At 61.7% G+C, this 56,082-nt stretch carries 53 protein-coding genes, 2 tRNA genes and 1 pseudogene (2 of these 56 only partly in view); 37 read left to right on the top strand and 19 right to left on the bottom strand.

The genetic code is table 11. The features are described 5' to 3' along the window. Positions 1-372: pseudogene (locus ACYRGX_RS07910) on the top strand (tyrosine-type recombinase/integrase); its annotated part reaches 80 nt to the left of the window's first position; the annotation flags it as partial. A 75-nt stretch (positions 373-447) separates the two neighbouring features. On the opposite strand, the gene ACYRGX_RS07915 reads toward ACYRGX_RS07910, so the two are convergent. Further along, positions 448-533: transfer RNA gene (locus tag ACYRGX_RS07915), tRNA-OTHER, on the bottom strand. Positions 534-645: 112 nt separating this feature from the next. Between ACYRGX_RS07915 and ACYRGX_RS07920 the strand changes: the two genes are divergently transcribed. Together ACYRGX_RS07920 and ACYRGX_RS07925 are read left to right on the top strand one after the other, a co-directional pair. Then, positions 646-924, top strand: coding sequence for a type II toxin-antitoxin system RelE/ParE family toxin (locus ACYRGX_RS07920; protein WP_473056057.1), 279 nt, complete (start codon positions 646-648; stop codon positions 922-924). Continuing rightward, positions 924-1,211 (top strand): HigA family addiction module antitoxin, encoded by a 288-nt coding sequence (locus ACYRGX_RS07925; protein ID WP_473056058.1) that lies wholly within the window; start codon positions 924-926, stop codon positions 1,209-1,211. Before ACYRGX_RS07920 ends, ACYRGX_RS07925 begins: the two co-directional genes overlap by 1 nt. An 89-nt stretch (positions 1,212-1,300) precedes the next feature. Here ACYRGX_RS07925 and ACYRGX_RS07930 read toward each other — a convergent pair whose 3' ends face one another. Then, positions 1,301-2,227, bottom strand: a complete 927-nt coding sequence (locus ACYRGX_RS07930; RefSeq protein WP_473056059.1) for a DUF6414 family protein — start codon at positions 2,225-2,227, stop codon at positions 1,301-1,303. A gap of 634 nt (positions 2,228-2,861) precedes the next feature. Next, positions 2,862-3,137, bottom strand: coding sequence for a DNA-binding protein (locus ACYRGX_RS07935; RefSeq protein ID WP_473056060.1), 276 nt, complete (start codon positions 3,135-3,137; stop codon positions 2,862-2,864). A 146-nt stretch (positions 3,138-3,283) separates the two neighbouring features. Between ACYRGX_RS07935 and ACYRGX_RS07940 the strand changes: the two genes are divergently transcribed. From ACYRGX_RS07940 to ACYRGX_RS07960, 5 genes are all read left to right on the top strand, one after another. Beyond that, a complete protein-coding gene (locus ACYRGX_RS07940) occupies positions 3,284-3,565 on the top strand; it encodes a MerR family transcriptional regulator (protein WP_473056061.1) in 282 nt (93 codons plus the stop codon). Beyond that, complete coding sequence (locus ACYRGX_RS07945; RefSeq protein WP_473056062.1) at positions 3,558-3,815, top strand: hypothetical protein; 258 nt, start codon at positions 3,558-3,560, stop codon at positions 3,813-3,815. The genes ACYRGX_RS07940 and ACYRGX_RS07945 overlap by 8 nt, the downstream gene beginning before the upstream one ends. Further along, positions 3,808-4,197 (top strand): hypothetical protein, encoded by a 390-nt coding sequence (locus tag ACYRGX_RS07950; RefSeq protein ID WP_473056063.1) that lies wholly within the window; start codon positions 3,808-3,810, stop codon positions 4,195-4,197. Before ACYRGX_RS07945 ends, ACYRGX_RS07950 begins: the two co-directional genes overlap by 8 nt. 522 nt (positions 4,198-4,719) lie before the next feature. Beyond that, positions 4,720-6,003: a hypothetical protein gene (locus ACYRGX_RS07955; protein WP_473056064.1), complete on the top strand. Its 1,284-nt coding sequence runs from the start codon at positions 4,720-4,722 to the stop codon at positions 6,001-6,003. Beyond that, on the top strand, positions 5,985-7,016 hold the full coding sequence (locus ACYRGX_RS07960; RefSeq protein WP_473056065.1) for a phage integrase: 1,032 nt from the start codon (positions 5,985-5,987) through the stop codon (positions 7,014-7,016). The genes ACYRGX_RS07955 and ACYRGX_RS07960 overlap by 19 nt, the downstream gene beginning before the upstream one ends. Before the next feature lie 24 nt (positions 7,017-7,040). Here ACYRGX_RS07960 and ACYRGX_RS07965 read toward each other — a convergent pair. Then, positions 7,041-7,117, bottom strand: a tRNA-Met gene (locus tag ACYRGX_RS07965). Positions 7,118-7,293: 176 nt separating this feature from the next. Here ACYRGX_RS07965 and gspK point away from each other — a divergent pair. After that, positions 7,294-8,307 (top strand): type II secretion system minor pseudopilin GspK, encoded by a 1,014-nt coding sequence (gene gspK / locus ACYRGX_RS07970; RefSeq protein WP_473056066.1) that lies wholly within the window; start codon positions 7,294-7,296, stop codon positions 8,305-8,307. A gap of 88 nt (positions 8,308-8,395) precedes the next feature. Here the strand turns inward: gspK and ACYRGX_RS07975 are convergent, their stop codons facing one another. After that, positions 8,396-10,423, bottom strand: a complete 2,028-nt coding sequence (locus ACYRGX_RS07975) for a PhoX family protein (RefSeq protein ID WP_473056067.1) — start codon at positions 10,421-10,423, stop codon at positions 8,396-8,398. A gap of 208 nt (positions 10,424-10,631) precedes the next feature. Here ACYRGX_RS07975 and ACYRGX_RS07980 point away from each other — a divergent pair, with 208 nt between their 5' ends. The 12 genes from ACYRGX_RS07980 to gspN all read left to right on the top strand — a co-directional run bounded on the left by ACYRGX_RS07980 (position 10,632) and on the right by gspN (position 21,816). Beyond that, a complete protein-coding gene (locus ACYRGX_RS07980; RefSeq protein ID WP_473056068.1) occupies positions 10,632-12,278 on the top strand; it encodes a bifunctional UDP-sugar hydrolase/5'-nucleotidase in 1,647 nt (548 codons plus the stop codon). Continuing rightward, entirely contained in the window at positions 12,275-13,054 is a 780-nt protein-coding gene (locus ACYRGX_RS07985; protein WP_473056069.1) for a hypothetical protein, read from the top strand. Before ACYRGX_RS07980 ends, ACYRGX_RS07985 begins: the two co-directional genes overlap by 4 nt. After that, the gene (gspD, locus tag ACYRGX_RS07990; protein ID WP_473056070.1) at positions 13,051-15,033 is read left to right on the top strand and encodes a type II secretion system secretin GspD; all 1,983 of its coding nucleotides are present in this window, start codon (positions 13,051-13,053) and stop codon (positions 15,031-15,033) included. Before ACYRGX_RS07985 ends, gspD begins: the two co-directional genes overlap by 4 nt. Before the next feature lie 5 nt (positions 15,034-15,038). Then, the gene (locus tag ACYRGX_RS07995; RefSeq protein ID WP_473056654.1) at positions 15,039-16,487 is read left to right on the top strand and encodes a GspE/PulE family protein; all 1,449 of its coding nucleotides are present in this window, start codon (positions 15,039-15,041) and stop codon (positions 16,485-16,487) included. A gap of 18 nt (positions 16,488-16,505) precedes the next feature. Continuing rightward, positions 16,506-17,702 (top strand): type II secretion system inner membrane protein GspF, encoded by a 1,197-nt coding sequence (gspF, locus tag ACYRGX_RS08000; protein WP_473056071.1) that lies wholly within the window; start codon positions 16,506-16,508, stop codon positions 17,700-17,702. A gap of 123 nt (positions 17,703-17,825) precedes the next feature. After that, positions 17,826-18,254 (top strand): type II secretion system major pseudopilin GspG, encoded by a 429-nt coding sequence (gspG, locus tag ACYRGX_RS08005; protein ID WP_473056072.1) that lies wholly within the window; start codon positions 17,826-17,828, stop codon positions 18,252-18,254. Continuing rightward, positions 18,255-18,698: a prepilin-type N-terminal cleavage/methylation domain-containing protein gene (locus ACYRGX_RS08010; RefSeq protein WP_473056073.1), complete on the top strand. Its 444-nt coding sequence runs from the start codon at positions 18,255-18,257 to the stop codon at positions 18,696-18,698. Then, the gene (locus tag ACYRGX_RS08015; protein WP_473056074.1) at positions 18,695-19,048 is read left to right on the top strand and encodes a prepilin-type N-terminal cleavage/methylation domain-containing protein; all 354 of its coding nucleotides are present in this window, start codon (positions 18,695-18,697) and stop codon (positions 19,046-19,048) included. Before ACYRGX_RS08010 ends, ACYRGX_RS08015 begins: the two co-directional genes overlap by 4 nt. Then, positions 19,045-19,629 (top strand): prepilin-type N-terminal cleavage/methylation domain-containing protein, encoded by a 585-nt coding sequence (locus ACYRGX_RS08020; protein ID WP_473056075.1) that lies wholly within the window; start codon positions 19,045-19,047, stop codon positions 19,627-19,629. Before ACYRGX_RS08015 ends, ACYRGX_RS08020 begins: the two co-directional genes overlap by 4 nt. Further along, a complete protein-coding gene (locus ACYRGX_RS08025) occupies positions 19,626-20,678 on the top strand; it encodes a hypothetical protein (protein ID WP_473056076.1) in 1,053 nt (350 codons plus the stop codon). The genes ACYRGX_RS08020 and ACYRGX_RS08025 overlap by 4 nt, the downstream gene beginning before the upstream one ends. Before the next feature lie 11 nt (positions 20,679-20,689). Continuing rightward, on the top strand, positions 20,690-21,127 hold the full coding sequence (locus ACYRGX_RS08030) for a hypothetical protein (protein WP_473056077.1): 438 nt from the start codon (positions 20,690-20,692) through the stop codon (positions 21,125-21,127). Next, the gene (gene gspN, locus ACYRGX_RS08035; protein WP_473056078.1) at positions 21,124-21,816 is read left to right on the top strand and encodes a type II secretion system protein N; all 693 of its coding nucleotides are present in this window, start codon (positions 21,124-21,126) and stop codon (positions 21,814-21,816) included. The genes ACYRGX_RS08030 and gspN overlap by 4 nt, the downstream gene beginning before the upstream one ends. A gap of 45 nt (positions 21,817-21,861) precedes the next feature. Here the strand turns inward: gspN and zigA are convergent, their stop codons facing one another. Then, positions 21,862-23,067 carry a zinc metallochaperone GTPase ZigA gene (zigA, locus tag ACYRGX_RS08040; protein ID WP_473056079.1) on the bottom strand — a complete coding sequence of 402 codons (1,206 nt, stop codon included), beginning with the start codon at positions 23,065-23,067 and terminating at the stop codon, positions 21,862-21,864. A gap of 132 nt (positions 23,068-23,199) precedes the next feature. Between zigA and folE2 the strand changes: the two genes are divergently transcribed. Further along, positions 23,200-24,090: a GTP cyclohydrolase FolE2 gene (gene folE2 / locus ACYRGX_RS08045; RefSeq protein WP_473056080.1), complete on the top strand. Its 891-nt coding sequence runs from the start codon at positions 23,200-23,202 to the stop codon at positions 24,088-24,090. A gap of 51 nt (positions 24,091-24,141) precedes the next feature. Here the strand turns inward: folE2 and ACYRGX_RS08050 are convergent, their stop codons facing one another. Further along, entirely contained in the window at positions 24,142-25,341 is a 1,200-nt protein-coding gene (locus tag ACYRGX_RS08050; RefSeq protein WP_473056081.1) for an acetyltransferase domain-containing protein, read from the bottom strand. Between the two features lie 251 nt (positions 25,342-25,592). Between ACYRGX_RS08050 and ACYRGX_RS08055 the strand changes: the two genes are divergently transcribed. From ACYRGX_RS08055 to ACYRGX_RS08065, 3 genes are all read left to right on the top strand, one after another. After that, the gene (locus ACYRGX_RS08055; RefSeq protein WP_473056082.1) at positions 25,593-27,650 is read left to right on the top strand and encodes a TonB-dependent receptor; all 2,058 of its coding nucleotides are present in this window, start codon (positions 25,593-25,595) and stop codon (positions 27,648-27,650) included. A 118-nt stretch (positions 27,651-27,768) separates the two neighbouring features. Next, the gene (gene metE / locus ACYRGX_RS08060; RefSeq protein ID WP_473056083.1) at positions 27,769-30,057 is read left to right on the top strand and encodes a 5-methyltetrahydropteroyltriglutamate--homocysteine S-methyltransferase; all 2,289 of its coding nucleotides are present in this window, start codon (positions 27,769-27,771) and stop codon (positions 30,055-30,057) included. 128 nt (positions 30,058-30,185) lie between these two features. Next, positions 30,186-32,381: an OsmC domain/YcaO domain-containing protein gene (locus ACYRGX_RS08065; protein ID WP_473056084.1), complete on the top strand. Its 2,196-nt coding sequence runs from the start codon at positions 30,186-30,188 to the stop codon at positions 32,379-32,381. Between the two features lie 193 nt (positions 32,382-32,574). Here the strand turns inward: ACYRGX_RS08065 and ACYRGX_RS08070 are convergent, their stop codons facing one another. Further along, entirely contained in the window at positions 32,575-33,252 is a 678-nt protein-coding gene (locus tag ACYRGX_RS08070) for a hypothetical protein (protein ID WP_181005340.1), read from the bottom strand. A 205-nt stretch (positions 33,253-33,457) separates the two neighbouring features. Between ACYRGX_RS08070 and ACYRGX_RS08075 the strand changes: the two genes are divergently transcribed. From ACYRGX_RS08075 to ACYRGX_RS08085, 3 genes are all read left to right on the top strand, one after another. Then, positions 33,458-34,819: a hypothetical protein gene (locus ACYRGX_RS08075; protein ID WP_103463266.1), complete on the top strand. Its 1,362-nt coding sequence runs from the start codon at positions 33,458-33,460 to the stop codon at positions 34,817-34,819. 60 nt (positions 34,820-34,879) lie between these two features. Continuing rightward, a complete protein-coding gene (locus ACYRGX_RS08080; protein WP_103463265.1) occupies positions 34,880-35,110 on the top strand; it encodes a helix-turn-helix transcriptional regulator in 231 nt (76 codons plus the stop codon). A 328-nt stretch (positions 35,111-35,438) separates the two neighbouring features. After that, a complete protein-coding gene (locus tag ACYRGX_RS08085) occupies positions 35,439-36,407 on the top strand; it encodes a YagK/YfjJ domain-containing protein (RefSeq protein ID WP_103463264.1) in 969 nt (322 codons plus the stop codon). A 511-nt stretch (positions 36,408-36,918) separates the two neighbouring features. On the opposite strand, the gene ACYRGX_RS08090 is transcribed toward ACYRGX_RS08085, so the two are convergent. Beyond that, the gene (locus ACYRGX_RS08090) at positions 36,919-37,539 is read right to left on the bottom strand and encodes a glutathione S-transferase family protein (protein WP_010487132.1); all 621 of its coding nucleotides are present in this window, start codon (positions 37,537-37,539) and stop codon (positions 36,919-36,921) included. A 391-nt stretch (positions 37,540-37,930) separates the two neighbouring features. Here ACYRGX_RS08090 and ACYRGX_RS08095 point away from each other — a divergent pair, with 391 nt between their 5' ends. From ACYRGX_RS08095 to ACYRGX_RS08135, 9 genes are all read left to right on the top strand, one after another. Next, positions 37,931-38,524: a TetR/AcrR family transcriptional regulator gene (locus tag ACYRGX_RS08095; protein ID WP_010953412.1), complete on the top strand. Its 594-nt coding sequence runs from the start codon at positions 37,931-37,933 to the stop codon at positions 38,522-38,524. Between the two features lie 112 nt (positions 38,525-38,636). Then, the gene (locus tag ACYRGX_RS08100; RefSeq protein ID WP_010487136.1) at positions 38,637-39,671 is read left to right on the top strand and encodes an NADP-dependent oxidoreductase; all 1,035 of its coding nucleotides are present in this window, start codon (positions 38,637-38,639) and stop codon (positions 39,669-39,671) included. A 120-nt stretch (positions 39,672-39,791) separates the two neighbouring features. After that, a complete protein-coding gene (locus ACYRGX_RS08105) occupies positions 39,792-40,034 on the top strand; it encodes a hypothetical protein (protein ID WP_100857915.1) in 243 nt (80 codons plus the stop codon). A gap of 99 nt (positions 40,035-40,133) precedes the next feature. Beyond that, the gene (locus ACYRGX_RS08110) at positions 40,134-40,595 is read left to right on the top strand and encodes a (2Fe-2S)-binding protein (protein ID WP_010487142.1); all 462 of its coding nucleotides are present in this window, start codon (positions 40,134-40,136) and stop codon (positions 40,593-40,595) included. A gap of 1 nt (position 40,596) precedes the next feature. After that, the gene (locus ACYRGX_RS08115) at positions 40,597-42,789 is read left to right on the top strand and encodes a xanthine dehydrogenase family protein molybdopterin-binding subunit (protein WP_103463263.1); all 2,193 of its coding nucleotides are present in this window, start codon (positions 40,597-40,599) and stop codon (positions 42,787-42,789) included. Positions 42,790-42,799: 10 nt separating this feature from the next. Beyond that, positions 42,800-44,020, top strand: a complete 1,221-nt coding sequence (locus ACYRGX_RS08120; protein ID WP_010487144.1) for a cytochrome c — start codon at positions 42,800-42,802, stop codon at positions 44,018-44,020. A 13-nt stretch (positions 44,021-44,033) separates the two neighbouring features. Continuing rightward, the gene (locus ACYRGX_RS08125) at positions 44,034-45,242 is read left to right on the top strand and encodes an XdhC family protein (RefSeq protein ID WP_103463262.1); all 1,209 of its coding nucleotides are present in this window, start codon (positions 44,034-44,036) and stop codon (positions 45,240-45,242) included. A 28-nt stretch (positions 45,243-45,270) separates the two neighbouring features. Next, the gene (locus tag ACYRGX_RS08130) at positions 45,271-45,609 is read left to right on the top strand and encodes a putative quinol monooxygenase (protein ID WP_037010846.1); all 339 of its coding nucleotides are present in this window, start codon (positions 45,271-45,273) and stop codon (positions 45,607-45,609) included. Further along, on the top strand, positions 45,606-46,574 hold the full coding sequence (locus ACYRGX_RS08135; protein WP_103463261.1) for a GTP 3',8-cyclase MoaA: 969 nt from the start codon (positions 45,606-45,608) through the stop codon (positions 46,572-46,574). Before ACYRGX_RS08130 ends, ACYRGX_RS08135 begins: the two co-directional genes overlap by 4 nt. Here the strand turns inward: ACYRGX_RS08135 and ACYRGX_RS08140 are convergent. From ACYRGX_RS08140 to ACYRGX_RS08185, 10 genes are all read right to left on the bottom strand, one after another. Then, the gene (locus ACYRGX_RS08140) at positions 46,552-47,151 is read right to left on the bottom strand and encodes a nucleotidyltransferase family protein (RefSeq protein ID WP_024765057.1); all 600 of its coding nucleotides are present in this window, start codon (positions 47,149-47,151) and stop codon (positions 46,552-46,554) included. The genes ACYRGX_RS08135 and ACYRGX_RS08140 overlap by 23 nt on opposite strands. Before the next feature lie 283 nt (positions 47,152-47,434). Beyond that, positions 47,435-47,740, bottom strand: coding sequence for an ArsR/SmtB family transcription factor (locus ACYRGX_RS08145; protein WP_010487150.1), 306 nt, complete (start codon positions 47,738-47,740; stop codon positions 47,435-47,437). Between the two features lie 138 nt (positions 47,741-47,878). Then, on the bottom strand, positions 47,879-48,862 hold the full coding sequence (locus tag ACYRGX_RS08150) for an LLM class oxidoreductase (RefSeq protein ID WP_103463260.1): 984 nt from the start codon (positions 48,860-48,862) through the stop codon (positions 47,879-47,881). A 66-nt stretch (positions 48,863-48,928) separates the two neighbouring features. Continuing rightward, entirely contained in the window at positions 48,929-50,053 is a 1,125-nt protein-coding gene (locus ACYRGX_RS08155) for an alkene reductase (protein ID WP_010953422.1), read from the bottom strand. A 62-nt stretch (positions 50,054-50,115) separates the two neighbouring features. Then, entirely contained in the window at positions 50,116-51,615 is a 1,500-nt protein-coding gene (locus ACYRGX_RS08160) for an aldehyde dehydrogenase family protein (RefSeq protein ID WP_024765054.1), read from the bottom strand. Between the two features lie 251 nt (positions 51,616-51,866). Continuing rightward, positions 51,867-53,258 (bottom strand): NAD-dependent succinate-semialdehyde dehydrogenase, encoded by a 1,392-nt coding sequence (locus tag ACYRGX_RS08165; RefSeq protein ID WP_010487163.1) that lies wholly within the window; start codon positions 53,256-53,258, stop codon positions 51,867-51,869. Positions 53,259-53,336: 78 nt separating this feature from the next. Next, entirely contained in the window at positions 53,337-54,437 is a 1,101-nt protein-coding gene (locus ACYRGX_RS08170) for an NADH:flavin oxidoreductase/NADH oxidase (RefSeq protein ID WP_010953424.1), read from the bottom strand. 366 nt (positions 54,438-54,803) lie between these two features. Further along, positions 54,804-55,628, bottom strand: coding sequence for an NADPH-dependent oxidoreductase (locus ACYRGX_RS08175; RefSeq protein WP_010487167.1), 825 nt, complete (start codon positions 55,626-55,628; stop codon positions 54,804-54,806). Between the two features lie 69 nt (positions 55,629-55,697). Continuing rightward, the gene (locus tag ACYRGX_RS08180) at positions 55,698-56,000 is read right to left on the bottom strand and encodes a DUF1330 domain-containing protein (protein WP_010487168.1); all 303 of its coding nucleotides are present in this window, start codon (positions 55,998-56,000) and stop codon (positions 55,698-55,700) included. Between the two features lie 9 nt (positions 56,001-56,009). Continuing rightward, positions 56,010-56,082 carry the 3' portion of a type 1 glutamine amidotransferase domain-containing protein gene (locus ACYRGX_RS08185; protein WP_024765053.1) on the bottom strand. The gene runs 605 nt beyond the window's last position, so only the last 73 of its 678 coding nucleotides appear in the window; its start codon lies beyond the right edge, outside the window; the stop codon is at positions 56,010-56,012.

Raw genomic sequence — 56,082 nt, forward strand, 5'->3', positions numbered from 1 at the left:
CCATGGCCAGGTGAGGGATGGCTAGGTACGTTTCGTGCGGACCAAGAACGGCAATAGCCGGTCGGTGCCGATCCCGCCAGAACTGCAACGGCTGATGCTCGAGCGGGGTTATCCAGGGGGAGGGCGGTTGTTCAGTTCGTACCGATCAGCCTTCCGCAAGGCCTACGAACGCACCCGCCTGCACAACTGACGCATATCCTTCGCCACACGTTCGCCAGCCACTACATGATGCAGGGCGGCGACATCCTGATCTTGCAGCGCTTCCTGGGGCATGGCGATATCAAGATGACGATGCGCTATTCCCACTTGTCGCCTGACCGTTTGGCCAGTGCGTTGAGCCTGTCGCCATTGGCTCAACTGAACGTTGCCTAGGCCACGTTTGGGCTATTTTTAGGCTACGGCCCAAAACAAAAAAGGGGTTAGCCGAAGCTAACCCCTTGAAAAGAGTGGTGGCTACGCAGGGACTTGAACCCCGGACCCCAGCATTATGAAAAAGCGCCACCTGACGTGGTAGACGCTGAAAGTCAGTAGCCATGCGGCTTTGCGTAGGGGCTCCTTGGGGTATTTCTTCATACGCATGGCACTTCATCCCCTTGGGGGACATCTCACCTTGTTGCGTGTTGCGCAACATGCTAGGCTGCGCCAATGATCAAATCTTTCCAGCACAAAGGGCTTCGCAAGCTCTTCGAAACGGGTAGCACGGCTGGAGTGCAGCCCGCCCATGCCAAGCGGCTACGAATGCAGCTAACAGCCCTGGATACGGCCATGACGGTCGATGACATGGATATCCCCGGCTTCCGCCTGCACCCGCTCAAGGGCGAAATGCGTGGGCGCTGGTCGATCATGGTGAACGGCAACTGGCGGCTGACGTTCGAGTTTCGCGACGGAAACGCTTATGTCCTGGACTATGAGGATTACCACTGATGAACATGCACAATCCCCCGCACCCCGGTGAGTTCATCACCGATATCTATCTGGAGCCGAACGGCATCAGCGGGCGTGAGCTGGCCGAAAAGCTGGGCGTAGCGCCCTCGACCCTGAGCCGTGTGCTCAAGGGCACCAGCCGCGTGACGCCGGAAATGGCCTTGCGCTTGTCTGTTGCCCTCGGTCGTTCCCCCGAAAGCTGGCTAGCAATGCAGGATGCTTACGACCTATGGAATGCCCGCCAGCATGTGGACTTGCAGCAGGTTGGAAGGCTTGCGTTTGCCTGAGGGATATCGGCTCCGGCCTTTAAATAAATCCGTCCCCTTTTCTCGGTTGGTTTTTGCCTGGCTAGCTCATGTATTCTTGCTTTTAGTGCTCATAGTTCAACATACACGGCTAGTGGATCGATAATTAGTTCGTTTGAGCGCCTAAGCCTCCAGCTATTTTCCATGGCTGAAAGTGCGTGAAGATTCAAAGTGAAAGCTTCTCTCATTGAGTGCTCTTCCGTTATGACCTCTTCGTGTTCTGGTGTGCTTGTTTCTCCTACTTGGGTGATAACTCCGAGCATGACGAATTCCACTTCTGTGAGTCTCGAATATTTTCTGACCAAGGTTTCTATTGGTTCCCGAAGGCAATCGCGATCCATGTCTGCGCTAACTTTGAATTCTGGGAATTCCATGGCAAACTCTAGTGTGTCGCTGAAGCTGATCTTGATTAGATTTGCTAGATGTCGTTGGTATAGTTTGGAGTTTTCATCTTGACCAAAAGTTTTGGGGTCGGAAAGCTTCTTAAGTAAGGTGCTGAGCTGAGATATTTCCGACTTCTTGGCGGTGTTTCCCTGTAGTTCGCTTATTTTGCTTATTGTTGATTCTCGTTCGTCATTTGTGGTGACGATTCCAAGTGCTTGAGATAGGGCGTCCATGCTTTCAAGTGTCTTGTGGAAAGCTAGAAAATCGACAAGCTTTGCTTTTCCTTTTACTCTTATTATTTGGCTATGCTTTAATTCATTTTCTATTATGCTGAAAGGTGTTGAGTTGTTTATTTCGGAGTATTTTCCTAGCTCTTTTAGACGCTCCTCGAAGATGGAGTACGCATAGTCATGTAGGAATTTTTTTTCATAGCTTGCGGCAGTTTTCTCGATGATTTCTGCCATTATTCGTCCGCTTGCGACCGGGCCTCTTTGTTGCATTTCTTCGGTGGCGGCGCTTTTCTTTTCTTCAAGAATATATTCTGTAATTCCTTCCATTAGTTGAGATGAAAGGGAGTACATCTTGAATTGGTCAAGGTAGATGAAGCTTTTCACGGTCAGATTTCCTTTTCATGAAGTCCGTATAGTATCTCTTCCGCGTGTCTATAAATGTCCAGGCGGAAAAAATTACCCCGATTATTATAGAGATCAAGCAAATTGAAACTATAAACGCTGTCATCTTATAGTCTCCGGGATGTTTTTCCTCGATGCTGTGTTCATTCTGTCATAGAAGGCGAAGCATAGAAGTAAGGATGTGATGGATAGTCCGATTGATGAGTATAGTAGGGCTTTTGTGTTTATTTGCTTTGATATTTCTGCTAATAATAGCAAGACGTACAGGCTGGAGTAGATTAGCATGAATAGAGCTGAAACTCCCATCATGTGGTGTTTCCACTCTATATCTGTTAGGTCATGGTATTTTATTTCATTAAATATTGAAACTTGAAGGACAATTCCGAAGGCGATAAAGTCTGATGTTGAAATGCAGTGTATGCTTTGGCTTTGCTCGCCGGAGACGACAAAAAGGCTGACAAGTAATCGTAGTATTATCGGCGTCATGCCAAAAATCACAGTGTAAATTAGCCAGCGCAATTTGTTGTCTGTGAGCTTTAACATTATCTAGTTCCAGAATCCTTTTATATGGATCAGGCCGAAGTTCTGTTGAACCATCGCCGGGCCACTTCCGCTGTTATTTGCTGCCCGCTTCTTGTCCTTCCAATTTTCGGTCTGCTTCGGCGTAGGTTGGGCTGATTTGGCCTGCCTCTGGCGCTACTTTTCCCGTCACGAGCCATAGCGCGAATTCAGGCGTGATCGCCAGGATGCCTTCGATATCATCCTCGTTGACCCTGCGCTTGCTCCCCCTCAGGGCATACCACTTCTCACGGTCGATGCCCGTCAGCTCCTCGAGCTTTTTAGCGGTGAGGCCCTGGGCGTCCCAGATGGCTATAAGCCGTTCTCTTATCATTCGATAAAATTCTATTTACCTGGCAAATAGTGCTACTGACTATGTGCGTGCGCTGATATGGTGGTATCATGTGATTGGTAATAAATACTAGTCACTAAACACCCTTCAACCACAGTCTATGAGCATTTCAGAGGCAGGGATAGGCGATGAGTACTCAGCACCTGAACGAACCTCCCTTCGACGTGAGCTTCGACCTTGACGGCAAGCGGGTGATTTACCTCGACTGCCGCAACGCCCTCACGTGCAGCAAGGAAACCTACGCGGCTATGAATGGTGTCTCCATCGATACCGTCATTGCCTGGATGCAGAGCGGCACCATCCCCAGCGTGAAGATGGGCCGACCTCGCTTGGTCAATCTCGCGCAGATACGCGCCGATCTGGCCAAGGGAAAAACCATCTTCGCGCAGGGAGACTACAGCGATGACTAAGGCAAAGGACGTACGCGCCAATGGCAACGTCGTACCGTTGGGCACCTCCATCAACTACGACCTGTGCAGCATCATCACCTTCGCCACGGCCTGCGGTATTCCCGTGGATGAAGTCGTCGAATGGGTAGCGGACGGCACCTTGCCCAGCGTCAAGCTGCATGACTTCCGCATGGTGAATGTCGGCCTGCTGCGCCGTGACCTGCTCACTGGCAAGCCATCCTTCCAGGCGGGGGACTATAACGATGACTGAGCCAGCCCCGATCCTGGATGCCTCCAACGCTTTCGACTACCTGGGCCAGACCGTACTGGCGGAACTAGCCGTCGATGAAGAGCCTTACACCTACTGGGTGGCCCTGCATATCGTCGGCGTGGTGCTGCCCATGCTGGGTGTTTATGACGAGTCCTACTTCCTGGCTCTGCATATGAACACCGATCAGAAGTACCCCGACGAATTCTTCTTCTCGGACATTCGTACGATTCGGGCGATGCGGTACCGCGACCGGCACGGTTCCGGCAACGTACTGGGCCGTATCGCCCACCCTATGCGCGACAGGTCAGGGGCCGCGCTCCCGGCTCATCGTGACGTTGTTCCCGTCGCGATGAACGGAAGCACGGGCGAAGCGCACCCTTGACCCTGCACGAACATGAACAGCCTAACCGTCGGAGCGTGGGGCAGCTCTTCCGCCCCGCGCTCCCGAGCCCTCGGCGGCAAGAGCGGGATAACAAGGGCAGAGCCCTTGGTTTTAACCGTTCCTACTAGTTCGCTCGTTGCCCACCTGTTCCTCGCCGCGCTGCTCGCGCAGCTTCTGCTCTGGCTCACGCCCTGGACTGCCGGTTTCGCCAGCCCGCCACCGGGCAAGCCCTCCTTGATCTTTCCGTTCACGCCGCCGCCCTGCGAAGAACGAACGCCCCTCGACGAGATAGACCCGACCCGAATCGATCGCAAAGAAACGCGCTGCCCGAAGCCGTCTGCACTTCACGCACGGCGGCACGCCGCGCGCGAAGCGCTGACGGCGGCGGGCGGAAGGAGCGCGCGAGCGAGCGGCTCGGTACAGAGCGCAGCCGCGCGCGACGACCCGCGCGCTGACGTCCCTGTAACACGTCAGATAACAACCCCTTGAAGTGATCGCATCTTTTCAATAACGGGAAATTCCATGGACGCACCTAAAGACTTCTTCCGCGTGGACAACGAAACGGGCCGTGAGTCGGTCAGCGGCCGGCTGTTCCTGGACATTGGCAAGACGGGCTTCGTCGATCTGTCGGCTGTCCGTCTGCTGCGGTGCGGCGTGGACACCGTGCGGCAGCTTTACCGGGGCCTGCTGAGACCCGGTATCCTCGAGCTGTTCGACAAGCCGGGCACCGTCGTGGACTTTGCCGATGGTCGCTGGCACTCAGGCAGGGTCAGCCGTGATTCCGGCTACCAGTACAAGCTCCAGAACGCCGACCTCGGCTACGTGCTGCTGGTGAAGAACTTCAACGCCAAGGCCGACAGCATCGGCCCGCACCTCAAGATCGAAGTATCCCCGCACGCCATCGACGCCCTGTCGCCGGAACGCCTCCAGGCGCGCCTGGATTACTACGCTTCCCAGGTGTTGAGCCATGTCGAGGTGAACCAATGCGCGGTCCATCTGGCCCTGGACCTGCAAGGCTGGACGCCGCCGGATGATCTGGTCGCTCGCATGCATTGCCGAGCGCGTTCTCATCGAGATATCAGCGGTATCAACGAACTGCATTGGGACATGAAGAGCAGCGTCTATGGCCGCGGCGAGACCTCCATGTTCGGTTCGGCCAGTGGCGTGCAGCTCTGCATCTACAACAAGACCGAACAGGCCAGGGCTACCGACAAGCTCGACTACTGGGAAAGCGTCTGGCGCCGCCGTGATAGCTTCGACGAAGGCGACCCCGACAACTACGACCGCGATGCGGACGTGTGGCGCATCGAGCTGCGCTATCACCACTCGATCATCCAGCAGTTCGCCAGCGGCTCGGTGAGCCTGCACAGCGGGGTCATCATCGATACCCGCACCTATGAGGCCCTGGCGCCCCACCTCGACGGCCTTTGGCGCTATGGCTTACGGCAGTTCAAGCTGATGGCGCGCCCCGGCTACTACGCACCCATCTGGACGCTGATCCGCGACGACGTGCGCGTCGATCTGCCAGTGGAGTCGCTGCTCGATGACACGGAATACAAGCGCTACTACAAGACCTCTCGAGGCTTCTCCGGCAAGAACGTGGAATTGTTCCTGGGAAACTTCGTGAGCCTGCTCGCACGGGAGCGAGTGGGCGCTAGGCGAGCGATGCACCGCCTCAAGGACTGGGAATGCTGGCCGGTGATCCGCGACCACTACGCCGCCAAAGGCATGGATGAAGACGGGCTCTACAAGCACCTGAAAGGCTTGCTCGAGGAACGTAGCGTGCGATGGGGAAGGGCGGTGTGATCAACAAAGGCACCCATGGCTGGGACGTGGACTTTTGGCTGGATAAGTCTGCCGGTATCCGCAAGCGTAAACGTGGCTTCCGTACCAAGAGCGAGGCCGAACGCTGGATGGCCGACATGCGTCGGGAGTATCGCCATCGAGGGCGAGACCCTGGTGAACACCTGGATGATCTGGTGGACCTCTGGCACGAACTGCACGGCGCCACCCTGAAAGACCCTTATCGCTACAGCCGTACCAAGGCCATCGTCGCTGCCTTGGGCAATCCCATCGCCTCGAGCTTCACTGCCCTGGACTTCGGGCGTTACCGCACGCAACGCCTCAAGGACTGCACGCCGGCTACTGTCAACCATGAGCATCGCTACCTGAAAGCCGTGTTCAACGAGCTGATCCGTCTGGGCGTCTGGCATGAGGCAAACCCACTGGCGAACCTGCGGCAGCTCAGGGTCGATGAAACCGAGCGGGCATTCTTGAGCCTCGAGGAGTGTCGCCTGCTGCTGCGGGAATGCGAAGCCTCGACGAACAGCCACACGCTGCCGGTGGCGCAGATTTGCCTCGCGACGGGGGCTCGATGGGATGAGGCGGAAAGTCTGAGCCATGGCCAGGTGCGGGATGGTCAGGTGCGTTTCGTGCGGACCAAGAACGGCAAGAGCCGGTCGGTGCCGATCCCGCCAGAACTGGAACGGCTGATGCTCGAGCGGGGTTATCCAGGGGGAGGGCGGTTGTTCAGCTCTTGCCGATCAGCCTTCCGCAAGGCCTACGAACGCACCGGCCTGCACACCCCTGGACAGCTGACGCATATCCTTCGCCACACGTTCGCCAGCCACTACATGATGCAGGGTGGCAACATCCTGACCTTGCAACGCATCCTGGGGCATGGGGATATCAAGATGACGATGCGGTATTCGCATCTGGCGCCGGACCATTTCGCCACTGCATTGACCCATTCGCCCCTGGCATTGCTGGGACAAGATAGGGACAGTCAGGGGACAGCGCCCAAAACAAAAAGGGGTTAGCCGAAGCTAACCCCTTGAAAAGATTGGTGGCTACGCAGGGACTTGAACCCCGGACCCCAGCATTATGAATGCCGTGCTCTAACCAGCTGAGCTACGTAGCCACACGAGGCGTCGCATTATTCGCAAGGTGGGCGGGGGTGTCAACCCCTTTTCGCGAGATTTTCTGGCGTGCTTTCAATCGCTTAGCGGTCAGGGCCGCGCTCGTTCGAGCGCGCTGGCGCCATCGTCCTGCAACCTGGTTGTGCTGCACTGGCGGGGAGCATGACCGGGGTAGGCGATGAGAGCACAACGAGGCGTGGCGCTGCTGATGGCGCTGTGGGCACTGGCATTGGTGGGTGTGTTGCTGCCGGGACTGCTGGAGGCTGGACGGCAGCAATTGCTGGTGGCGCAGCTGCAGCGCGACGAGCGCGTGGCGTTGCAGCTGATGCGGGGTGGCGAGCTGTTCGTGGCGCAGGCGCTGAAGAGCAGGGCGGCGCGCACTCAGGCGCCCTTCTGGCAGGCGATGCGTGGGGAGCTCATCTCGCAGACCTTACCGGAGGGGGAGGTGCATCTGCAGTTGCGCGATCTGCGCAGCTGTTTCAACGTCAATGCGCTGGCCGGGCCGGATGCCGAGCTGGCGCTGGAGCAGCTCACTCATTTACTACGCGCGGCGGAGCCTGTACCTGGCGAGCCTCCGGCGGAGGTGCTCGCCCAGCGCATTGCGGATTGGGTGGATGACGACAGTCTGCGCCGTGCGGAGGGGATGGAGTCCCTCGACGCGCTGCGCGCGACGCCGCCGGCGCTGGTGGCGGATCGGCCGATGGCGGATATCGGTGAGCTGGACCTGCTGCAGCCGCCGCGGCGCGGGCGCCTGTGGTTGTACCCGCAGCTCTGTGCGCTGCCGGATGTGTCCGCCTGGCGTTTGAATCTCAACGCGCTGGACGCGCGGCACCTGCCGCTGCTCGATGCGCTGTTCACCGGGCGTGTATCCCGCGCGGTGCTGGAGCGACTGATCCGTGCGCGCCCGGCGCTGGGCTATACCGATGAGGCTCAGTTGCGTTCGCTGGTGGGCAGCGGGGCGAGTGATGAGGAGTACGCGTTGATGACCCACCGGCTGTTACTCAACAGCGACCGCTTCGTACTGGGGATCGAGGTCGTGGTGGACGGCCGCCGCTATCGGCGGGTGCGGCAGTTGGCGGCGGCGGGAGTGAGCTACTGGAATCCGGCGGTGCCGGTGCAGCGGGTGCGACTTTTGTCGCGCGAGGGAGCCAGTCTGTGGACTCCGCAGGAGGGCGTGCAGAGTCTTTATTGAGCGCAGGTAGCGCATCGGAGGGAAAAGGTTTTCGAATAAAAAAGAGTCCGCCCGGCCTGGACCGAGCGGACTCTTTTCAATGCAGGGGTCAGACGCCGATGGCGCCGCCGTCGGTGCGCTGGATGACCACGGTGCTGGCGCGGGGGCGCACGGTTCCGCTGGTCACTTCGGTGGCGTCGATGCTGTCGTAGGACGGCCAGTTACCCGGATGCTGGATGTTCACGAACATCGAGGTCAGGTCCGGGGTGAAGGTGATCCCGGTGACTTCGCAGCCGTTGGGGCCGACCAGGAAGCGACGTAGCAGGTCCTGATTGTCGGCGCTGATGACGGTCGGATTGCCGTCGGCATCGACGATCTGCGCCGGAACTACGGCGAGCAACTGGTCGTTGGTATAGGCGGCGACCTCGTTGCCGCTGTTGTCCGTTTCGATCCAGAGGATGCCGCGGCTGTCGAAGGTCATGCCATCGGGGCTGGCGAACTGGTTGAGATCGGTGAGGCCCGAGCGATTGGTGTCCGGGGCCGCGTCGGCGTTGGAGCCGAAGACGAAAATGTCCCAGTCGAAGCGGGTGCCCGTTTCGTCATCGTGCCAGCGCACGATGTGACCGTTGATGTTCGGCACGCGCGGGTTGGCGGCGTTGGCCGAGGTGCGTGCGCTGTTGTTGGTCAGGGTCAGGTAGCAGTCGCCGGTGAGCGGGTTCACCGTGGTCCATTCGGGGCGGTCCATCGGCGTGGCACCCAAGGCGTCGGCGGCGCTGCGGGTGTTGAGGATGATGGTCGCCAGGTCTCCGTAGATGGAGCCGAGGGTGCGTCCGTCGAGGGTTTCGCTGTCCTCGGTGAGTGGCAGCCAGACGCCGCTGCCGTCCTCGTCGAAGCGGGCGACGTAGAGCGTGCCTTCATCCATGTACTTGGCGCCGGTGGCCAGCGGATTGCTGGGGGTGGCGTCGGCGGCTTCCCAGTTGGCGGCGGAAACGAACTTGTAGAGGTACTCGAACTGGGCGTCGTCCCCCATGTAGAACGTCACCGGTTTGCCCACCTCGACCAAGCCCGGCCAGCAGCCTTCGTGGCGGAAACGGCCCAGCGCGGTGCGTTTGACGGCCAGCGCGTCGGGATTGAAGGGGTCGATTTCAACGATGTAGCCGTAGCCGCTGGCTTCGTTGCGATAGTCGTCGGTGCTGCTGGCGCCGCTGGCGGTGACGTCGAAGCGCGCGAACTCGCCGTTTTCTTCGCTGGGGTCGCCTGCAGCGCTTTCCCAACGGTAGTTGCTGGTGGCACGAATGCCGATGCGGCTCTGGTCGGCGGGGAGGGTGCCGGTGTTGCGGAAGACGCCCGGCCAGTTCTCTTCGCAGGTGAGGTAGGTGCCCCACGGCGTATAGCCATTGCCGCAGTTGTTGTTGGTACCGCGCGTCTGCGTGCCATTGATCGAGAACGGGGTGACCAGATGGCTGCTGTTACGCATCGGTCCGGCGATGTTCATCACGCTGGCGGTGGTGAAGCGGCGGTTGTAGCGCGAGCCTTCGACCACGCTCCACACGCCGTCCGTGCGGCGAATGTGGATGACCCCGGCGCCGTGGGCGTAGATTTCCTTGCGCACTTCGTCGACCGGACGCACGCCGCCAATGCTGGTAGCGCCGCCCGGGTGCAGGGCACTTTGGTCGATGTATTCGAAGTTGATCGCCAGCAGGCCTTCGTCGGAGCTGCCGTCGATGGGGAAGAAGCGCATGCCGTCATGGTGCATGCCCACCGCGTTCAACTGGTCGGTGGGGGTATTGCTGCCATCCTGCTGCCAGGCATTGGCCATGCTGTTGAGCGGGGTGCCCCAGGGGGCGAGCACTTGAGCGGTGTAGCCGGTGGCGACGGCCAAGGCGTCCAGGCGGGCTCCGGGAATGGATTCGAAGCCGAGGCTGACGCTGGGGGTCGGCGCGGGCGTATCGCTGTGGCTGCTGCCGCCACCGCTGTCCAGGCAGCCGGTGAGGCTGAAGCCGGCCATCATGCCAAAGGCGGCGCCCAGGCCTCCCTTGACGATGCTGCGGCGTGACAGGTGCTTCTCCAGCACGGAGGTGAACGGCTCGTTGCCGCTCTGGTTGTAGACTTGCTTGTCGCAGGTGTACTGACTCATCGCATGGGTTCCCTGTGGTGGTCGGTCAATCACGGAAACCCGGACGATAGAGGCGCTCTGTGATAGCGCGTTTACGAGCTTGTTAAGCTTTTGTTCAACTTTCGCAACGCTGGTAGTCGTCACCAATCTGTCATCCGCTGGCCCTTAGCATGCCGCCTCGTGAACAGGACACGGGGATGCGAGAGTGGACGAGCAGCGGCGAAAGACGATGGGCTGGTTGGCGGCGGGGGCCTTGTCGCCCTGGCTGGCTGGCTGTGCATCGCCGATGCGGCAGGCCACCGGAGCGCGCGCGGGCCATCTCTCGCTGCTTTATTACGCGGACACGCTGGATGCCCGCCAGCCGGGTTGGCCGGTGGTGCCGCGCATTCGTCTGGGCGCTGCCAGTCGCATCGGCACGCCGCCCTGGCTGACCGGTCCCGACGCTTTGGCCGCGGCGGGCCATCCCGATCCGCATATCGCCGCCTTGCTCGATGCCAGCCAGACGCCTGAAGAGCGCTATGGCGGCTACGCGACCCTGGGCGCACGCCTGGAACGGTTGCGTCGCGAACTGGGCAGCGATAACACCCTGACTCTGGAGAACGGCCAATGCTGGAACGGCAGCGGCCTGGCGCACCTGAGCGGCGGACAGTCCGGTCCTGCCGGCAGTGCGCTGCTGGGTGCCGAGGCTCGGGTCTCCAGCGACGAGCGCCTGTTATGGGGCGCGGCCTGCCCTGGGCTCTATCGACAATTCGGTGGCGCGGTGCTGGGGGCGGACCTCACAGCGGCGCGCCGCGAGGCGCTGGGCGTGCGCAGCTACGCGCTGTTCGAGCGCGGCGGCGTCAAGGTCGCCGTGCTGGGCATCGCCGACCCTTATGCCGCCGACCAGCCCGGACGTCTCGCCGAATGGTACGCACGCCTGCTGCCGCAACTGGACGAAGCGCGCAGCGCCGCCGACCTGCTGGTGGTGATGGCCGATGTCGGCAGCGGAGCCGGCATCTGGCTGGCCGAACGACTGCCGCAGGCGGACCTGCTGCTCTGCGCGCGCGGCCAGGATTTCTGGCCGCGCCTGGTCGAGGTACCGCGCCAGGTGGGCGGCACGCTGCCGGTGTGCCTGGCGGGCACCCGTGGCCAGGGCGTGTTCGAGCTTACCTGCCAGGGCAGCGCCGCTGGCTGGCGTTTCGAGGCGCGCTTCCACCCGGCATTGGCGAGTACGCTGAGCGCCGATGAGCGTATCCGCGCCGCCCAGTTGCAGCGGCAACTGGATGCCGCGCGCGCGCCCCACGCGAGCTGGCTGGACCAGGGCCTGTTGCGTGCGCCCCAGGACCTCTGGCGCCGCGATCTGCTCGGCGGCAGTTGGGATGCGCTGATCGCTGCGGCGCTGGGCGAAGGCTTCGACGGCCCGGTGCTGTTGCCGGGGCTGCGCTACGACCTGCCGCTGCGCCGCGGCGAGTGGATCACCCGTGAGCACCTGCTGGCGCTCACCGGCGGTCACCCGGCGCGGGTGGTCGAGGCGCGCAGTTCCGCCGAGGAACTCGCTCGTGTATTGGAACAGGCGGCGGATGCCCGCTTCGGCGATCCGCTGCTGCTCGACGACAGCCGTGACCTGCCGCGCCTGAGTGGCGCGCAGTGGAGCTGCCGCTATGGCGCGAGCGGCGGCCAGCGCGTCAGCCTGCAGGCGGCTAGCCTGCAGCAGACGCGCCTGTGCCGCAGCATCGCGCTGGACGGGCAGGGCGACGGCGAGCCGCTCTGGCAACGCCTGGAGGCCGACCTGCTGACCCGCGGCCCGGAGTGGCGGCCGGCGCCATTGGCGCTGCCGCAGATGCGCTTCGTTGAAGGTCATCCCGGCTGGCATCCGTTGCAGGAGGCGCTGGCATGAGCGCCTGGGAGCGTCTTCAGGGGCCGTTGACCCAGGGTCTGGTTTTTCTGCTCGCGCTGCTGGGCGCGTGGCTCGCCGGGCGCACGCTGGCCGACTTGCGCAGCCTGCAACTGCAGCGTCCGCCGCTGGCGACGCCCATGGCGCAGGGCGATCTGGCCGATCTGTGGCTGCACGAACACTGGCCGAGCGCCGTTGCCGACGGCGCCCGCCTACCGCTGACGCGCCTGCCGCTGGCCTGGGTCGGCGCCCTGCGGGCGACGCCGCTTTCCGCGTCGGTGGTGGTGCTGGCGCTGGAGGGTCGACAGCTGAACCTGGCGCTGGGCGAGCGTCTGCCCGGTGGCGCGGTACTCACCGATATCGATGACGAAGGCCTGGTGCTGGACAACGGCGGCCGCCTGGAGCGACTGCCCTGGCCTGCGCCACGCCCGCAGGCCACCGTCCTGAGCGCCGAAGAAGCGGCCAACCGCCCGGCACGCGCGGACCTGCGCGGGTTGCTCGACGACCCTTCGCAGCTCGGCCAACTGGTGCGCCTGACGCCGCTGCTGGAGAACCGTCACGTTGCCGGCTACCGCCTGCAACCGGGGCGCCAGGGCGAGTGGTTCGAGGCCCTGGGGCTGCGTCCTGGCGATGTGCTGCGCAGTGTCGACCAGGTGCCGGTGAGCGATCTGGCCGCGCTGGCGCAACGCCGCGAGCACTGGCGCGCAGCCACCTCGGTAGAACTGGGCCTGGAGCGTGCCGGGCGTCCGCTGACCCTCGCTGTGGAGTTGCCGTTGTGATCCGTGCGTTCTCGCTGTGTCTGTGCCTGGCGCTGTGCGCCGCTCCGCTGGCGGCCCAGGAGCCGGCGCGCTTCGCCGTGGACTTCCAGGACAGCGAGCTGACCGAATTCATCGAGGCGGTGGGGCGCATCACCGACACCACCTTCATCATCGACCCTCGGGTGCGCGGCAAGGTCAGCGTGCGCAGTCCCGAGCCGCTGGACGCCGAGGGCGTCTACAGCGTGTTCCTCGCACAACTGCGCGCCAACGGCTACGCCGCGGTGGAACTGGGCGATGGCCGCGTCAAGGTACTTCCCGACCAGGCCGCGCGCATGGAACCGCTGCCGGTTGAGACCGGGCCCGCCGGCGGGCCCGGCGACGTCATCGCCACCCGTGTGTACAGCGTGCGCAACGGCAGCGTCGAGCAGTTGCTGGGCATCCTCAAGCCGCTGGTCGACGCACGGGTCGGGGTGATCACGCCGTACCCGGCGAGCAACCTGCTGGTGGTCACCGACTGGCGCAGCAATCTCACGCGGATCGGCGAGTTGGTGGCGCATCTGGACCAGGTCAGCGAGGAACCGGTGGAGACCATCCCGCTGCGCTATGCCCGCGCGCAGACCGCCGCCGGACTGTTGGAGAAGATGCTCGCCGGGCGCAACCCGGGCGCGGCGCCGGCCCAGGTGCTGGCCGACGAGCGCGGCAACGCGCTGCTGGTGCGCGGCGACGCCGCCACCCGCGCCCAGGCGCGCGAGCTGATCGCGCAACTGGACGTTTCCCGCGAGGAGGCGGCCAATACCCAGGTGGTCTACCTGCACCACGCCAAGGCCGACGAGGTGCTGCGGGTGTTGCGCTCGCTGGCCGGCGACGCCCTCGCCGAGCCGGGCGCCGGCAGTACCCTGGTCAGCGTGGCGCCGAGCAGCGCGGTGGGTGCCGCGGAGCCGGTCGCCAGCAGCGCGCCGCGCAGCAGCAATCAGCCGAGCCTGCGTCTGGAGGCGGACAGTGGCACCAATGCCATCGTCATGGTCGGCCCGGCGCAGGAGATCCAGTCCTACCGGCAGATCATCGAGCAGCTCGACATCCGCCGCGCACAGGTGGTGGTCGAGGCGATCATCGCCGAGATTTCCGACTCGCGGGCCAACCAGCTCGGCGTGCAGTGGTTGTTCCTCGATCCGGACGGCAAGGTGCCGGCCGGCAGCGTCAACTTCACCAACGGCACCCCGATCAACGCGCTGGCCGCCGCGGCGGCGACCGGGGATTACTCGGAGGTGGGCGATCTGCTCAGCGGCATGCAGGGCATCGGTGCCGGCGTTGGCCGCATCGGCGGCGGCGGACTGAACTTCGTCGCGCTGATCCAGGCGCTGAAGAGCGAAAGCGGCTTCAATCTGCTGTCCACGCCGACCCTGCTGACCCTCGACAACGCCGAGGCGTCGATCATGGTCGGCCAGGAAGTGCCCTTCGTCACCGGCTCGGTGACCAGCAACAACACCAACCCGTACCAGACCATCGAGCGTCGCGAGGTCGGTGTGAAGCTGCGCCTCAAGCCTCAGATCAACGAAGGCAACACGGTGCGCATGGAGATCGTCCAGGAGGTTTCGTCGATCGCCGACAGCGCCTCGGCCAGTGACGTGATCACCAACAAGCGCGAGATCCGCACCACGGTAATGGTCGAGGACCAGGGGCTGGTGGTGCTCGGCGGGCTGATCAGCGACGAGAACACCGACAGTGCGCAGAAGGTGCCGCTGCTCGGCGACGTTCCCGGGCTCGGCGCGCTGTTCCGCTCCACCTCCAAGGCGCACACCAAACAGAACCTGATGGTCTTCATCCGTCCGCGAATCCTGCGTGATCCGGCGTTGCTCGAGCAGTTCTCGGCGGCCAAGTACCGCGACCTGGGCCGCGATCTCGCCGCCCAGGGACGTGGCCTCGACGGCCTGCCAGCCCCGGCGTTGTCCCTGGGCGAGCTGTTTCCTTCCTCGCGGGCGCGCCTGGAGGGGCTGCAGTGAGCGCCTTGCTGCCCTATCGCTTGGCGCGTCGCGCCGGTGTGGCATTGCAGCCCCAGGCCGAGGGCGTGCGGCTGCTCTGCCGCGAGGATGCGGACCTGGCGCTGCTGCAGGAAATCCAGCGGGTGCATGGCGCGGCGCACTGCGAATGGCTCGCCGGCGAGGTCTTCGACGCACGCCTGGGGCCGCTCTACGAAGCCAACCGGGCGAGTGCCGAGGCGCTGGTCGAAGGCATCGGTGAGGAGGTCGACCTGGACGGCCTGATGCAGGAATTGCCGCGCAGCGAGGACCTGCTCGCCAGCGAGCACGAGGCGCCGGTGATTCGCCTGATCAACGGGCTGTTCGGCGAGGCGTTGCGTCTGGGCGCCTCCGACATCCATATCGAAACCTTCGAGCAGGCGCTGCTGGTGCGCTTGCGCGTCGATGGCCAGTTGCGCGAGATCCTCCGCCCGCCTCGGGCGCTGTCGGCGATGCTGGTGTCGCGCATCAAGGTCATGGCGCGCCTGGACATCGCCGAGAAGCGCCAGCCCCAGGACGGTCGCATCGGCGTGCGCGCCGGGGGGCGCGAAGTGGACGTGCGGGTGTCCACCCTGCCGGGCGTACACGGCGAGCGGGTGGTGATGCGTATCCTCGACAAGCAGGCCGAACTGCTCGCCCTCGATGCCCTCGGCCTGCCGCCGGCGGTGGAGCGGCCGTTACGCGCGGCGCTCGCCCAGCCCAACGGCATCCTCCTCAGCACCGGCCCCACCGGCTCGGGCAAGACCACCACGCTGTATGCGTCCCTGGCGCAGCTCAACGATGGCAGCCGCAACATTCTCACCGTGGAAGACCCGGTGGAGTACGCGATTCCCGGCATCGGCCAGACGCCACTCAATCCGCGCGCCGGGCTGACCTTCGCCAGCGGCCTGCGGGCGATCCTGCGGCAGGACCCGGACGTGATCATGATCGGCGAGATCCGCGACCTGGAGACCGCCAGCATCGCCGTGCAGGCCAGCCTCACCGGGCACCTGGTGCTCTCCACCCTGCACACCAACAGCGCGCTGGGCGCGGTGACCCGCCTGCGCGACATGGGCGTGGAGCCGTTCCTGCTCGCCGCCAGCCTCAAGGGCGTGATGGCGCAGCGCCTGGTGCGTCGGCTGTGCCCGCACTGTGCACGTTGGCGCGAACGACGCGCGGCGGAGGCGCCGCTGCTCGAAGGCTTGCAGGCGCTGCCGCGGCTGCGCGAGGCGGTCGGTTGTGGCGAATGTGGGCACAGCGGCTATCGCGGCCGGCTGGGTCTCTACGAGTTCATCGAGATGGACGCCGGGCTCGCCGAACTGCTCTACCGCGGCGCCGGGGAGGCGGAGATGGCGCGCCACCTGGCGGGTCGTCACCAGGGCCTGCGCGAGGCCGCGCTGGCGCGCTTGGCGGCGGGCGAGACGAGCCTCGAGGAGGTGCTGCGTGTGGTTCGTGGCTGACCGGCGGAGGCTGTGCTGATGCCGACCTACCGCTACGTCGCGCTGGCCGCCGATGGCCGCCGCGTGCGCGACCTGATCCGCGCCGACAACGAGCGGCATGCCCGCGAGCTGCTGCGTGAGCAGGGCCTGCTGCCGCGCAGCCTGCGTGACGGCGAGAGTCGCCGGGTGCGCGGCCAGCGCCTGGGGCACGGCCCGCTGGCGGACTTCGCGCGGCAACTGGCGACCCTGGTCGGCGCGGCGATTCCCCTCGCCGAGGCGCTGCAGATGCTCGAACGCCAGGCCCGCGAGCCGCGCCTGCGTGCCTTGCTGGTCGACCTGCTGGCGCAGGTGCGCGAAGGCTACGCGCTGGCCGATGCGTTGCGCCGACACCCGGCGACCTTCGATGGCCTGTTCCGCGCGCTGGTCGAGGCGGGCGAGCGCGCCGGCCGCCTGGGCCCGGTGCTCGAGCGCCTGGCCGACTATTTGGAAGCGCAGCAGCGCCAGCGGCACAAGGCGCGCACTGCGTTGATCTACCCGGTGGTGTTGATGGGCGTGTCGCTGGCGGTGGTCGCCGGCTTGATGAGTTTCGTGGTGCCACGGCTCACCGCGCAGTTCGAGCACAGCGGCCTTGCGCTGCCCTGGCTGACCCGCGCACTGATGGCGCTCAGTGAGGCGCTGGTGAGTTACGGCGCCGCTGCCGCGGTACTGCTGGCGCTGGTGCTGCTGGGACTTGCCCGGCTGCTGCGCCAGCCCGCCTGGCGTCATCGCGCCGACGCCCTGTTGCTGCGCCTGCCGCGCCTGGGTGAGCTGTTGCGCACGCTGAACAGCGCGCGCCTGGCACGCAGTCTGGCGATCCTGGTGGGCAGCGGTATCCCGCTGCTCGAAGCGCTGCAGGTGAGTCGCGCGGTGCTGCGCAACCGCCTGCTCGGCGAGGCGCTGGACGGCGCCATCGAACAACTGCGCGGCGGTGTCGGCCTGGGCCGCGCGCTGGAGCGCAGCGGCCAGTTCCCGGCGCTGCTGGTGAACATGGTCGCCTCCGGCGAATCCAGCGGAACCCTGGACGCCATGCTGGACAAGGTGGCGCAAGCCCAGGAACGCGACTTCGACGGCCAGGTGGACACCGCCCTGGCGCTCTTCGAACCCCTGATGATCCTGATCATGGGCGGCGTGGTGCTGTGCATCGTGCTGGCCATCCTGCTGCCGATCATGCAGCTCAACTCCGCCCTCAACGTCTAGCGAGGACTCCGCCATGCAAACCGAACTGAGCACCCAACGCCTGACCGACTGGCTGTGCATCGCCCTGGCCCTGCTGCTGCCGGTGATGCTGGTCGACCAGATCCTGCCGTTCTGAGGTCCGCCATGGGTATCCAACGGCAACGCGGTTTCACCCTCATGGAGATCATGGTGGTGATCTTCATCATCGGCCTGCTGGTGGCGATCGTCGCCCCCAGCGTGCTCGGCAACCAGGACAAGGCCATGCAGCAGAAGGCGCGCGCGGACATCGCCAGCCTGGAGCAGGCGCTGGACATGTACCGCCTCGATAACCTGCGTTACCCCACCAGCGAGCAAGGTCTGCAGGCGCTGGTGAAGAAGCCGGCGAGCGGCCCGGAGCCGCGCAACTACCGCGCCGAGGGCTACATCCGCCGGCTGCCCGAGGACCCCTGGGGCCAGGCCTACGTCTACCGCACGCCCGGCGAGCACGGCCGTCTCGACCTGTTCAGCCTCGGCGCCGACGGGGTCGAGGGTGGCGAGGGCCTGGATGCCGACATCGGTAACTGGAACCTGTAGATGCAGAAGGGCTTCACCCTGCTCGAGCTGATGCTGGTGCTGGCGCTGATCGGCCTGCTCAGCGGCCTCGGCGTGGCCCTGCTCGACGGCGGCGAAGGCAGTCGCAAGCAGGCGCGACTGGAGCTGCTGGCGGACGAGTTCCGCCTGGCGCGGGAGCTCGCCCTGCGCAGCGGTGAGGTGCTCGGCTGGCGTAGCGAGGGCGGCAGCTATCGTTTCCTGCGGCTGCAGGCTGGCGCTGGCCAGCCGCGCTGGGAGGCATTGCCCGGCGACGCGTTACGCAGTGGCTCGTGGCCCCAGGGGCTGCGGCCGCAAGCAGCCGGCATGGCGGTGTGGTGGCCGTCCGGGGAGAGCGATCCGCTGTCCTTGAGTTTCGACTGGGGCGAGGGCGAGCGGCGTCTGCGACTGCTGGCCGATGGGCGCGTGACCCTGGAGCGTCTGCCATGAGGCGGATGCGCGGCTTCACCTTGCTGGAGGTGATGGTGGCGCTGGGCATCGTCGCGCTGCTGGCGGTGGTCATGGCCCAAGCCATCGGCCTGCGGGTGGATGTCGCCGCGCGGGGTGGCGAGCGCGATCTGGTGGCGCTCTGTGCGCGGGAGTTGGCGGCGCGTTTCACCGTGGAGGGCGAACCGACGCAGCGCCAGGGCGTGCTCTTCGAGGGGGGCAGCACCTGTCATTGGCGGTTGCAGGCGGGCGATGAGGTCATGCCGGGGCTGCGTCAGGCGCAACTGCAGATCTATGCCGACGCCGAAGGTCGGCGACTGCTCGACGCGCTGCCGCAGTTCTTCGCGCGATGAGCGGCCAGCGTGGCATGACCCTGATCGAATTGTTGCTGGCGCTGGCGCTGACCGCGTTGCTCGGCGTGTTGCTGGCGAGCTCCGTGAGCCTGTGGCTCGATGCGCGGCAACGCCTGGCCAGCGCGCCGGGGCCGGCGGCGCGGGTGCTCGATTGGTGCGACGGGCTGGAGCGACGCTTCGACGGCCTGCTGCTGCGCGATTTGCAGGAGGCACGCCTGCCGCTGGCGGCCCAGCGCCTGGATTGGGATGGCGCTCGTCTGCGCTGGGTGGCCCTGGATGGCTGGCCGCAGGCCACCGCCGGACCGCCGAGCCGGCTGCGGCGCTTGAGCCTGGAGTGGCAAACCGAGCGGCGGCGACTGGCGCTCGCCGCCAGCGGTGATCTGGATGCGCCGGCGCAGCCGGTCTGGCAAACGCTTTCGACCCTGGATGAGGTGGACAAGGTGGTTTTCTCCTTCCATGACGCGCGTGGCTGGCGCGAGCAGGCCGGCCGCGATGGCAGTGGCGTTGGCGGCGTGCGTCTGGCGTTCGAGCATGCCGGCGCGGGCTACGTCTGTACCTTCGCCTTGCCGGAGCAGCCATGAATCGTCGAAGCACGGGCGGCGGTGTGCTGCTGCGAGCGCAACGTCCCGGTCTGCCCGGTGAGGACAACCCGCTGCTGGCCTGGGAGGCCGGTGAGTGCCTGGGGCCGGCGCAGGCCGAGCGACTGGGCGGACGTCCGCTGGCGCTGCTGCTGCACGGCTGGGATTGCAGCCTGTTCGACGTCGCCGCGCCGCGGGGCATTCGCCCCCAGGAATGGGGCGTGCTGCTGGAGGACCGGCTGCTGGAACCGGCCGAGGCGCTGCACCTGCAGGCGCTCGCCCAAGGTGCCGGGCGCCTGCGGGTGGTGCTGCTGCGGCGCGCCCTGCTCGAAGCCTGGCGCGTCGAGCTGGCATCACGGGGCTTGGAGGTAAGCCATTGCTGGGTCGACTTCCAGTTGCTGCCGGAACACGGCCTCTGGCAACTCGACAGTGGCTTGCGCCTGCGGCAAAAGGCGCAGGACGCTGAGCAGTGGCTGTGCGCGGCCGAGATGCGGGCGTTGCCGCCGCTGCAGCGCGAGACGCCGGCGGAGCGGTTTTCGTTCGCCTGGCCCAGCGTTTTGCCGCCCACCCTGTGGCCGACCGCGGCGCCGCGCCGCCGTGGCGCGCGGGCGCCTCGAGCACTCTATATGGCGGGCGCCGCGGCGTTGTTGTTCGCCGCCCTGCACCTGGGATTGCACGAGGTCGCGTTGCTGCGTGAGGGCGCCCTGCAGCGCGATGCCCTGGCCGCGCGCCTGGGCGTGCCGGCGCAGCGCTTGAGCCCGGCGCAGGCCGAGCGGCTGCTGCGCCAGGCGCGCCAGTTCGAGGCGCAGCAGCGGGTGCAGCAGCAGCGCCTGGATGACTGGCTGGCGAGCGTACGGCGGGTGCTGCGCGAGCAACCGGGCTGGCAGTTGGCGGCCTGGCAACAGGGCGAGGAGGGCGTGCGCCTGGAACTTCGCGGCGACGGTGACGCCGAAGCGCTGTTCGAGCGCTTGCAAGCCGGCGCCGCCGACGCCAGGCTGCAGCGCATCGATGTGGACAGCGGCCTGGCGCTGCTCGCGCAATGGCAGCCATGAGGACGATGCCGATGACTCAGACACTCCGTGCCTATTGGCAGACGCAACCGGCCGCGAGCCGCCAGCGCCTGCTGGGGGGGGCGTTGCTTGCCACCGTGTTGTCGCTGGTGCTGCTGGGCAAACCCTTGCTCGGTCACTGGCTGGCCTGGCGCGAGGCGGCGCAGGCCTGGCCGGAACTGTGGCGTGAGGCACAGCGGCTGACGCCAAGCCGCGCGCTGACCGCGCAAGCCTGGCAGGACGCCGAGCCCGCGCTGCGGCTCGATGCCAGCCAGGACGAAGCGGGGCTCTGGCGCCTCGTCGGGCAGGCCAAGGATGCGGGGGCGTTGCAGCGCCTGCAGGGCTGGGCGCAGGCGCGCGGCTGGTGGCTGCAGTCCGCGCAGGTGAACGCCGAAGACGGCGGGCTGACCTTCAAGCTGGCCTTCGTTGCCGCACGGGGAGCCGGAGCATGAAGCGCGTGCTGCGAGGCTTGCTGGCGTGTCTGCTGGTGCTGGTGGCGCTGCTCGCCGCGGCGCTCTACTGGCCCGCTGCCGACTGGCTGCCCCGGTTGCTGCCGGCGACGCTGCGCGCCGAGAACATCGAGGGTTCGCTGCTGCAGGGCTCCATCGAACGGCTGTACCTGAACGGCCAGCTTTCCGGACCCTGGCAATGGCAACTGCGTGGTCCGAATCGCCTGCACCTGCGCCTGGGTGACGCGCAGCAGGGCAGTTGGCAGGCGCTGCTTTCCGGCTGGCCCTGGGACTGGCGCATGACGCTTTCCGGGGGCGATCTGATGTGGTTGCAGGGCGGCCAACTGGGTCTGGCCCAGGGGCGTTTCAGTGGCGAATTGCAATTGGCGGGTGATCGCCAGCGCTGCCGTGAGTCTTCAGGTGAACTGCTCGCGCCGCAGGCACGCCTGGCGCTGCCGGCCCTGAGCCTGGGCGAGACCCGTCTGCGCCTGGAGTGCGGCAGCGATACGCCGGTCTACCTCGACCTGCAGCGCCCCGGTCAGCATGACTTGCACTTCGCGCTGAATCCCGAGCGCCGGCGGGGCCACGTCGAGGGTGAGCTGCAGCCGGGCGGCGAGCTGTCCCGCCTGGCCAGCGACTGGGGGCTGATCGCACCGGGGCAGCGACGCATCGAGCAACCGCTGAATTGGTAGGTTGTCGACCACCGTCCCCGGGCGCCGAAGCGTTTGGACCCGGAGTCAGTGCTCGGTTTCGCTCCAACTCCCGAACGGGTCGGGATAACCCAGCCAGGCGGCCTCGCCCTCGGCCATCTCGGCATCGTCGAGCAGGCAGGCATCCAGCTCGCGCTCGAGCCTCGCGAAGTCGATGTCCTGGCCGATGAACACCAGTTCCTGCCGACAGTCGCCGCTCTCCCGGGTCCAGTGGCGGAGGATCTGCGCGACGCTTTCCTCGTCCTGCGGCCATTGCTCGCGGGGTACGAAACGCCACCAGCGTCCGGCGTGGGACACGCGCATCAGACCGCCGGCCTGTGACCAACTGCCGGCTTCGCGGGGTTTGCTGGCCAGCCAGAACCAGCCTTTGGAACGCAGTAGGCGGCCGTTGACCCATTCGCGGGCGAGGAAATCGTGGAAGCGCTGCGGGTGGAACGGCCGCCGCGCCTGGTAGGCCCCCGAGGCGATGCCGTACTCCTCGGTTTCCGGTACGTGCTCGCCGCGCAGTTCCTTCAGCCAGCCTGGCGCCTGGGCGGCCTGCTCGAAGTCGAACAGCCCGGTGTCCAACACCTCGTCCAGCGACACCTGACCCATGACCATCGGCAGCAGGCGCGCGCGCGGGTTGAGCCGGGCGAGAATCGCCAGCAGTTCGTCGCGTCGGGCTGCGGGAATGAGGTCGGTCTTGCTGATGAGGATGACGTCGGCGAACTCCACCTGTTCGATGAGCAGGTCGGTGATCGAGCGATCGTCGTCCTCACCCAGGCTTTCGCCATGGTTCTGCAGGCTGTCGGCGCGCTGGAAGTCGGCGAGGAAGTTGGCGCCGTCGACCACGGTCACCAGGGTGTCCAGGCGTGCCAGGTCGGACAGGCTGCGGCCTTCCTCGTCGCGGAAGGTAAAGGTCTCGGCCACTGGCAGCGGCTCGGCGATGCCGGTGGATTCGATCAGAAGGTAATCGAAGCGTCCGTCGCGGGCGAGTCGGCTGACCTCCTCGAGGAGATCTTCGCGCAGGGTGCAACAGATGCAGCCATTGCTCATCTCCACCAGGCGCTCCTCGCCGCGGCGCAGGTCGACGCCGCGCTGGACGTCGTCGCCGTCGATGTTGATCTCGCTCATGTCGTTGACGATGACCGCTACCCGGCGGCCTTCGCGGTTCTTCAGTACGTGGTTGAGCAGGGTGCTCTTGCCGGCGCCGAGGAAGCCGGAGAGTACGGTGACGGGAAGTCGCTTATCCATGGTGGGCCTCAGGCGTCGCGGGAGTACAAGGCGCAGCCGGGCGTTGCGGCTGGCGCGGATTTCTAGGGTTCTGCTGGAGGCTGCGAGGCAATCTCCGTATAGTGTTATAACGTAACACTTTTGAGGGAAGATATGAACGCCAGAATGCTCCCCGACATCACCCGCAGCTCCCAGGCGAGCGACGCGGTCGCGCTGGACTGGGTCGGTATGCGCAATATCGCGCTGCCGCTGTGCCTGGCCGGTCGTCCGTTGCTGGCGCAGTTGGATGCGGGCGTCAGCCTGGATGACGACAAGGCGCGTGGCATCCACATGTCGCGTCTCTATCTCGGGCTCGAGTCGCTGTGCGATAGCGAGTTGACCCCTGCCGCCGTGCGCGGCGTGCTGGAAGGGTTCCTGCGCAGCCATGCGGGGCTTTCCACGCGGGCCAATCTGGAAGTGCGTGGTGAGCTGGGGTTGCAGCGGCCGGCCTTGATCAGCCCGTTGTCCGGCTGGAAGGGTTATCCGTTCGCGGTGGCGGCGACGCTCGACGCACAGCGGCTTTCCCTGCGGCTACGCCTGGAACTGGATTATTCCTCGACCTGCCCGTGTTCGGCGGCGTTGTCCCGCGAGTTGGTGCGCGAGCGCTTCACCGAGGTATTCGCCGCACGGCCGCTGTCCCACGAGGCGGTCGCCGACTGGCTCGCCCAGGAGGGCGGCACTTACGCTACGCCACATAGCCAGCGCAGCCGCGCGACCCTGGAGTTGCGCCTGTCGCCAGGCCTCGCGGCGTTTCCCGTCGAGGCCTTGCTGAGTGTCGCCGAGCAGGCGCTGGGTACTCCGGTGCAGACGGCGGTGAAGCGCGCCGACGAGCAGGCATTCGCACGTATCAACGGTGCCAACACGATGTTCTGCGAAGACGCCGCACGCCGGCTGCACCGGGCGCTGCTGGGACAGCCGGGCGTCGAAGGCTTTCGCCTGCAGGTGGTTCACCAGGAAAGCCTGCACGCCCACGATGCGGTGGCGTGCAGCCGTTGGCAGTGGTGAGGACCTCGGTCGTTTCGCTCGCGCAGCGTTGAACGAGACGACCAGGGTTTTCTAGAAATACTTCAGCCAGGTGATGTCGCGACGGCGTTGCTTGAGTCGTGCGAAGGCGCGTGTAGGTAGGAACAACGCTCCCCCCAGCAGGACGGCGCAGGCCCAGATGCCAAGCAGCCCATCGAAGCCGAAATACGCTCCCTGGTTTAGACCGAAGGCCGCGACCGCCAGCAGGTAGAGCGCCTTGAGCAGCAGCAGATGCAGCACGTAGAAGAACATGGGCGCGCTGCCATAGAGGGCGAGCGCGCCCATCGCGCGGTTCGCTTGTAGGTGTTCGAACCCGGCCAGCAGCAGCAGACTAAGGCCCACGGTCGGCATCAGGAACAGTAGCGACGGTGGGTATTTGGTCAGCGAGAGGAAGCTCATCAGGGTTCTCAGGGCGTTGTCCTGCATGTGCCAGGGCTGGTCGCCGTAGACGTTCAGCCAGCGGATGGCGATGAAACCGAGCAGCAGACTTACCCCCCAGACGAGCAAGCGACGCAGGCGCCAGGTCGGCTGCACGCTGCGGGCGAACCAGGGGCCGGCCACGTAACCCAGAGCGATCAGTCCGATCCACGGCAGGACTGGATAGCTGACGCGTGCGCGGGTGAACTCGCTGAGCTCGATGAAGGCGCGCTGATGGAGGATCGACCAGGGTACGAAGAACGCTGAGTCGGGACCCAGTGCGATGCCGTCGAGCAGGTTATGTCCGGCGACGATCAGGAATCCGACGGCTGCCAGCCAGGCGCGCGGCAGGTGAATCAGTCCTGCCAGGATGATCATGGACAGACCGATGGCCCAGATCACCTGCAACCACAGGGTCGGAGGCAGCAGGGTCGCATTCCAGGCGAAGTTCACCAGCGTCAGTTCGAGAAAGACCAGGAATAGGCCGCGCTGGAACAGGAAGCGGGAGACCTCCGAGGGGCTGTGGGATTGCCCGTAGAGCCAGGCGGAAAGGCCGGTGAGGAAAACGAAGACCGGCGCACAGAGCATGCTGCTGATGCGCGTGAAGAACAGCTCCGGCGAGGTATTCAGCGGATCCATCGGATCGCCGACCTGGGCGTGCAGGAAAAAGGTCTCGCGCACGTGGTCGACCAGCATGAACAACATCACCAGTCCACGTAGGGCATCGATGGCGAGCAGGCGGGTTTTGCTCGCGCTAGCTGTGAGCGATTCGGGGTGGCTGGTGAACAGAGGCAGAGGGTGGGGGGCAGCGCTCATGTGTAGCGTCCATCTATGCGGCGGGACCGTTATGTTATTTCATTTTTGGGGGCAGGGATCAGCGTGCCCAGGCCCATCAGGCGTTTTCCGCACGAGCGCAGGCGGCGCGAGGCCCGGCGCCTCTCCGGGGCTTATTACCAATTGTTTCTGTGAGTGAGAGTTTCTATTTGTTATGTAATATTGTATCAATTACGGAGTGCCTTGCGCTTCTCTCCGATAATCAACCACTTACCGAACTGCGGGTTCCTGCCTTGAAGCTTTCCACTGCCAATTTCGTGACTCTTTTGACCCTCGCCGCGCACTCTGCCTATGCCGCCGAATCTGCTAACTCCAGCGTTTCCCTGGGCGCGTTGTACGTCACGCCGGGCGCCAATGGCAGCGGTACTCCGCGCACCGAAAGCGTGCTGACATCGGTCGATGTCATGGGTAGCGACCAGATCGAGGACAAGAACGTCGGTAACAGTTGGGAGCTGCTGGGGCAGATGCCCGGTATCCAACTCACCGAGACGCGCATGGGGGCGGAGTCCGGCAAGGCGACGTTCCGCGCCTTCAATGGCGAGGGCTACATCAACGGCATCAAAACCCTGATCGATGGCATTCCGAGCAATGTGAACAGCGGCAACCAGCGCTTCATCGACATGATCTTCCCGTTGGAGCTGGATTACATCGAGGTGGTACGGGGGACCAACGACCCGCGTTACGGCCTGCACAACATCGGTGGCAACATCAATTTCGTCACGCGTCAGGGCGGTAACTACAAGGATGCGCGACTGACCTACGGGAGCTTCGATACCCGTGAGCTCCAGTTGGCCGTGGGCCACGAGGAAGGCCGCTTCGCGCAGAACTACTTCGTCGCCAAGCAGGACTCCGAGGGCTTTCGCGATCACAGCGAATCCAACAAGTATTCCTTGGGTGGCAAGTGGTTCTTCAGCGATGACGACGCGCGCATGAAGATTGGCCTGGTCGCACGGCTCTACCATCACCAGGCCGAAGAGCCAGGCTTTCTGACCGCCGAGCAACTGTCTGCCAGTCGCAGCCAGTCGCCGGAGAAGAACGCCAACGATGGCGACGACCGAGACATGAAGCAGCTCGCACTGCATGCGGACTTCCAGCTCCGTGACGACCTGAGCCTGAGTAACAAGCTGTACTACAACAGCTACGACGACGACCGTCGGGTGACTTTCACCGACTATGACGTAGGCAATGCACCCCGTCAGCGTCGTCAGTGGGAAGAACGCCAGACCGGCGTGCTGAGCAATCTGACGTGGCACGCCCATGAGGCCCTGACCCTCGACGGTGGGGTCAACTACGAGCAGCAGGACAACCAGTACCGTCGCTACCGCTACGACTACAGCGTGCCAACCGACTTCGACGCAACGCCTGCGCGGGTGCAGAACGACGACAGCTATACCCTGTACAACACCGGCGTCTACGTGCAGGCCATCATCCAGGCTACCGATAGGCTGAAGATCATCCCCGCTTACCGGGTTGACCAGTTTTCCGGCAACACCGAGTTGCAGGGCGGTGTGCGGGCCGAACTGCAGGACTACGGATGGATCAAGCAGCCCAAGCTCAGCGTGGTCTACAGCCTCACGCCGGACATCAACCTGTATGCCAACTGGGGGCGTACCTTCCAGATTCTCACCGGCTCAACGGCGCCGGCCTATCTCACCGCCGGCCAGGTCTCCTTCGATCCATCGATCAATACCGGCAAGGAGCTTGGGGTGAAGTTCAAGCCGTTCGCTGGCAGCGAAGCGCGCATCGCCGTCTGGCAGCAGGACGCTACCGACGAGGTGGCCAACATGCCGAGTACGGGCACCACGGTAGGCCTGGGCAAGACCCGCCGCCGCGGTGTCGATCTGCAGCTCAATGCACAGTTGACCGATCAGCTCAGCGTCTGGGCCTCGCATGCCTATCAGGAAGCCAAGGTAGTCAGCGCATACTCCGCTGGCGGTGCGTCGCTCAAGGGCAACGAGGTCTTCTCGACGCCGCGCTACATCAGCAATCTGGGTGCGGATTACCAATTCAACGATGCCTGGCGTTTCGGCTTGCAGGCCCGAGCGCAAGGCGACTACTACATCGACGAGTTGAACGAGCAAGGCAAGTACGGCGGCTTCGCCGTTCTCGACGTCAGCGCGCGCTATCAGGTGAACGACACGACCAGCGTTGGCCTGCAGGTGAAAAACCTGACCGACTACGACTACGAGTACGTCTGGTACGACAACTTCTTCTGGGGAGGCGACGACCAGCCCATGTTCTCCCCGGCACCGGGCCGGGCCGCCTACCTGTCGCTGGACATGAAGCTCTGAGGTTCCAGGTATGCGGAACATGAGTAATTTTCTCTGCGATCTTTAAATCAATGAGTTTGTCTCATTCTTGAGGGCCGTCGAGAATGTGCGCCGTCAATGTCTTATACGGAGCACTGCCATGGCCCTGGCCCACAACCTAGGCTTCCCGCGTATTGGTCGGGATCGCGAACTGAAGAAGGCCCAGGAAGCCTTCTGGAAAGGCGAGCTAGACGAAGCCGGCCTGCGCGCTGTCGGCAGGTCGCTGCGCGCCGCCCACTGGCAGGCACAGAAAGAGGCCGGGATCGAGTTGCTGCCGGTCGGCGACTTCGCCTGGTACGACCAGGTGCTGACCCATTCGCTGACCTTTGGCGTGATCCCCGCTCGCTTCGCCCCGGCCAAGGGCGCCAAGCCTACATTGGACACGCTCTTCGCCATGGCCCGGGGCGTCAGCGACAGCTGCTGTGGCGGCGCCCACGCGCAGGAAATGACCAAGTGGTTCGATACCAACTACCACTACCTGGTCCCCGAGTTCACGGTCGACCAGTCGTTCGCGCTGAGCTGGGAGCAGCTCTTCGAGGAGGTCGAGGAAGCCCGCGCGCTGGGGCATGTGGTCAAGCCGGTGCTGATCGGCCCGCTCACCTATCTCTGGCTGGGCAAGACCAAGGGCACCGAGTTCGACAAGCTGCAACTGCTCGACCGCCTGCTGCCGCTGTACGGCGAGATCTTCCGCCGGCTTGCCGAGCAGGGCGTGGAGTGGGTGCAGATCGACGAGCCGATTCTCGTGCTGGACCTGCCGCAGGACTGGAAGAATGCCTTCGAGCGTGCCTACCACCTGCTGCAGAGCGAGCCGCTGAAGAAACTGGTGGCGACCTATTTCGGCGGCCTGGAGGACAACCTCGGCCTGGCCGCCGGCTTGCCGGTGGACGGTCTGCACATCGATCTGGTGCGCGCTCCCGAGCAATACCCGACGATTCTCGACCGCCTGCCGGCTTACAAGGTGCTTTCCCTCGGACTGGTCAATGGCCGCAACGTCTGGCGTTGTGACCTGGAGAAGGCGCTGGAGGTACTGCGTCACGCCCAGGAGCGTCTCGGCGAGCGCCTGTGGGTCGCACCGTCCTGCTCGTTATTGCACAGCCCGGTGGACCTCGAGCGTGAGGACCAGCTCGATGCCGAGCTCAAGAGCTGGCTGGCGTTCGCCGTGCAGAAATGCGCCGAGGTCGCCATTCTGGCGCGTGCCGTCGATGCCCCGCAGGCGCCCGAAGTGCTCGCCGCGCTGCAGCAAAGCCGTGCCGTGCAGGCCAGCCGCGCCGCCTCGCCGCGTATCCACAAGCCGCAGGTGCAGGCACGCCTCGCCGCGGTCGTCCCGGCCGACAGCCAGCGCCATTCGGTGTTTGCCGAACGCATCGCCAAGCAACGCGCCGGACTCGACCTGCCTGCCTATCCAACCACCACCATCGGCTCCTTCCCGCAGACTTCGGCCATCCGCCATGCGCGTCAGGCCTTCAAGCAGGGCAAGCTGGCTGAAGCCGACTACGTCGAGGCCATGCGCGGCGAGATTCGCCACGCGGTGAAGCTCCAGGAGGAACTGGGCCTGGACGTGCTGGTACACGGCGAGGCCGAGCGCAACGACATGGTGGAATACTTCGCCGAACAGCTCGATGGCTACCTCTTCACTCGCTTCGGCTGGGTGCAGAGCTACGGTTCGCGCTGCGTAAAGCCGGCGATCATCTACGGTGACCTGAGCCGCCCGCGGGCGATGACCGTCGAGTGGATTCGCTATGCCCAGAGCCAGACCCGCAAGGTCATGAAGGGCATGCTGACCGGTCCGGTGACCATGCTGATGTGGTCCTTCCCGCGTGAGGATCTGTCCCGCGAGGTTCAGGCCCGTCAACTGGCGCTGGCCATCCGCGACGAGGTGGTCGACCTGGAGGCCGCCGGCATCAAGATCATCCAGATCGACGAGGCGGCCTTCCGCGAAGGCCTGCCCTTGCGACATGCACAATGGCCGCATTACCTGGAGTGGGCCACCGAAGCCTTCCGCCTGACCGCCAGCGGTGTGCGTGACGAAACCCAGATCCACACCCACATGTGCTACAGCGAGTTCAACGACGTGATCGAGTCGATCGCCGCGATGGATGCGGACGTGATCACCATCGAGACCTCGCGCTCGGACATGGAACTGCTGGAGGCCTTCGAGCGCTTCGCCTATCCCAACGAGATCGGTCCGGGGGTATACGACATCCACTCCCCGCGTGTGCCGGGTCGCGAGGAAATGGTCAAGCTGCTGCGCAAGGCGGCGCAACGCATCCCCGCCGAGCGTCTGTGGGTCAACCCGGACTGCGGCCTGAAGACCCGCGCCTGGCCGGAGACCGAAGCCGCGTTGGTGAACATGGTCGCTGCTGCCCGCGAGCTGCGCGCACAGGCGTGAGCCGCTTGCCGCGCGGGGCGCTTGCGTCTCGCGCGGCCTGGCCACGGGCCGGCGGATAGCAGAGGATTTCCTACGCAAATGCCTGGATAATGCGCGCAAACGTTCTTTGCCGGTCAGGGTGGTTCTGCGTGGAAATCAAGGTCAACTTTCTCGACAACCTGCGTCTTGAAGCCTGCTTCGACGACTTCAGGGTGATCGCCGACCAGCCCATTCGCTACAAGGGCGATGGCTCGGCGCCGGGGCCGTTCGACTACTTCCTGGCGTCCTCCGCGCTGTGCGCGGCCTACTTCGTCAAGCTTTACTGCCAGACCCGCGACATCCCCACCGACAACATCCGCCTGTCGCAGAACAACATCGTCGACCCGGAGAACCGCTACGCGCAGATCTTCAAGATCCAGGTCGAGCTGCCGGCGGACATCTCCGAGAAGGACCGCCTCGGCATCCTGCGCTCCATCGACCGCTGCACGGTGAAGAAGGTGGTGCAGCAGGGACCGGAATTCATCATCGAGGAAGTGGAAAACCTCGATGCCGACGCCCAGGCCCTGTTGCTGCCGGTGTCCGATGCCAGCACGCGAATTCCCGGCAAGGACCTGCCGCTGGAGCAGACCATCGCGCAGATGTCCGGCATCCTCGCCGAGCTGGGCATGAAGATCGAGATCGCCTCCTGGCGCAACATCGTGCCCAACGTCTGGTCGTTGCACATCCGCGACGCCGCCTCGCCGCTGTGCTTCACCAACGGCAAGGGCGCGAGCAAGGAGGCCGCGCTGGCCTCCGCGCTGGGCGAGTTCATCGAACGGCTGAACTGCAACTTCTTCTACAACGACCAGTTCTGGGGCGAGGAGATCGCCGCCGCCGAGTTCGTCCATTACCCGGACGAGCGCTGGTTCAAGCCAGGCCCGAAGGATGCCTTGCCGGCGGAGATTCTCGACGAGCACTGTCGCGCCATCTACGACCCGGAAGGCGAGCTGCGCGGCTCGCACCTCTACGACACCAACTCCGGCAACAAGGCCCGTGGCATCTGCTCGCTACCCTTCGTGCGCCAGTCCGACGGCGAGACGGTGTACTTCCCGTCGAACCTGATCGAGAACCTGTTCCTCAGCAACGGCATGAGCGCCGGCAACACCCTGGCCGAGGCGCAGGTGCAGTGCCTGTCGGAGATCTTCGAGCGCGCCGTGAAGCGCGAGATCCTCGAAGGCGAGCTGTGCCTGCCGGACGTACCGCCAGCGGTGCTGGACCAGTACCCGTCGATCGTCGCCGGCATCCAGGGGCTGGAGGCGCAAGGCTTCCCGGTGCTGGTCAAGGACGCCTCCCTGGGCGGCGAATTCCCGGTGATGTGCGTGACCCTGATGAACCCGCGCACCGGCGGCGTGTTCGCCTCCTTCGGCGCTCATCCGAGCCTCGAAGTGGCGCTGGAGCGCAGCCTTACCGAGTTGCTCCAGGGGCGCAGCTTCGAGGGGCTCAACGATCTGCCGCAGCCGACCTTCGAAAGCCAGGCGCTGATGGAGCCGAACAACTTCGTCGAGCATTTCATCGACTCCAGCGGGCTGGTCTCCTGGCGTTTCTTCAGCGCCAAGGCCGACTTCGAGTTCGTCGAGTGGGATTTTTCCGGCCAGGGCGCGGATTCCAACGCCGAGGAGGCCGCCACCTTGTTCGGCATCCTCGAAGACCTCGGCAAGGAGGTCTACGTGGCCACCTACGACGACCTCGGCGCGCCCGCCTGCCGGATTCTGGTGCCGGGTTACTCCGAGATCTATCCGGTCGAGGACCTCATCTGGGACAACACCAACAAGGCGCTGCTGTTCCGCAAGGACATCCTCGAACTGCACAGCCTCGACGACCGTGGCCTGAAGTCCCTGCTGCGCAACCTGGAGAACAGCGAGCTCGACGACTACGGCGACATCGCCACGCTGATCGGCATCGAGTTCGACGACAACACCGCGTGGGGCCAGCTCACCGTGCTGGAACTCAAACTGCTGATCAACCTCGCCCTCAAACGCTACGACGACGCCAAGGAATGGGTCGAGGCCTTCCTCCAGTACAACGACAACAGCCTGGAGCGCGGCCTGTTCTATCAGGCGCTGAACGCCGCCCTGGAAGTCCAACGGGACGACGACCTGGAAATGGCCGACTTCGAGGTCAACTTCCGCCGAATGTTCGGTGACTCGCGCATGGATGCGGTGCTCGGCTCGCTGGAAGGCAGCGTGCGCTTCCACGGCCTGACCCCGACCAGCATGAAGCTCGAAGGGCTCGACCGGCACCTGCGCCTGATCGACAGCTACAAGAAGCTGCACGCGGCGCGCGCGCGCAACGTGACGGGCGCGTAGGGCAAAGAAAAGCCCGCGGGGATCGAGCGATCCGCGCGGGCTTTTTCGTGTCGCCGAAGAACTCAGACGTTATCCACTAAGTCAGGCCTGAGGCGGCCACCAGTCCTGAGGGAGTTTCAATATCTGAAAATTATGTACCCGGTTTTGTACCCGGTTTTGTGCTTCGTGCCTGCTTCAGTGCGAGGTGAGATGATTAGCGCTCGTCATGCCCTCGGTCAGTTGTCACTGCGTCTCTGAAGGCAATGTAGGCTAGCTTGTCCTTTAGGTCTTTCATTTTGGACTCCACAAGCTTCGACACATCCTCATCGCTTGCGGTGGGTGGCGTTTCGTCAGGCCACATTAGCTCCCATTGAACTAAAAGCCTCAGATACCGCTCGGCGTATTTCAACGCCTCGTCCCGTTGAGCGGTCATGGTCGCAACTGCCTGGGCTGCGTTCTTTTGCTCGCGCGCGACTGATTCCTTGAGCTGCTTTTTGTAATCCCTCTCGGCCTCGGCGGCCAGTCCTTCTCTTTCTATGAGCGCTGTGATTACAGCTGTCTCGTCAGTGTTATTTCGCTTTGCGATTGAGTCCAGCTTGGAAAGGGTTTGTTTGCTGAGGGTGAATGTTCGAGGTTTTCGGCCATTGCTGTCAGAGCGGTAGCGACGCTGCCGTATAGCTCCCTGCAGTCTTATGACCAGGTCCAGCCTGTCCTCTTGGATCTGCCTGATAGCAGCAACGACGTTCTCGTAGGTCGAAAACCGGGTAAACGCATCGCCCTTGAGCCTCCTCATGTACTCGGCATCGAGCCGGTGCCTGAGGTAATCGGCTGCCCATTCCCACTCACCATCCTGCTTGCGCAGCCACTTCAGTGGTTTCTCATTTTCTGACATCTCATCCTCCAGGCGGGCCATTTGGGCTATGAGCCAAAGCCAATCCTTCGGGAAAGATTTATACCGTTACTGTTTCGTTACGCAACCGTTATCAGCTTTGACACTGATATGTGAGTAAAACGTTACGTGTTGTTATATGAGTCGTTACTGTAACTAAGGTATCGTAGATATAGGGTATATTTACGAGTTAAAAATTGGAGGTTATATGCTTGCTAGGATTCTTGATGCGAAGCTAAGGGCAGGTGATCCAGATGCTAAATTTTTGCTCATTGCATTCTGGGAGCACTATGGCGCGGTGACGCCTAAGCCTCGTTCGCAGAAGCAATTGGCTGAAGACCTGCGGCTTCCGGTGCAAGCCGTTTCAAAAGCGGTTGCCCAACTGGTTGATGTGGGGGTACTGCGAGTCGTTACTCAGCCCGAAGGGAAGGGGCGGCCAAGGTGTACCTACGAGATGAGCAAAGCTATCCAGTCGGCTCTGCGGGATGTTGAGGAAAGGACGCTGAACCACCCCGGTTTGGTCAAGCATGTCTTGGGTGGCGAGCGCATCAGGGCCATCTGGTCTGGCTGGAAGGACGATGCGCCGACTGCGAAGGAGCTCAACACACGCTCGCGAGACGAGAAGCGAGTTGCTCCAGTGCGACAGGGGAAGCTCAGCTTGGCGAATCGTTTGCTGCTCATGATATTGCTAAGCCATGCAGATCCGTTTGGGGTTGCCAGGGGGCTGAGTAGCAAGGAGCTCTGCTTGCTGACGGGAATGGATGCGGCCTCTCTTAAGCAGCGCTTGCGCAGGCTTACGGAGCTGGGATTCATTCGTAGACACATACCTGGGTTGGCGAGTCCGATTTTCGCTGAGAAGCTCAGGAGCGTTTATTGGCTTAATCTGAACCACCTTCAGCTTTCACCTGCTGACGACGTTGTTTCCGTCGTGGTGCATGAGAAGGCCGCCGATCAAGACATCGACTACAAGTTTTTGGCTGGCGTCAGACTTGATCGCAACTCCTTCCTAAGGCGAGGGGAATACTTGGCACCTCGCAGCGTGGTTCGTCTCTTCAGGCGAGCGCCAGATCATGCGTTTGATCAGCTTGAGCTTTTTATTTGTGACTGCGTATTGGGCTTTCTGTCGCGCCACTGGGTTCAGGCTGATTCCGCCGGATGGGGAAAGGTGCGCGGTGTGGACTCGACGGTGAAGGAGCAAGTGGCGGCATTCTTTCGACTGCCGATGCTTGATCCCAAAGACAAAGCGATTCTGGACCACGAGGAGATTTTCGACTTCCTCCACCACCAAGTCCTTGAGCTGGCCAGAGAGGTGGTCCAACGTTTTTCGCAGGTATCCAGCATTGATCTGGCCAGGGTTAGCTACAGCTTGGTCCCGGCGCATGTGTCGACTGGCCACCGTTGCATCGCTCTGTTGACTGAAAGAGCCTCGGACGAAGGTCTGGCCAAGCATTGGATGGTCACCAAGGGGTGCGATGATCCTGTGGTGAAAAGCGTGTTGAGGGAGGTGGATATTCCGCTGGAGCTGCGCGAAAAGTCAGGGTTGCTCACGCCGGCACGGGCTGCTGGGTAACAGGCAGTTTTTTTATACGGCCCTCGCAAATCCTCTGGGACAAACAGAGGAGCCCTATTCATGCGAATTCTCCGCTTGCAAGATGTGATAATCGCTACCGGCCTATCTAGGTCGACGATCTACAAATACATCTCGGATAACACGTTTCCGAAGCCGGTATCGCTGGGCGACCGCTGCGTCGGCTGGGTCGATAGCGAGGTGCACGACTGGATCCTGGCCCGGATCGAGGAGCGTGACCAAGCTGAGGGAGCGTCCACGCGTCCCATCGGCCATCTGAGCATGGCCAGCTAGAACCGCCACCTGCGCCATGATCGGCTTCGGCTGGTCATGGCGCTTATGCCGACTCGAACAGCTTTGGGCTCTCAGCTAACTCTCCCAAAGCGCAATGCGGCAAATCTCTCGACAGGCTCGGCAATGTTGCTCCCCATTGCCCGGCCTGATCGGGACGGTCGGTTATGGGCGGGGCTGCATCTATTGATATAGCTAATAGCTATTAACTACCAACTCTTACTATCCATCACTACCCATCACCACTGACTACACCGGAGGGAAAGAAGACCAGTAAAAAGAAACACATCACGTACCTGGTATGCACCAAAAACCAACCAGGTACTCAGCCATGAACAACCGCAAGCTCAACACCCACCTATCCCAGTCCGACATAGCCCTGCAGATCGAGTCACTCGTCCAGGCTATCGAGCGCAGCGATACACCCGCATTCCGGATCACGCACAAACGGTCAGGCTATGAGCAGGTCGAGCAGACCAGACTCTCCCGGTACTTCACCAACGTCCAGCAGATGTACAACCTGTTCGATGATCGAGTGCCGTACGACTATAGCGAGCACCTGTTAGCGTTCCGGGAAGCCTGTGACGACATCGGTCTTCAGCGTTCACCCAATGGTCCTGTCTGCATGAGCGAGACGGAGACGTACTGGCTCAGTCATCACCAGAGCATGAACGTCCTGACCGCACGGATCCGTGAACTGACACGAGAGCAGTGGTATCGGCGTAGGAAGTGGGACCGGCAGCAGTTGGCCAAGCAGCAGGATAGGGAAATCACCGAGTACACGGATGCGATGATGAGCCGATACTCGCGTACCGCGATCATCAGGTTGAACCTGTACTACTGGTCTGAGGCACAAGCCAGGCTACGTATCGAACAAGTGTTCAATCACTTGGATGCCCTGATTACCAAGCACCACCGCCATCCGATCTTCGAGCATCTTATCGGATACATCTACGCCGTTGAGCAGGGGGATCGAAATGACGGCAGGGGTTACCACATCCATGCAGCCTACTTCTTCAATGGCAACATAGTGTGCCGGGATGTCTGTAAGGCAACTAGGATTGGCAAGCTGTGGGAGGAGATCACTCGTCGTCAGGGCTATGCCCACAGCTGCAACCATGATAAGGAACAGTACGGCGACAAGCTAGGCATCGGCCAGATCCATAGGGAGGATCAGTCGAAGCGGCCTAATACCCACGAGGCAATGAGGTACCTGGTCAAGGACGATCAGCACCTGCGCTTGAAGCCTGCGGGGGCTCGCTGTCTGCGCAAGGGGACTCTTAGTCGTTCTCGTCGGTGATGGTTCGGTGCTGCTTGCTGAGCTGGTATGAAAGCTACGGGCCTCGACACCTATGCGTGGTGCCATCAAAATAGCCCTAGTGCCGCTTCCGCTTGATATATCACCCCTCGAAGGTGTTGAACTGGGACGCAAGAATTTTATTCAGCCTTCTCCATTCGGTTCTTGAAATATTGCTGCTAGCCTCAGGGCAACAGTGTCGATTCTACGGTCTGAGTGGCAACGCAGAATATCGTTGAAATGCTCGTCGGTGTTATTGAAGGGATGCCCAGGGGTTAGTTCGAAAGTTTCTCCTCGTGGGTCAGATATATCCCATGATCGGTGGTCCGTGAGCTAGAAGTTGGGCTATTTGCTGGCTGATATAGAGAAAGTGCGTCTGTAAAAAAGCAAAAACCCGGGTCGAACCCGGGTTTTCGGTTGAGTCACTCGGTTGAGTCCTTTTGGGGTATGAATTGAGCAATGCTGCTCTCAGACCGGCGTTGGTTTCTTGGAGGCTTTTTTTGCGAAGCCAGGTTTAATTGGCATCTATATCCAGTGCTCGCTTGTAACTTATCTGATTTTCAATATTAGTAATATAGCTTTCGATATGTGGAAATGCACCGCTAGACTTGAGCAGATTGAGTGCGCCTTTCACTACAAAACCCAGCATGAAGTCTGCTCCTGTGAGTCTGTCTTCGACTAAAAATTTTTTATTATTCAAGTGATTGTTTAGGTATGAAAAAACTTTGTTGAATTCAATTTCTGCATAGTTCTTGAGGAATTTTAGGTCGGTTCCGGATCGTGTTTCGAACTCATTGAATATTTTAAGTAGGAGCGGGAGCATCGCTGAGCTCTCTGAGAAGTGTATCCATTGTAGGTAGTCAATATATTCTGGACTTTTTTCGTTTGGTGCTAGATGGGGGGCGAATTCTTTAATCAAAACTTCTGTAATCGACCCTGACTCCGCAATTATCTTGCCGTCGAGCTCAATAACCGGAGATTTGCCTAGCGGGTGAATGTCCTTCAGGGTTTCGGGGGCCAGATGGGTTTCTTTATCACGCTGATACCGAATGATTTCATATGGTTGGCCTATTTCTTCCAGTAGCCACAGAATACGAAACGACCTAGAATCATTTAGATGGTGGAGTTTTATCATCGTTATTACGCCTTGTAAGTTATCGTGGGAGGGGAGGTGTGCTTTGTATGAGGGATCTCGGCAGGGGGGGGGGCCAGCAACCGGCGATCAAAATTTTATCTGTCACTAAGCGACCAGTCTACTGGCATGGCAAGCTGAGTGCGGCGATGCCCTTTAGGTTCCCTCCGGATCCACTGAGGTCTCTATCCAGCGGCTTTCCTTCTGGGCACGAGCGAAGGGCGGTTTGAAGGTTCCCCGTTAGCTTCAGGTAGGTGCTTCGCCGTACTGCGCCGCCATGAGCTCGCTGTGTGTGGGTTGGTCTGTATACTGTCTGAGTGTCATCAAGAATGGCTAACAATTCTCTCAGAAATTCACTATAGACGACTGGTCTATTTATTGATACATTAATCCGATGAAACTACGTTACGACGATACGCGTCAGCATCTACTCGATACCGGCCACCGCATGATGGTGGTTAAGGGCTTCACTGGTGTGGGCCTTAACGAGATTTTGCAGGCCGCTAACGTGCCGAAAGGCTCGTTTTACCATTATTTTAAGTCCAAAGAGCAGTACGGCCAGTCGTTGCTTGAGGATTACTTTCGCAATTATTTGGCGAGCATGGATGAGCGTTTTGCCGTCACGGGCAACACGGCTCGCGAGCGCCTGATGGGGTATTGGCAGAAGTGGCTAGACAGCTACTGCGAGCCCTGCGACGACCAGAAGTGCCTGGTGGTGAAGCTGAGCGCAGAGGTAGCTGATCTTTCGGAGCCCATGCGCCTCACGCTGCGCGATGGTGCAGATCAAATCATTGCGCGGATTTCTGAATGTATTGAGCAGGGGCAGCGAGACGGTTCTCTGGCAATGGGCGATGCTTTCCACACTGCGACGGCCCTTTACCAGTTGTGGCTCGGTGCGAGTCTGCTGAGCAAGCTACACCGTAATAGTCGGCCGCTGGAAAACGCCATGGCCACAACTCAGACCATTCTGACCTCTGACAACATCTGATGGCGCGGTTGCCCACCTGTTGGTGGGCATTTTTTTCACTGACCAACTAGTCGACTGGTCTAATTCGGGTGATCGAGACAAGCCCAACTTCAGCAACCCCAGGAGTTTGCACATGCCCCAATCAAAGCTAATCAATCGGCGCGTCGTTCTGGCCTCACGTCCCCACGGTGCGCCTCTCGAAGCGAATTTTCGCATTGAGCAAAGCCCCATTCCTGAGCCAGCAGAAGGGCAGGTTCTGTTGCGTACCGTTTACCTCTCACTTGACCCTTACATGCGTGGTCGCATGAGTGATGCACCGTCCTATGCTGCGCCGGTGGAAGTCGGTGGAGTGATTGTGGGTGGCACTGTATGCCGTGTGGAGGCTTCGAAAAACCCGGCCTACAAGGTCGGTGACTGGGTGCTGTCCTTTGCTGGCTGGCAGGACTACACGCTGTCCGATGGAAGCGATCTGACCGCGTTGGGTGAGTCGCCGGCGCATCCTTCTTATGCCTTGGGCATCTTTGGCATGCCGGGCTTCACCGCTTATATGGGCTTGCTCGATATTGGCCGGCCGCAGGCGGGTGAAACCCTGGTGGTGGCGGCGGCCACCGGGCCGGTCGGCGCGACTGTGGGGCAGATCGGCAAGATCAAGGGCTGCCATGTGGTCGGTGTCGCCGGTGGCGCGGAAAAATGCCGGCATGCGGTCGAGGTGCTGGGTTTTGATGCCTGTCTAGATCACCGTGCGCCGGACTTCGCCGAGCAACTGGCCAAGGCCTGCCCGGCAGGTATCGACATCTACTTCGAGAATGTCGGCGGCAAGGTCTTCGATGCGGTGCTGCCGCTGCTCAATACCAAGGCCCGAGTGCCCGTCTGCGGCATTATTGCGCACTACAACGATACCGCTTTACCCAACGGGCCAGATCGTTTGCCTGCTTTGATGGGCAGCATTCTGCGCAAGCGTATTCATGTGCAGGGGTTCATCATTTTTGATGATTACAGCCACCGCTACGACGAGTTCTTTAACGATATGTCGAGCTGGTTTGCGCAGGGCCGGATTAAATACCGTGAAGAATTAGTGAGTGGTCTGGAGGAGGCGCCTAAGGCCTTTATCGGCCTGCTCGAGGGGCGCAATTTTGGCAAGTTAGTGGTTCGCGTCAGTGAGGACTGATTGCCGCTTGTTGGAATAACACAGGTTATTGCTCTGCCAGCTCAAGCTCCTTGCTGGTAGGGCTTTTTTATTTAAAAAATCCAGATTGCTAAGTTACAGGCAATGCCTGCAGGGGGGGGTATGCATAAACCCAGTAAGCGCTCGCATAAAATAAACGCCATGTTCTGGCGTGTAGTGGTTGGTTGTCTGGGGCTTTACCCAACACTCTTGTTGGTGCTGAGTGTATTAGCCCCGCTGACCCGTGATCTGAGTTTCCCGGTAATGGTGCTGGTGGAAGTGCTGGTATTGGTGCCTGTCACCCAGCTTATTTCCTTTCCATTGGCCGGGTGGCTGGTTGCCCGTTTAAGGCGAATAGATTCGTGAGGGCATGACGCTGTTTAAGTCTGCCTCACGTCGCGCACCCACATGATCAAAGCGATAACCAAGGTTGTCGGCATCAACACTTTAAGCAGAGGAAATACCATGCAAACGTTAATCATCAACGGACAGTCGCAGCAGGTTGACGTTGCCCCCGATATGCCTCTGCTATGGGTCCTGCGCGATGTGCTGGGCCTAACCGGAACCAAGTATGGCTGCGGCATTGCCCAGTGCGGCGTGTGCACCGTGCACCTCGATGGCCAGCCGATTCGTTCGTGCGTGACGCCGATTTCCGCCGTGGCGGGCCGCGCGATCACCACCATTGAGGCCATCGGTGAGACGGTCGTGGGCCAAGCCGTGCAGCAGGCATGGCTGGCGCATGAGGTGGTGCAATGCGGTTACTGCCAATCAGGGCAGATCATGGCCGCCACGGCGCTGCTGCAGAGCCAGCCGAAGCCCGATGATCAGGCAATTGATGCCGCCATGGCGGGCAATCTGTGCCGCTGCGCCACCTACACCCGGATTCGCACGGCCATTCACAGTGTTGGCCAGGTTGAGGAGGCGTGAGATGAAAAAGCCTAACGAAGTGACTGTTGATATGTCCCGTCGCCGCCTCTTGCAGGGCAGCGGTATCGCCCTCGGTGGCTTGGTGTTGAGTACCTGGCTACCGCCGCTGGTGGCCAAAAGCGCAGCCGCCGAGGCGGCTGCGGCAGGTCGGCTTGGTGATCACTCCGCGGAGGGTTACGGTGCCTTTGTCCGCGTTGGCCCCGATGGCGTGGTCACGGTGATCTCGCCGAAAATTGAAATGGGCCAGGGTGCGCAAACCGGTATTGCCATGATGGTCGCCGAGGAGCTGGAAGTGCCCCTGGATCAGGTAGTGATCCAGGAAGCGCCACCGAACTCGGCGCTGTATACCGACAGCCTGATGCAGTTTCAGGCCACCGGTGGTTCGACTTCTACTCGTGTTACCTGGGAGCCGCTGCGTCGGGCGGGCGCTACGGCGCGCATCCTGTTGATCCAGGCGGCTGCTCTGCAATGGCGCGTCGCGCCGAGCCTGTGCCATGCGCAGAACGGCCAGGTGCTTGGCCCCAATGGCCTGCAGGCGGCCTATGGCGACTTGGTCGAAGCGGCTGCGACGCTGCCATTGCCCGACGCAGTGCCGCTGAAAACCCCCGAGCAGTTCAAGTTGCTGGGCACCCCCGCGCAGCGTCTGGATACGCCTGCGAAGGTCAACGGCAAGGCGCACTTTACCATCGACCTGCAAATCCCCGGCATGCTGGTGGCCTCCAGTATCACCTGTCCGGTGTATGGCGGGCGGCTGCTCAACGTTGATGACAGTCAGGCGCGACGAGTGCCTGGGGTGCGCGACATCGTGCGCCTGGACAATGCCGTGGCCGTCACTGCGAGCAACTTCTGGGCCTGTCAGCAGGCCATCAGGGCGCTGAAGATCGAGTGGGACCTCGGCCCACATGCCGCGATTGGTTCAGCGCAGTTGGACCAGGAGTTGCTCGCCGCCAGTAGCCGTGATGGCGTGGTCGCCAAGCGCAGCGGCGACATTGAGCAAGCCAAGCAGCAATCGGCCAGCCAGTTCGAAGCGGTTTACGAGCAGGCGCTGTTGTCCCATTCGCCGCTTGAACCCATGAGTTGTGTGGCCCATGTGCGCAAAGATGCCTGCGAGCTGTGGGTCGGCACCCAAGTACCGGTGTTTGCCCAGCAGACGGCCGCCCAAGTCACCGGGTTGCCCGTGGAAAAAATCCAGGTGCACAACCAATTGATCGGTGGCGCATTCGGCCGGCGTCTGGAGTTTGATTTCATCACCCAAGCGGTGGCCATCGCATGCCAGGTCGATTACCCGATCAAGCTGATCTGGAGCCGTGAGGAAGACATGACCCACGACCTCTACCGGCCGCTGTATGCCGACCGTATGCAGGCCGCCCTCGACGAGCAGGGACGGCCGCTGGGTTGGGAGCACCGCATCGCCGGCGCCTCGATTCTCGCCCGTTATGTCGGCAGCTTGCCGCCCAATGGCGTGGATAGTGATGCCGTGGAAGTGGCGGTAGACCCCATCTACAGCCTGGCGCATTTGCAGGTTCGTTATATCCGCCAGGAGCCGAGCGTTGTGCCCGTGTCCTGGTGGCGCGGCGTGGGCCCGCTGCGCGGCACCTATGCCCTGGAGTGTTTTATTGATGAGCTGGCGCACAACGCCAAGGCCGACCCGGTTGCCTACCGCCTGGAACTGATGGCGGAGCAGCCGCGTGCCCAGGCGGTGCTGCGTTTGCTGGCCGAAAAGACTGACTGGAATAAGCCGTTGCCCGCAGGGCAAGGCCGTGGTGTGGCGGTCAGTGCGGTGTTCGGCAGCTATGTGGCGACCCTGGTTGAACTGGAGATGCAGGGCGACTTGGGCATACGCATCAAGCGGCTGGTCAGTGTGGTGGATTGCGGCTTTGCGACTAACCCGACCTCGGTTAAGGCGCAGATCGAGGGCGGCACGCTGTTCGGACTGTCCGCCTCGCTATTCAACGAAATCCTCATCGAAAACGGCCAGGTGCAGCAGACCAACTTCCACAACTACCGGCAGCTGCGCATCAGCGAAGCGCCGGAGGTGGAGGTGCACCTGCTGCCTAGCTTGGAGGCGCCGGGTGGCGTCGGCGAGGCCGGTACTGCGTTGATCGGTCCGGCCCTGGTCAACGCCCTGTTCGCCGCCTCGGGTCAGCGCATCCGTCGCCTGCCGCTGAGCCGCTTCGGCTACTACCCGGTTTAAGGAGCACTTGATGAAATTAATAAGCAACCTACTGACGCTCGCCAGCGCGGCTCTGCTGGCGCAAGCGGCCTATGCGCAAGAGGACTTGCTGGCTAAGGGCGAATACCTGACGCGCGCTGCCAACTGTGTGGCTTGCCATACCGTGTCTGGCGGTCAACCCTTCGCCGGTGGTGTTGAGTTCAAGCTGCCGTTCGGCTCGCTGTTTTCGCCCAACATTACCCCGGACACGCAAACCGGCATCGGTGCATGGACCGATGACGAGTTCGTCAGTGCGCTGCAGACCGGCATTGGCCGTGACGGCAAGCACTACTACCCGGCGTTTCCCTATACCTCCTACAGCAAGATGTCGCGCGATGACATCCTCGCGATCAAGGGTTATCTCGATAGCCTGGAACCGGTCGAGCAAGCACCGCGCGAAAACCACATCGGCTTCCCGTTCAATCAGCGCTGGGGCATGGTTTTCTGGAATTTGCTGTTCCTTAACGATGAGCCATTTCAGGCGGACAGCCAGCGCTCTGCTGAGTGGAATCGCGGCAAATACCTCGTCGAAGGGCCGGGTCACTGCGGCGAATGCCATTCACCGCGCAACCTGTTTCAGGCTGTCAGCAGCGAGCGCTCGCTGGCCGGTAATCTGATCCAGGGTTGGAACGCCTACAACATCAGTGCCGACCCCGTGCACGGCATTGGTGCCTGGCCCACGGACGTGCTAGCTGGCTATTTGAAGGATGGCGCAGCGCCAGGCCTGGGTTTGTCTTCAGGGCCCATGGCGGAGGTGGTGGAAAACAGCTTGCGCCACCTGACTGACGCTGACCGTCAGGCGATTGCAGTGTTCCTCAAGGACTCGCCACCGCGCAGTGAAGGCGTGCCTCGCCCGCAGCAGGTCACGCTTGCAGAACCGGGCAGCGGCAGTGCACTCGGCAACAAGCTGTTCGCCGAAGCCTGCGCCAGTTGCCACCGCTGGGACGGCACGGGCAACCAGAGCCAGACGGCCATGCTGCTGGGCTTGAAGACGGTCAACGATCCGGCCGCCAGCAACTTGCTCGGCATTCTGTTGAGTGGCCACGGCGCCGCCGACGCCCCAGTGAATCGGCGTATGCCATCGTTCGGCAACATTTATACCGATCAAGAGTTGGCCGCGTTGAGCAGCTTTATGTTGCAGCGTTTCGGCGAGAGTGGTGCGCAGGTTTCGGTGCCGGCTGTGGCTAAGCGCCGGACCGAGTCCCTGCATTGAGCGGAGGTTCTGCATGTCGGGCCTGAACACATTGCTGGATGCGCTCCTGGCCGAGCGCGAGGCTGGCCGCGAAGCGGTGCTTGCGACTGTAGTCAAGGTCGAAGGTTCGGCGTATCGGCGGCCCGGTGCGCGCATGCTGGTGTCGCGCTTCGGCCGGCCCGAGGGCACCATCAGTGGCGGCTGCCTGGAGGCGGAAGTGGCGAAAAAGGCTTGGTGGCTGACCGAAGCCGGGCCGGCGCTGCGCAGCTACAGCACCGCAGAGGCGGATGACGCCAGCGAGGAAGCGCTGAGCTTCGGCCTGGGCTGTAACGGCAAGGTTCACGTGCTGTTCGAGCGCCTGCCGGCCGGCCCTTGCGCCTTGGTCGATGCTTTGCTCAGCGTGCGCGACCGCCAGCAGCCTGCGGCCATCGCCACGGTAATCGTCAGCTCGGGCGCGGCTGCGCCACGCTTAGGCGAGCGTTTGTGCTTGATGCCTGGGCAAGAGGCCGCGGGCGAGTTGCTGCGCTCGGTGCTGGTTGAGCAAATCAGCGCCGACCTGCAGCAGACCTTGCTGCGCGGCAAGTCATCCCGTGGTCTCTACCCGAATGGTCTCGGCGAAGTGGAAGTGCTTCTGGAGTACTTGCCGCCGGCGCGGCGTCTGGTGATCTTCGGCGCGGGCCATGATGCCCAGCCGCTGGTGCGCATGGCCAAGCTGTTGGGTTGGCATGTGACGGTGATCGACGGCCGGGCGCACTTTGCCCGGGCCGAGCGTTTTGCCGAGGCTGACCAGGTGCTGGTCGGCGATGTAGAGCAGCCTTTCGATTACCACGAGCTGGTGCGCGGGGCTGCGGTGGCGGTGATGACCCACAGCCTGGTGCAAGACGCGCATTGGCTAAAGGGTGTGCTGCACAGTGAACCCTGCTATGTCGGTCAGTTGGGGCCGCGTGAGCGCACCGAGCGCTTGTTGGCCGGCATCCACGAACAATTGGCTAAACCACAGGACGAGCTGCCGGGGCTGGAATGTTTGCATTATCCGATCGGCCTGGACCTGGGTGGCGACACCCCGGAATGCGTGGCCATGGCGGTGCTGGCGGAAATTCAGGCAGTGCTCAACGGCCGCAATGGCGGCAGCCTGCGCTTCAGATCTGCGAGCATCCATGACAGCGACCCTGTGCTAATGGCTGGCCGGGATCAAACGGATGTTGCGGCAGAAGGTTGTCGGCTGGTGGCCGTGCAGCGTTAACAATTTATCAACCGAGGAACCCATCAGCATGAGTCAAGCCATACGCGTTGTAGCGATACTGATAGCCAAGGCTGGCAAAGAGTCGCAGGTCGAGCAGATTCTGCGCGCCTGTGTGCAACCATCGCGCGCCGAAGACGGCTGCCTGTCTTACGTCCTGAATCGCTGTATTGAACAGGCCGGGCGTTTTGTCTTCGTCGAGCGCTGGGCCAGCCATGAGGCGATAGCGCGCCATCGGCAGATGCCACATTACACGACCATGGCCAATGCCTTGGGCGAGCTGCTAAGCGATCGTCAGGTTTATGTGCTTGAAGCGCTGGCGGAGGACATCGAACCCGCCATTGATCCCCGTACGGGCGTTGTCGAGTGATAGTTGATCGACATGGTCGGCGTTTTCGCAAACTTCGTCTGAGTCTGACTGCCGCATGCAATTACGCCTGCACCTACTGTGTGGCCGATGGCCGTCGCTTGGTGGCCGCACGCGATGAGCTGACGTCCGCGTCGATGCTGCGTGCCGTCGAGTTGCTCAGGGATGTTGCCGGGGTTGAGGAACTGCGCATTACCGGCGGCGAGCCGCTGCTGAGTGACCGGCTGGAGCCCTTTCTGCAGGGCGTAGGTAAGCTGGCGTTGCAGCACATTAGCCTGACCACCAATGGCCAGTTGCTGGCCGGCAAACTGCCGTTATTGCGCAGCGCCGGCATCCAGCGGCTCAATGTGTCCCTCGATACGCTCGACCCGAGTGCCTTCCGCACGATCGCCAAGGGCGGCGACCTGCAGACGGTGCTCAACGGCATTGAGCAGGCGCGCCGAGCCGGCATGAGCATCAAGATCAACATGGTGCCGATGCGTGGTAGCAACCTCGATCAAGTTTTGCCCATGTTGGTGTTCTGCCTTCAGCAGGGCTACGAATTGCGTTTTATCGAACTTATGCGCATGGGCCATCTGGCCCAGAATGCAGAGGCTTTTCGTACCCAGTTCGTCGGCCAGCGCGAGCTGCTGGAGCTTATCGGCGAGCGTTATGCCTTCACCCAGGCTGAGGCGCCGGTAGACTCCACCGCGCTGCGTTATAGCGTTGGCGAGCGCGGGGCGTTCGGCATCATTGCCAACGAAAGCGCGCCCTTTTGCCGGAGCTGCAGCCGTCTGCGCCTGTCGTCTACCGGCAGTTTATACGGATGTCTGTCATCCAATCGCGGGCACTTTATGGGCACGCTGTTGGATCTGCCGACTGAGCAGGCACAGCCGCAGCTCACCGCGTTGCTCGGCCGTGCGCTGGCGGACAAGCAGGACGCTACGTTTACCGGCAGCGCGCTGATTATGAAATCGGTGGGTGGCTGAGGTCGTCCGGCCTGTCGACGTCCCGCAGAATGCCGTGGTCATCGAGCGTCACGGCAATCACCTGTTGCGCATGGCTGGCGATCAAGCCCCTGGCCCCATTCTCGCCTTGCAGTTGCATCAGCTCCGGCCAGAAGCGCCGGCCGAACAACACCGGGTGGCCGCGCTGACCCTCGCAGTAAGCCACGACGATATGTTCAGCGTCGGCCTGCGCTCGCAGTTGCCGCAGGGTGGCGGCAGAAATCCACGGCATATCTCCAAGCAGCACCGCCACCGCAGTGGCCTGCGAGTGTGCCAGGCTCTGGATGCCGGCAGCCAGGCTTGAGCCCATGCCCTGTTTGGCGTGGGCCGCACGTACCAGCTGAACGCCAGGCGGTATAGCCAGGGCCTGGGCATCGTCCTCGGCTTTTAGCACGACTCGAACATCGCTGAAGGCTTCTTGCGTGCGCAGCACTGTTGCGCGTAGCAGGCTGTTGCCGTCGGCCAGCTTGGCGCAGCGTTTGTCGCTGCCGAAGCGCTGCCCGGTGCCGGCGGCGAGTACCAGGCCAATACACTCAGGGTTGCGGCGCGGTTCTGTCATGTTGAAAATCTATGTTGCCCCCTAAAGAAGGTTGGCCGTAGAAGAGCACTTGAAGGGCTTCGCGTCCCTCTCTGGAGTGTGCTGTCTTTTGCGTGTACAGCCCCTGGTTTCAGCGTTGTCAAGTGGCAGTTTTGCTATAGGAGCGTTTTTTCCGCGCACCGCATCACTGGTAATGCTGTTCGATCACTCGAAGCTTCGGATGATCTGATCGTTATTTGGTCAGATTGCTGTTTTTGACATCGGTAAAGACTGAAATCAGTCAGAAATACAAGGGTGTGCAGCCCTAGATTCTTTCTTGCAGCGCCTTGAAGAAGGCATCGATATTCTCATCGTGGCGCTTGTAGTAGGTCCAGGGGCCGATCCGCTGCGATGTCACCAATTGCGCGCGCTGTAGAGCTGCGAGATAAAGCGATGTCGTTGACTGCGAGAGGCCCGTGCGTTCCTGGATGATACTGACGCACACACCTACCGTCTCTGGATCTACCTCCTGCTCGGGAAAGTTTGTCCTGGGATCCTTGAGCCAATTAAGGATGGCTAGGCGCATCGGGTTCGCCAATGCTTTAAGGGCTTCGTTGACATCAATGGTCATAGATTTTTCTATACCTGTTTTTTGCGATATTTAGATATTTTCCTAGTTCGCGTAGAAAATTGGAAGGCGTCTCCGTGACCTCTGCGCGCCCGCCTGTCAAAAAGACTGGCTGCTCTGGACTGAAATCCTATTGCCCTATCAGGCCGGGCTATCGGACGTCTGTGTGTCGAAGTGCGGGATGATGTGCTTGCCAAGTTCCTCGATAACCTCTGCTGCGGGGCGTTTACCGTACTTGAGGTTCAGGATGACGTGGTCCACACCGATTTCCTCAAGCGTATCCAGTAAGGCCCGAAGGTGGTCACGTCCCAGGCGGAATCCAAGATGGATATGCGAGGGCGGCGTGGACGGGTGTTCGTCAAGGTCGATATAAAGCGACTGCAAGAACGGCTTGTAGGTGGGACCACACTGTTTCAATATTTCCTGTCGCCAATCCTCCACGATCAGTCGCTGTATTTTCGGTGGGCGTGGATAGTTGATCCATCCATGGCTTTCGCGCGCGATCCAATCGAGCGACTGGCGGCTGTGTCCGGTTACGAATAGCGGTATTTCACGGGTCGTGGGTTTGGGAATGAGATCGGCCCCCAACAACTCGCCTCCACTCCAGCGAATGGGCTCGAAGTGTGTTCGATGAGCTTGACGTATCACCTCGCAGTTTTCTTGAAAGGCCTCGCCACGCTTTTCGGGATCGATGCTGAATGCGGGAAACTCCACGGGACGATCGCCAGAGGCTACTCCCAGGAGCAAGCGACCTCCGCTCAACTGATCAATGCTTGCTGCGGCCTTTGCCGTGTGCAGGGGATTACGCAGTGTAAGGGCGATGGAGGCCGTGCCTAATGCGATTTTTGTTGTATGGGCGGCCATATATCCCATGTACACCCAAGGGTCGAAAACCTGGCCGACATCGCCGAAGCTTGGGTCCCTGAGTGGGACGTCGCGAAACCAGAGCGCCGAAAAACCAAGCGCCTCTGCACGTTTGGCCAGCGCTACCTGATCTAGCATGCTCGGTGTATCACCTTCGAAAGCCTCTAGGGGAAAGAACAGCCCAAGGCTTAGATGACCCTGCCTGAAGGTTCGTTTGAATCCCCTATGCTCTTGGTAGGGGATCGTGCTCGGTTGGTACATGCTTAACTTCCTCGGTCAGCAAACGCTGAGCCACGCCCCTGAGTTATGGGGCGTGGCATTGAGCGTTTAGGATTTGTAAGTCGGGTAGTCGGTGTAGCCCTTATCGGTACCGCCGTACATGCTGCTTGGATCAACTGGGTTAAGCGGCCAGTTGTTGGCGATACGAGCGGGCAGGTCGGGGTTCGCAATGAAGGGGCGACCAAAAGCGATCAGGTCGCCCCAGCCAGCTTTTATCACGCGATTTCCTCGTTCAGCGGTGTACTTGCCGGCATAGAGAATCTTGCCGCTGAAGGACTTACGAACATCTTCCCGGAACGTCTCAGGCAGCTCGGGGGCGTTTTCCCAATCGGCTTCGGCGAGCGACAGGTAGGCAATGCCCACTTCCTCGAGGATCTTCACGGCCTCGATGTAGGTTTGGTGCGGATCTTCTTCGACCAGACCTAGGTATACGCGGTCTTCGTCTGTGGTCGCGAACAGCGGGGCGAAGCGAACGCCCATGCGCTCCTTGCCGACGACACCAGCAACGGCCAGGGTGATTTCGCGCAGGAAGCGAAGACGGTTCTGCAGCGAGCCGCCATATTCATCATCACGCTGGTTGGTATGGGCCGAAATGAACTGGTTTACCAGGTACCCGTTCGCGCAGTGAAGCTCCACCCCGTCAAAACCTGCGTCCAAGGCATTTCGGGCTGCTTGGGCGTAGAGCTTAACCAGTTCCTTTACCTCCTTGGTGGACAGGGCACGTGGGGTCGATGGGTCGGCCAGTGCACCCGTGCCGGGGCCAGTTTCGATGAACACCTTGACGTTGTCCGCGCGGATGGCTGATGGCGCGACGGGCGCTTCACCACCGGGCTGCAGCGATGTGTGCGACACGCGGCCTACATGCCAAAGTTGAGCAAAGATCACCCCCCCTTCGGCGTGAACAGCGTCGGTGACCTTACGCCAGCCTTGTATCTGTTCTGGGCTATGAATGCCGGGTGTCCAGGCGTAACCCTGTCCCCGGGGTTCGATCTGGGTGCCCTCGGTCACCATGAAGCCAGCACCGCTGCGCTGACGGTAATAGGTGGCCATGAGGTCGTTCGCAATGTTGCCGGGTTGGGAGCTGCGCGAACGCGTCAGTGGCGGCAGTACGATACGGTTCTTGAGGGTGTATGGGCCCAGCTGAGTGGTTTTGAAAAGTTCTGATTGTGTCATTTCATTTACCTGCATATCTAAAATATTGGATGTTGTAAGCTAAAAAACATGGATCAACGAGGTCAGAAGAGCCCGAGCGGTGCTTCGTTGAGGCTGACGTAGATGTTCTTCTTCTGGCTGTAGGCTTCCAGCATTGACTTGTGAGTTTCCCGTCCCAGGCCAGATTTCTTATAGCCACCAAAGGGGGCGTGGGCAGGGATCTCATGGTAGGTATTTACCCACATACGTCCGGTTTCCACCGCGCGTGCCACACGCAACGCCCGGTTGATGTCTTGGGTCCAGACTGCACCCGCTAGGCCGTACTCGGAGTCGTTGGCCATGGCGATGACCTCCGCTTCATCCTTGAAAGGAATGACGCACAGAACTGGGCCGAAAATTTCCTCGTAGGCGACGCGCATATCGTTGCGAACACCGACCAGAATCGTTGGCTGGATGAAGAAGCCGGCATCGTAATCGGCACCTGTAAGACGACCGCCGCCGATCAGTACCTCGGCACCTTCCTCTTTGGCGATATCGACGTAGCCGAGGATCCGTTCCATCTGGGTCTTGCTGACCTGTGCGCCCATCATGGTGTCCGGGTTCAATGGGTCACCCACACGCACAGCTTCGAACTTATGCTTGAGCTCAGCCAGGAATCGCTCGTAGATGGATTCGTGAACGAACAGCCGAGCGCCGGATTCGCAGACTTGGCCTTGGTTCCACAGGATGGCGAGGACTGCGCCTTCCACGGCCTTGTCCCAGTTCGCATCGGGGAAAACGATGTTGGCCGACTTGCCGCCCAGTTCAAGGGTGGCGGGAATTATTTTCTTCGCTGCCGCATTGGCGACGAGTTCGCCGACACGCGTCGAGCCGGTGAAGGCAAGCTTGCGTAGGTCCGGATGATCCAGTAACGCCTGTCCAACTGTGGTGCCTAAGCCTGTGACGATGTTGACCACGCCGGCCGGAAGTACCTTGGCGAAGATCTTCGCTAGTTCAAGGATGGTTACCGGGGTCAGCTCAGAAGGTTTGATAACTACGGTGTTACCCGCCGCGATGGCTGGAGCGATCTTCCAGGCGGCCATAAGAAGCGGGAAGTTCCACGGAATCACTTGGCCCACGACGCCGAGGGGTTCACTGAGAGCGATGCTGAGTGTTTGCTCATCCAGCATGACCGCCTCATCCGATTGGCTGCGGATTACGCCAGCGAAGTAGCGGAAGTGATCAATCGCCAGTGGGATGTCGACGGAGCGACTTTCACGAATGGGTTTGCCTACATCAAGGGTTTCCAGAACCGCGAACCGATCGGCATCGGCTTCCAGTAGGTCGGCGATCTTCAACAGCGCATTGGCGCGTTCCGCTGGTGAGGTGGTACGCCAGGTCACGAAGGCGCGCTGTGCGGCCTGCACCGCGCGGTCGACGTCGGCAGCTGTGGCGTTTGGAATGTTGGTGAGAATTTTTCCGTTGGCGGGGTTGATAATGTCGAGGGTTTCACCGTATTCGGCCGTAACCCACTGGTTGTCGATAAACAGGCCGTAACAGCTGTCGGGAAGGTGATTCGGATGGGTATCGCTGGAATCTTTCATGGGGTACCTCATGAGGTGCCTAGGGTGGTTTACGAATTCAGGCTATTCGTAATATTCAGATATGTCAATATGTAGCTTTGTATTCCGGCACTTATGCATATCTCCGCACCCTTGCAGCTCACTTCTGGATCAGCCGGGAACGCGCCGTGCTTCGCGCCAGGGTTGCCTATGTAGTCCAGCCCCCCTTGATCTATTCATCAAGGAGGCTGGCTGCATCAGGTATTGATGTTTGCGTTGATGTGCAGATGAAGTTAGAACGGCGCGTCAATATCGATGACGCTAATCAGCTTGTGATTGACGAATTCCTTGATGCCCAAGCCGATTAGCTCGCGCCCGTAGCCGGAGCGTTTGATACCACCGAAGGGTAGGTTGGCCCTCGAGGTGCTGGGATGGTTGACGAACACCATACCAGTGGAGATGCGTTTGGCCACCTCGGCGCCATGCTTAGTATCGGCGGTGAATACCGAGCCGCCCAGACCGAACGGCGAATCGTTGGCAATACGCACCGCGTCCTGCTCGTCCCTGGCACGGAAGATCATCGACACTGGGCCGAAGAACTCCCAGTAATAGGCGGGATTATCGGGCTCTACGTCAGTCAGGATAGTTGGTTGCACGAAGGCCCCCAGTCTAGGGACTCTGGGGCCGACTTCGGTGGCTCTCGCGCCGTGAGCGACTGCCACCTGGATCTTCTGACGAATCTCGTCGGCGGCGGCCTGCGATGACAAAGGGGCCAGCGTGGTTTCCTGGGCAAAGGGATCACCAGCCTTAAGCTGCGCCACTCCTTCTGTGTAGCGACTCAGAAACTCCTCATAGACCTCGTCCACCACAATCATGCGTTTGGAGGAAATACACACCTGTCCAGCGTTCCAGTGACGCCCGATTACGGCCCACTTCACAGTCTTATCCAGCTCGGCATCGCGCAGTACCACGAAGGCATCTGCACCACCTAGTTCCAGGGTCGACTTCTTCAACGCCTTGCCGGCCTGCGCAGCAATGATGGCGCCTGCTCCTTCAGAGCCAGTCAGAGCGACACCATGAACACGATCATCGCTGATAATGCTTTCGATCTGTTGACGCGTTGCGTAGAGATTGCGGAAAGCTCCCGAGGGTAAGCCCGCATCTAGCATCAACTGTTCGAAGGCTGCAGCACACTGCGGTACGTTTGACGCATGTTTGAGCAGTAGGGTGTTGCCGGCTGCTAATTGCGGAGCGAGGATGCGTGCTACTTGGTAGTAGGGGAAGTTCCATGGTTCGATGGCTAGAATGATTCCCAGCGGCTCGTGAGTTAAAGTTGCCTCTCCCTCGGACGGTTCTGCAACAGGGAGTTTCTCTGGAGCTAGCAGCCCCTCCGCATGCTTAGCGTAATACTCTAAAATTCGCGCTGAAATCTCGACTTCGCCCAAAGCTTCAGCGGTGATCTTGCCCATCTCTAAGGTTAGCAGGTGGGCATAGTCGCTGGCCTGGGCGCGTAGCAGCTCAGCTGCCCGCTGGAGAATGGCACTGCGTTCGGTAAAGCTGCGTTCTTTCCAGTCGAGGAACGCGCTATGTGCGTCGTCCAGCGCCTGATTGACCTGGTCGTCGGTGGTTTCTGGGAAGGTCTTGAGCAATTCCCCGTTATAGGGGTTGATAGTGGCGTAAGCCATGTGATTCTCCTACTCGTGGCATGGTGGCATGAAAAGCTCCGGTCTTTCCGTACGTGGTGACAGGGGCTGAAACTCGGATTACTCCACCGGCGTATACCGTTCGAGCCAGTGGGCGTAAGGGGGGGGCAGTACCCATGCGGGGCGCTCGACGCCAAGGGTGCGAGCTGCCGCGTATGGCCAATGTGGATCAGCGAGGTGGGCCCGGCCGACCATTACCAGATCAGCCTGGCCATCGCGCACCAAGCGGTCGGCCAGGGCTGGCGACTCGATACCCCAGGCCGCAGCAACGGGAATGCCCGCCTCATGGCGTATGCGTTCGGCGATTGGTGCAAGGAATGCCGGTGCCCAGGGAGTGTCAGTGTTCGGGATGTTGAAGCCCGTGCTAACGTTGACTAGGTCGGCACCTGCGTTCTTGAGTTGCCGTATCAGCGCAATGGCTTCGAGCAGTGTCTGCTCATCCTGGTTGTCGTACTCGATTACGCCGAGGCGTACAGTCAGCGGAAGGTGCTCAGGCCATACTTCGCGCACTGCAGACATGGTTTCGATGAGAAAACGCCTGCGGTTTTCCACGTTGCCACCGTAGCCATCGCTGCGTCGGTTGGAATGCGCAGAGAGAAAACTCTGGCCTAGATAGCCGTGCGCGAAGTGTAGTTCCAGCCATTCGAAACCGGCTGACAAGGCTCGTCGTGCAGCCATGACGAATTCTTCACGCACCTGCGCGATATCGCTCAAGGACATTGCCCTGGGGACCTTTGATAAATGGGCTCCGAAAGCGATGGCAGACGGTGCGATTGTTTGCCAGCCACGGTGGTCGTCTTCGGCTATATGACCATTGCCCTCCCAAGGCCGATTCGCGCTTGCTTTGCGACCTGCATGAGCGAGCTGAATACCCGCTACGGAACCAGCTGCCTTAATTGCCTGGGCAATGGGGATGAAGGCTTCGCCTTGCTTGTCGCTCCATAACCCAGCACAACTGGGTGTGATTCGCCCCTCAGGTGAGACTGCGGTCGCTTCAACTATCACTAGTCCTGCTCCGCCACGCGCGATACTCGCGTAATGGATGTGGTGCCACTCGTTGACCAGCCCCTCGTTGGCCATGTACTGGCACATAGGCGGCACGGCAATGCGGTTACGTAAGCAATGACTTTTTAGTTCGAACGGTTCGAATAGCGCTGACACGATGGTTCTCCGATTGAATTATGGAGGAACTCACCCACATCGCTCGGATAGAACCGTGCAATGAGGCTCCGGAAACCAAGAGGTAGGCTCGTCCAACTAAAGTCCTTAGATCATTTACGGTTTAACTCGCTTGACCTTGCCGTTCTGGAAAGGTGTCTGTCGGTGTAGTTGGTTGGTTGTGAATAAAGCCCGAAGTCTTGCAGTGCGCGGCTATCCGGCCACTGGAACCTTGAGTGTCGGGTGAATGTCGACCAATGGATCACTACCGTTTCAACAAGGAACGGCGAGAGCGCAGCAAAGCAAAGTTGCCAGGTATTAGTGCTCCGGTTCAGGGCGGCGGGAATAGGCATGGGATATCTCACTATCTCAGCGCAGGCCGAAACCTAGGGTGTTTAATGCATCTCGCAAGCGGTGTCTTCCGCTCAGTGAATCCGCTCCTTTTACACGTTCCACGGCCTGGCTGGACCAGGAACGGTTTTCGCGTTGTTGACGATGTTGGAAGTCGCTCATCCTTCGGTCATAGGCAGCAACTGAAACCGCCTCTGCCTCGGTGGCCTCATAGCGCTCACGGTGAAGCACCACTGATTGCGCCAGGCGTGGCTTGATCTCGGCGGGCTGTGCCGGATCGGGATGACCGACGCACATGCCAAATACAGCGAAAGTGTCGTTTGGCAGGCCAAGCTCCTCGGACACCGCTTCCGGGTGGTTGCGCATTCCGCCGATGTAAACGATTCCCAGTCCTTGGGCCTCGAAAGCTAGTGCGGCGTTCTGAGCGGCCAGAGCTGCATCTACAACACCGACGGTGTAGCTTTCTAAATAGTCGATACCTGCAGTCGGTGCCTGAAGGGTTCTGGCTAGTCGGCGTAGGCGTGACCAGTCCACGAGCCAGACCAGGAACAGCGGTGCCTGCTCGACATGGCGCTGGTTACCGGACAGTCGGGCAAGCCTCGCGAGACGCTCGCGATCCCGCACGGCGAGCACGCTCCAAGCTTGCAGGTTCGAGGAAGTCGAGGCTGACTGGGCCGCCGCGATCGCCCAGCTCAGCATCTGCTCATCCACAGGAAGATCGCTGTAGGCACGTACTGATCGATGCTGCAACATCTGCGCGATCACGGTGTCGGCAGCAGGTAAGTTAGCTGGCTCGCCATAACGGGCTTGCCAGGCTTTGAGTGCTTCGTCTTGAAGGCTCATGATGGATTGTTCCAGTGCAATGACATGCACAAGCCGAGATATACGCTCATAACGACTTGTGCACGCGTGTCAGTTAGGTGATGTGTCGGTGCCTTCGATTAGAAAAACTCGGTACTCCGCACCGGAGAGACGATGCTTTAGCGCCGCCTGGTAAGCCGGGCTGGCATACCAGGCTCGAGCGGCTGTCATATCTTCGAAACGTAGAATGACCGCTCCCTCGATCGATGGACCTTCCAACACCTCCAGTTGACCGTAGAAAGCCAGACGTGTGACGTCGTGCCCTTCTCGTGCGGCAGGCGCCTCCTGCGCGTAACGTTGCAGTTCAGCAGCGTCGGTGGTGTGCTCGCGGGTGAAAACCACGTAGGCGGACATCGGGCCTCCTTAGCTCAGCACGTTGAGCAGCGCGTGGGCGGTGGCTTCGGAGGAGGCCGGGTTCTGGCCCGTGATCAGCAGC

This window comes from Pseudomonas sp. R4-15 (genome assembly GCF_055768815.1).

Coding starts and splice junctions, on each gene's coding strand:
- ACYRGX_RS07940 (WP_473056061.1), top strand. CDS start 3,284: ATGAGTACTCAGCACCTGAACGAACCTCCCTTCGACGTGAGCTTCGAC.
- ACYRGX_RS07945 (WP_473056062.1), top strand. CDS start 3,558: ATGACTAAGGCAAAGGACGTACGCGCCAATGGCAACGTCGTACCGTTG.
- ACYRGX_RS08105 (WP_100857915.1), top strand. CDS start 39,792: ATGCATAAACCCAGTAAGCGCTCGCATAAAATAAACGCCATGTTCTGG.
- ACYRGX_RS08085 (WP_103463264.1), top strand. CDS start 35,439: ATGAACAACCGCAAGCTCAACACCCACCTATCCCAGTCCGACATAGCC.
- ACYRGX_RS08090 (WP_010487132.1), bottom strand. CDS start 37,539: ATGATAAAACTCCACCATCTAAATGATTCTAGGTCGTTTCGTATTCTG.
- gspK (WP_473056066.1), top strand. CDS start 7,294: ATGAGAGCACAACGAGGCGTGGCGCTGCTGATGGCGCTGTGGGCACTG.
- ACYRGX_RS07960 (WP_473056065.1), top strand. CDS start 5,985: ATGGGGAAGGGCGGTGTGATCAACAAAGGCACCCATGGCTGGGACGTG.
- ACYRGX_RS08125 (WP_103463262.1), top strand. CDS start 44,034: ATGTCGGGCCTGAACACATTGCTGGATGCGCTCCTGGCCGAGCGCGAG.
- ACYRGX_RS08130 (WP_037010846.1), top strand. CDS start 45,271: ATGAGTCAAGCCATACGCGTTGTAGCGATACTGATAGCCAAGGCTGGC.
- folE2 (WP_473056080.1), top strand. CDS start 23,200: ATGAACGCCAGAATGCTCCCCGACATCACCCGCAGCTCCCAGGCGAGC.
- ACYRGX_RS08160 (WP_024765054.1), bottom strand. CDS start 51,615: ATGAAAGATTCCAGCGATACCCATCCGAATCACCTTCCCGACAGCTGT.
- ACYRGX_RS08075 (WP_103463266.1), top strand. CDS start 33,458: ATGCTTGCTAGGATTCTTGATGCGAAGCTAAGGGCAGGTGATCCAGAT.
- ACYRGX_RS08115 (WP_103463263.1), top strand. CDS start 40,597: ATGAAAAAGCCTAACGAAGTGACTGTTGATATGTCCCGTCGCCGCCTC.
- zigA (WP_473056079.1), bottom strand. CDS start 23,067: ATGGATAAGCGACTTCCCGTCACCGTACTCTCCGGCTTCCTCGGCGCC.
- ACYRGX_RS07975 (WP_473056067.1), bottom strand. CDS start 10,423: ATGAGTCAGTACACCTGCGACAAGCAAGTCTACAACCAGAGCGGCAAC.
- ACYRGX_RS08050 (WP_473056081.1), bottom strand. CDS start 25,341: ATGAGCGCTGCCCCCCACCCTCTGCCTCTGTTCACCAGCCACCCCGAA.
- ACYRGX_RS07920 (WP_473056057.1), top strand. CDS start 646: ATGATCAAATCTTTCCAGCACAAAGGGCTTCGCAAGCTCTTCGAAACG.
- ACYRGX_RS08150 (WP_103463260.1), bottom strand. CDS start 48,862: ATGTACCAACCGAGCACGATCCCCTACCAAGAGCATAGGGGATTCAAA.
- gspN (WP_473056078.1), top strand. CDS start 21,124: ATGAAGCGCGTGCTGCGAGGCTTGCTGGCGTGTCTGCTGGTGCTGGTG.
- ACYRGX_RS08180 (WP_010487168.1), bottom strand. CDS start 56,000: ATGTCCGCCTACGTGGTTTTCACCCGCGAGCACACCACCGACGCTGCT.
- ACYRGX_RS08030 (WP_473056077.1), top strand. CDS start 20,690: ATGACTCAGACACTCCGTGCCTATTGGCAGACGCAACCGGCCGCGAGC.
- ACYRGX_RS08140 (WP_024765057.1), bottom strand. CDS start 47,151: ATGACAGAACCGCGCCGCAACCCTGAGTGTATTGGCCTGGTACTCGCC.
- ACYRGX_RS08015 (WP_473056074.1), top strand. CDS start 18,695: ATGAGGCGGATGCGCGGCTTCACCTTGCTGGAGGTGATGGTGGCGCTG.
- ACYRGX_RS08080 (WP_103463265.1), top strand. CDS start 34,880: ATGCGAATTCTCCGCTTGCAAGATGTGATAATCGCTACCGGCCTATCT.
- ACYRGX_RS08010 (WP_473056073.1), top strand. CDS start 18,255: ATGCAGAAGGGCTTCACCCTGCTCGAGCTGATGCTGGTGCTGGCGCTG.
- ACYRGX_RS08095 (WP_010953412.1), top strand. CDS start 37,931: ATGAAACTACGTTACGACGATACGCGTCAGCATCTACTCGATACCGGC.
- ACYRGX_RS08020 (WP_473056075.1), top strand. CDS start 19,045: ATGAGCGGCCAGCGTGGCATGACCCTGATCGAATTGTTGCTGGCGCTG.
- ACYRGX_RS08025 (WP_473056076.1), top strand. CDS start 19,626: ATGAATCGTCGAAGCACGGGCGGCGGTGTGCTGCTGCGAGCGCAACGT.
- ACYRGX_RS07980 (WP_473056068.1), top strand. CDS start 10,632: ATGGGCTGGTTGGCGGCGGGGGCCTTGTCGCCCTGGCTGGCTGGCTGT.
- ACYRGX_RS08155 (WP_010953422.1), bottom strand. CDS start 50,053: ATGACACAATCAGAACTTTTCAAAACCACTCAGCTGGGCCCATACACC.
- ACYRGX_RS07925 (WP_473056058.1), top strand. CDS start 924: ATGAACATGCACAATCCCCCGCACCCCGGTGAGTTCATCACCGATATC.
- ACYRGX_RS08070 (WP_181005340.1), bottom strand. CDS start 33,252: ATGTCAGAAAATGAGAAACCACTGAAGTGGCTGCGCAAGCAGGATGGT.
- gspF (WP_473056071.1), top strand. CDS start 16,506: ATGCCGACCTACCGCTACGTCGCGCTGGCCGCCGATGGCCGCCGCGTG.
- ACYRGX_RS08175 (WP_010487167.1), bottom strand. CDS start 55,628: ATGAGCCTTCAAGACGAAGCACTCAAAGCCTGGCAAGCCCGTTATGGC.
- ACYRGX_RS08120 (WP_010487144.1), top strand. CDS start 42,800: ATGAAATTAATAAGCAACCTACTGACGCTCGCCAGCGCGGCTCTGCTG.
- ACYRGX_RS07950 (WP_473056063.1), top strand. CDS start 3,808: ATGACTGAGCCAGCCCCGATCCTGGATGCCTCCAACGCTTTCGACTAC.
- ACYRGX_RS07985 (WP_473056069.1), top strand. CDS start 12,275: ATGAGCGCCTGGGAGCGTCTTCAGGGGCCGTTGACCCAGGGTCTGGTT.
- metE (WP_473056083.1), top strand. CDS start 27,769: ATGGCCCTGGCCCACAACCTAGGCTTCCCGCGTATTGGTCGGGATCGC.
- ACYRGX_RS07955 (WP_473056064.1), top strand. CDS start 4,720: ATGGACGCACCTAAAGACTTCTTCCGCGTGGACAACGAAACGGGCCGT.
- ACYRGX_RS08100 (WP_010487136.1), top strand. CDS start 38,637: ATGCCCCAATCAAAGCTAATCAATCGGCGCGTCGTTCTGGCCTCACGT.
- gspG (WP_473056072.1), top strand. CDS start 17,826: ATGGGTATCCAACGGCAACGCGGTTTCACCCTCATGGAGATCATGGTG.
- ACYRGX_RS07935 (WP_473056060.1), bottom strand. CDS start 3,137: ATGATAAGAGAACGGCTTATAGCCATCTGGGACGCCCAGGGCCTCACC.
- ACYRGX_RS08110 (WP_010487142.1), top strand. CDS start 40,134: ATGCAAACGTTAATCATCAACGGACAGTCGCAGCAGGTTGACGTTGCC.
- ACYRGX_RS08165 (WP_010487163.1), bottom strand. CDS start 53,258: ATGGCTTACGCCACTATCAACCCCTATAACGGGGAATTGCTCAAGACC.
- ACYRGX_RS08145 (WP_010487150.1), bottom strand. CDS start 47,740: ATGACCATTGATGTCAACGAAGCCCTTAAAGCATTGGCGAACCCGATG.